The sequence below is a fragment of the Nostoc sp. genome, from assembly GCF_036919575.1.
GTDB lineage: Bacteria > Cyanobacteriota > Cyanobacteriia > Cyanobacteriales > Nostocaceae > Nostoc.
Genome location: NZ_JBALBY010000052.1, coordinates 1 through 57,671, shown reverse-complemented (window position 1 = coordinate 57,671; position 57,671 = coordinate 1). Strand labels below are relative to the sequence as shown.

Below are 57,671 nucleotides of genomic sequence, written 5' to 3'. Positions count from 1 at the left end.
GCACATTTACACAAAACATTAAAACAGGCTTGTGACCAACACCACCCAGAGTATTACCCAGTGTTTAAGCGGTGGTGTGATGAATATTTTTACCTCAAACATCGTGATGAGACACGGGGTGTCGGTGGTCTATTTTTTGATTACCAAGATGGTGAGGGTGCTTTATATCGCGGGCCAAATCCCAATGGGGAAGCGGCTATTTATAGCAACCAGGTGGGAACACCAGCAACCCGCAATTGGGAAGATTTGTTTGCCTTTGTGCAAGGCTGTGGCAAAGCATTTTTACCAGCCTACGTACCAATTGTAGAACGGCGACATGGGATAGAGTATGGCGATCGCCAACGGAATTTTCAACTCTACCGCCGGGGACGGTATGTAGAATTTAACTTGGTTTATGACCGAGGCACCATTTTTGGTCTACAAACCAACGGACGCACCGAATCAATTCTCATGTCCCTACCTCCCTTAGTGCGTTGGGAATACGGCTATCAGCCAGAACCCAATTCCCCTGAAGCTGAGTTATATGAAACCTTCCTCAAGCCCCAAGATTGGATCAACTGGACACCACCTCAATAGTGCTGAGTGCTGAGTTTGGAGTTTGGAGTTTGGAGAGACGCGATTAATCGCGTCTGTACAGGAGTTTGGAGTTTGGAGAGACGCGATTAATCGCGTCTGTACAGGAGTTTGGAGTTATTTCTCCCTCATCTTCCTCATCTCCCTCATCTCCCCCACTCCCCACTCCCCACTCCCCATTAAAAATTGCTACTCAGCACTATTTTGGTGAGTTAAACTACTAAAGGTAAGCACTTAACAGAAAAAGGTGACAATTTTAGCTATAGCTTGTTAATCTCAAGTGACAGCATTAGAAAATTCTGTAACTAGTTAATCTGAAAAGGAATGCCACGGGGAGGGCTTTAGTGATTCATATAGACCAAAAAAGTTACACAACCCAAGACGGAAACACCGTTATTGTCCTGACACCAGCAGGTCGCCTAGATATCACCACTGCTTGGCAATTTCGCCTGAAGTTACAAGAGTGTATTTCCAAACTCAGCCGCCATGTAGTTGTAAATCTGGCTCTGGTAAATTTTATTGATAGTTCCGGTCTTACCTCTTTGGTAGCTGGGATGCGTGATGCTGATAAAGTCAAGGGCAGTTTCCGCATCTCGAATGTACATCCAGAAGCCAAGCTTGTGTTTGAAGTGACGATGATGGATACTGTCTTTGAAATCTTTGAAACAGAAGAGGAAGCTTTAGAAGGTGTGCCTCGTAGCATTGCCAGCTAAGAAACAAGTTAGGAGTTAAGAGTGAGGAATGAGGAGTTAATTCAAAACTTATAACTTATGACTCATATCTTTATCTTATTGAATACTGATTTCGCTTGGTGTAACGATAAGGCCCCATAATCGCTCCCCAAGTTGCTTTTTTAGTTGCGGGATCAATTCCTTTGTCGTAGCTGTGAAATTCTGCCGCAGTAGCTTCAAATCCCAAGGAAACATAGACGCTATTACCAAGATAAGTAAAGCTGCAACGAGTCTCTGGTGGTGGGGTAGCGGTAAACTGATAGCGATCGCCAGCTAGTGTTTCCTGGGTAACTGTTAGGATACAACCTGGTAGTAAATCTAATTGTTCGGGTGTCAGTGTGTTCAGTAGAGCAGGGTTATGACCTGCGCCTCTTAATGCACCTGGATCTTGAGGCATATAGTATTGTACTTCCAGAGAAGCATCAGAGTTGCTGCCCTGACGCAACCGGATAATTCGCTGGCGGTAAGGTTGATCTAGGCTAATAACGCTAGCCTGTTCGGCAAACAAGGTGATGCTATCTTCTGTGAACAGATTAACTGGTCTTTGCCACAGCCGGAGATGGACATACCAAACTGGATCTGCGATCGCTTGTTCCCGATTATCAAATTCACCAGCTAAATACTCACCTAAAGCAATTAACTGTGGCGAGAAGTTCATAAATACGATAAACGAATCATTAAGGATAATAATTTTTGGCTAGTTTTTTAGCGTAAAGGGTCTTATCCCCCGTGCCTAGAAGCTTATAAAGTACTTCTGATTTGTCTATATTGTAAATGAAACCGTCACCAGCTAAAAGCTCAACTTGGCAAAGTAGCCTTTAAGCGAGAAAATAAAGATACGTCGCCCTTAACATTTTGTTTTTCTTTGTGAATAACGTCCGTACTGTCTCTGATACAAAACGAACTTTCTACAATCTTCACACCCGTCCGATCAACACTATTTATCGTCGGGTAGTAGAAGAATTGATGGTGGAAATGCATCTACTGTCAGTAAATATCGATTTTAGCTACAATCCAATTTATGCCTTGGGTGTCGTCACTACCTTTGACCGCTTCATGGAAGGCTATCAACCAGAACGTGATCAAGAATCAATTTTTAACGCCCTATGTCGGGCTATAGAACGAGATCCGCAACACTATCAACAGGATGCCCAAAGATTGCAAACTGTAGCTAAAGGTTTACCAGTTAAAGATTTAATTGCATGGCTAGGTCAAACTACTCACTTAGATCGAGATGCTGACCTGCAAGGGCATTTGCAAGCGATCGCCAACAATCCTAACTTTAAATACAACCGTTTGTTTGCAATTGGTGTATTTTCGTTATTAGAACTGTCAGATCCCGAATTAGTCAAAGATGAAAAACAACTCACTGAGGCGCTGAAAGCGATCGCTGCTGGCTTGCACCTCTCCGATGACAAACTCAACAAGGATTTGGAGCTATACCGTTCTAACCTAGACAAGATGGCGCAAGCGCTGGTGGTGATGGCAGATATGCTCTCAGCCGATCGCAAAAAACGTGAGCAACGTAAACAACAATCAACTACCCCAGTTGCTCCCCCAAGTTCCAATGAATAATTAGGAGTTATTGAATTTTAGATTTTAGATTTTTACTTCAATCCAAAATCCAAAATTCAATTGTGCAAGGCTCTGGTTTTTCTGCTTCTGCTACTGGTAACGTGCCTTCTTTGTAATGCCATTGAGTCAACCTAATTTTGACAACATGACACGCCATGAATTACTGACTTATGTGCGATCGCACCCCAATGATACCGAAGCATTTCACAGATACATGGATTTATTGCAAACTGTACCGGGACGCATAGCAGTAACCACCCCGGAAGAACTGGAAGCCGAGATGCGAAAGCGAATAGGTAGAGCATAGCAATTTGAAAGCGATCGCACTGACTAAAAGTGCGATCGCCGTTCAGAACCTTGAAAACTAAATATATGCAGCAAACGACCAGCTACAGAGGATGCGAATAATTAACAAATAGGTAATCAGTTGACTAATCAGCCAGACAGACTAGATCGAATAGAAGCAGCGTTAGATAGGCAGTTGCAAGTAAATGCTGATCTGAGGGTAACAGCTGAGGCTTTGCTGCAAACTGTTCAAATTCATCAACAAAACTTTGAGGTAATAGTTGGTGAGATTAGACAGATGCAATCTGACATCCGAGGACTGCAAACTGAAAACCGCCGTATTTGGGAGCGATTAGAACGGCAAGATCAACAGTAAAAAACCAAGAACTGCTGCAATTGATTAGGAATTTTCCATAGTGGGGAGCGATCGCACTGACTAAAAGTGCGATCGCTGTTCAGAACCTTGAAAACTAAATACCGCTAAAAAGCAGGTAACAGCATGAGCGCGATGCCTACGGCGGGCTACGCCTACGCGTCAAATACTTCTACGGTTTGGGCATTGATCTAACTGAGGGTTAACAAGTGCATTTACCTTGTCAGTAAGCTCATTTAATTTATTGCAGCCCATTAACGTAGTGCGTTTTGACCAACGCATTAAGAGAATTTTTGTGCTGGTCGGCGAGACAAAGGAGGTAAAAATTTGAAGCCAACTCCGCAGCAACTTGAGCAGTTGTATCGGCTGAGTTACATACTGACAAATCAAATGCTTAAGCCAATAACCCTAGTCAGGATGGATGAGAGAGATAGCAGTTTGGCAATGTTGGCAGGTGACGAAATCGATATAACTATTAGTAAGGAAGGAAAAGTAGGCTATGACCAAACCGAATTTTAAGGCAATGAGTAAAGCCGAGTTACGGGCTTATGTTTTAAAAAATCCAAATGACAACGAAGCTTTTTACGAGTTGTCAGACAGGATTAAGGCAAATGCAAAGTTTGTAACGGTTGAAGAGCTTGAGGAAATTTTCAAGCAAAAAAGTCAACAATAACCTTTGTGACTCCAAATCCTTGAGAAAGCGCTGTGCTACTAACACAGCGCTTTTATTTTGTTACAAATTGTTCACTTCACAAAAATATCATGAACACAATTAACCTACCCAACAGTTAGGCACCACCTTTGTATTGCGTTTCAAAATCCAAAATTGGCAGAGTTTGGAATTACTAATAACTCATCACTCCTAACTCCTAACTCTTAGCTTTACACGCCCAACAACTTGTAGATTAAGCTGTTAATTATAGTCAGCGCCAATGCCCCGATAACAGCACTCCAAATCCCGTAACGCAAGCGAAAGCCGTCTACTAACCAAGCAGCAATACTAAAACAAACCACGGCAATCATAAATGTGAAAATACTGGATAATAAGTCCAATGTGAGTAAATTTGGTACTGCAAAAACGAGGCTTAAAATCGGTCTGACTATTGCCGTCACGATACCAAGCACTGCGGCAGAAAGGAAGGCTTTACCTGGAGTATCAATTTCGACTCCCAGAGGCAATTTGCTAATTATCAACAGGCTGATACCTGTTGCTACCCAAACAATTAAAAGCGTCACGATATTCATGCCACAACCCCTGAAACGTGAATGGCAATTGGTGATAAATTACTTTAGTTTATCGGTGGAAAAATCTTTAAAGCTCAACCAATTATCTATAAATTAGCAGGAAATTTTTCTCTAACCGAATTTTATTTTAGATATCTTTAGGATTGGGAAAGAGCTTGAAGGGGAGTCGGGAGATGAGGGGATGAGGGAGATGAGGGAGATGAGGGAGATGAGGGAGATGAGGGAGATGAGGGAGATGAGGGGGCAGGCGGAAAATTCCTCTCCTCTGCACCCTTCCCCATGCCCAATGCCCCATGCCCTATCTCATCTTTTAAGAGTAGGTTGGGTTTGTTTGGGTGCTACAGGCGCTAGAGATGCTGGTGGTTTGGAAATACCAGGATTGACCGGACTGATGCTTTGTCCAGTTGGAGGCTGACTGACGCTAGGTAAGGGTATGGAATTATTAGGTGCTAAGGGAAAATTAGGGGTAAGATTCCCTTCGGGATTGATACCTGGAAGTGGTGCTGCACCAGGATTGATTGGGAATGACGGAACAGTAGGTTGGTTGAGTGAGTTTGTGGGTGGTTGAGATGGGCCAGGAATAATTCCCAAAGACACGCGATCGCCTCCTACTTGCCGCAGCAAGTCCAATGTCTCAATCACATCATTGTAAGTTGCTGTCCGCGAAGCATTCAGCACCACAATGGCACTGGGATTTTGTTGGAGATACTGTTTTAACCTCTCTCGCAAATCCTCCCGTTTTACAGGCTGTTTTTCTATGTAAGTATTGCCAACGGCATCAATAGTTACAATCAAACTTCCACTTTGTGAGGTTATCCCAGATACTGAACTGGAGCTGGCTTTAGGCAAATCAACATTTATTGCTTGTTGCCGCGTAAATTGCAAAGCTGCTAACAAAAAAAACGTCAGGATACAAAAAATTACATCAATTAAAGGAATGATTTGAACTTGGACTTCTTCAATTGGAGTATGTAGATTAACTTTCATTGTCTCACTCTAACGTCTAGTTCGCGGGTTGAATTCTTGACTATTGCTCAGGTGAATTTGGAGGTTCAGGGGGTTCAGAAAGCCTAGTCTTTCCTGGTTTGCGTGGTGGAGTAAAATTATCCCGCACAATTGCTGATGTTCTATTACTAAAATCAGGTGGAGACTGACGGTAGAGCAATTCCATCTCATTCCCTGCCTTCCGAAAAACTTTGACTTGGTTGACTACAAAACTTTGAAATAGGCGGTAAAATGCCAAACTAATAATGGCAACTATTAGCCCAGTTGCCGTAGCAATCAGTGATTCACCAATACCAGTAGTCACCCCAGCTGTAGATTCAGTTCCCAAATCGCCAATCCGAATTGATCGCAAAGCGCGGATCAAACCCAAAACCGTACCCAACAATCCCAGCAGTGGCGCGAGGGCAATTACGGCTTCTAAAAGTTTTTCGCCCCGCCGCATTCCAGCTAATTCATCTTCTGCCGTAGCTTCCAGTGCTAGTCGAAAGGTTTCCGCATCATTTTTTGTTAAGCGTAGAGGGGCATAGAGAAAACGACCGACAGGCTGATGGCTTGCCCTGCTTGCAATGTCCGCAGCTACTTCCCAATTATCCTGGGCAGCATCCAGGATGCGATCGACTATTTGCTTTTCCTGAGTCAAAATTCGCAACCAGAACCACAAACGTTCAAAAATCACACTCAAAGACAGAATCGAGAGAACTAGCAAAGGCCACATCGCTGGCCCGCCTTTATAAAATAAATCTAAAATATCCACTGTTTAAGTTTCCTCCCTCCATGACTAGAGCAAATATGCTAAAGCATTTTAATTTTAGAGATTAATCCAAAATGAGGGACTTCTAAAATATAAATTTCTCGAAAACCTAAAAAGACCGTATAAGCATGGCGTATTTGACTTAGACTGCTGTAGAAACTTGCTGCTGCGTAGGCAATTGAATGATAAACTCACTTCCTTCACCAAGAGTAGAAAAACATTCCAATTTGCCACCATGTTTTTCGGTGATAATTTGATAGCTGATTGCCATGCCCATGCCGGTTCCTTTGCCTACAGGTTTGGTGGTGAAGAAAGGATTGAAGATCCGATTTTTAACCTCTTCTGGCATTCCCCCGGCATTATCAGCGATGCCTTCTCTAGGAGACGCTACGCGAACGGCGGGCTTTGCCAACGCTATTTCCACCAACTGCGAATTGTTGATTGAGGTGCGGATGCTAATCTGGCTAGGATTTGCCTCTATTTCCTGATAGCTGCGATTGGCGTTTACTTCATCTAAAGCATCGATCGCATTCGCCAGAACATTCATCAAGACTTGATTCAGTTGTCCGGGATAGCATTCTACTTTGGGCAACTTGCCATAATCTCGAATCACTACAATTGCTGGACGTTCTGGTTTGTCTTTCAGACGGTATTGCAAAATCAACAGCGTACTTTCAATTCCTTCATGAAGGTCAACTGCTTTGAATTCTGCTTCATCCATACGAGAAAAGTTCCGCAGTGATAGCACAATGTTCCGAATCCGGTCAGTCCCCATTTTCATAGAAGCTAGCATCTTCTGTAAATCCTCGATTAGGAACTCCAGATCGATTTCTTCAGCTAGCGCTTGCACCTCTGGATCATTGTTGGGATGACGTTGTTGGTAAAGGTGGATCATCCTGAGCAAATCTTGAGTGTATTCGTTTAGGTAAGTAATATTGCCGTGGATAAAGTTCACCGGGTTGTTGATTTCATGTGCCACACCTGCCACCAGTTGACCTAGACTAGACATCTTTTCACTTTGAAGCATTTGTACTTGAGAGTGGTGCAATTCACTCAAGGCGGTTTTGAGTTCGGTGGTGCGTTCTTCTACCCTGTCTTCTAACTCTGCCTTACTGTTTTCTAACGCTGTAAAAGATTCGCGCAATTGCCCTGCCATGTGATTAAAGGAGTGGGCAAGTACATTGAGTTCTTGGATGTTTTTGATATCTAAAGTTTGGTCTAAATTGCCTGATGCCATTGCCTGACTTGCTCGGTTTATTTGCAGAATCGGCTGTGTAATCCAGTGGGAGGTTAAATAACCCATGAGGGTTGCCACAGCCAATGCTCCCAGACAGAGCAAAATGGTAGTGCGGGTGTTGGCGTTGATTTGTCCCATAAAAGCGTGTTCCGGCACACTCACCACTACTAGCCAATCCAGTCCATATTGGTCACGCCAGGGGGTGACATTGACAAAATTTGCTTCTCCTTGCCAATTCAGTCGCAGTTTTTTGGATTCGGTGATGGACTCAAAACCATTGAAGGTTCGCTGAATTTGTTTAGCAATCGACTGAACTGAAGGATCAGGACTGTCGGTGGCTTTTATTCGTCGAATCTCTTCCTTGACCAGGGCAAAAGGCTGCTGTGTGCTAGAGTTCGCTATCAGCATCCCATTCCGCTCCAGAATGAAAACCTGTCCAGAGTGGCTAACATCTAAACCCCGTAAAAACTCACTCAATTTTAATAAATGGATATCCGCTGCAACCATCCCCAGTAATCGATTCTGCGCGTCATAAATGGGACGACCAGCTGAAGCAGAGATGTATGGATGATTGGGATAATTCCAGGTGAAAATCCGCGACCAGATAGGTTTGCCAGCTTTTATAGGTTCGGTGTACCAAGTTAAGTTGAAATTGTTCCAATCAACAATAGTATTGACATGGGTGCGATCGCCTTGGTCATCTGTGGCGTAGTTATAGGAATTTTTTGGAGGTTTGGCACTCCAATCATCAATCGTCACAGTTTTGCCATCGTAACGGGCGGCTCCTGCACCCTCACCTGTGGTCAGTCCGATGCCGATGTAGGTCAGGTCATAAGCCTGCATTTGTTTCCAGAAATATTTTCCCACAGTTTTGCGATGCCTACGGCCGGCTGCGCCTACGCGCACATCTAATAACCCCATCTGAATAGCATCAGCATTAATCTGGCTCACTTTTTGGGGAATAGATAGATAAGAATTTAAATGTTGATCTACTATATTGCTAGTTCGATCCATCAACTGGTCTGCTAACTCGTTGACAGCTTTCTGTCCATTCTTAAATGACAAATAACCTACTAAACCCACCGCTCCAAATATTTGTAAGACAAAGGGAATAATTAGAACCATCTGTAGGGGGATTTTAGATATGCTAAAGTGATGCTTCTTCATCGGTAGGTTTCATCCTGCGTTAGTGCTTCGCCTTTTTAAAAGCAGATAAATTTACACTAAAGAGGCGAAACTTTAGACTTATATAATTAGGATTCCCTTCTAAAATAGACAATCAACATCGATACAATTTATTCTTGTGCAGAATCACAGAGTAGGTATTTGGTGACAGATTACGAGTAGCGTCTTCCAGACTAACTAGGGCGGTTATTCCCACCGGAAGTTTTTAGGATAATTTGTCAAAATTAAAGATAACTGGAGGTTCAAAATATGAAATTTTCAATCCAATCACTTTACACTTGGTATCGCAATTTGCTTCGTAACCCCAAGTACCGTTGGTGGGTAATTTTAGGAACGTTAGTCTATTTGGTCAGCCCAATTGATATTGCCCCAGATTTTATACCTGTTGTGGGACAGATTGATGATGTTTTCCTTTTGACCCTGCTAGTTAGTGAGGTATCCGGGCTAGTAATTGAAGGCTGGAAAGCTCGTAAGGGTGATGTGGGTTCTGAAGTACCTAATAGTACTGAGGGTTCTACCTCCACTGGAAGCACCATTGATGTTGATGCTGTTTCTGTTAAGTAAATTTTTAAGGCAAAGGAACGCAGAGGGAAGCGCAAAGGAACGCGGAGTCAGAGTTAGAGGTTGTTGACTACGCGTTTAAGACCTTGTTTGAGGTGGAGGACGTTGAAGTTGATCAGAAGACCTAGTTTGCAGTTTGCTAGTTTGAGATAGGTTAGGAGTTGAACGGGGTGAATCGGGTGGAAGGATTCTACAGATTTAATCTCTACAATTACTTTGTTTTCGACTATCAAATCTAATCGATAAACGCATTCCAATTGCACATCTTGGTAAACCAAAGGCAATGGAATTTGCCTACCAACATTCAATCCGGCTTCCTTCAACTCGTAATCCAAGCACACCTCATAAGCCGATTCCAACAAACCAGGCCCCAAAGCAGTATGCACCCTCATCGCACACCCAATAATCACCCCACTCAACTCATTCTCTCTCATCCTCTGCGTTCCTCTGCGGTTTCCTCTGCGCCACTTTGCCTTTAAAAATCTTTCACAAACTCTGTTAAAAAGCGGAAAGCCTTCAAAATATAACTAGCGCAATCTCTAGGAGAAGTGTTGTAAAACGATCGCCACGCACTAGCCTTATCCTCATCATAGCGATCGCTGCGATGATTATGATTTTCTAGCCACGCCAATCGCACTGCATGACCAATTAACACATCTAATACGATATATTCTTCGATTTGCAAGTTGGGATTATTGGCAGCGATCGCAGCTAATTCTCTTAATGCTTCAATATTAACTTGGCGATATTCTGGAGCTTCAATTTTATTCAGCAAATGCTCAACCAACAGAGCAAAATTTCTTTCACCGGCTGTCATTTCTGACAACATTATCTCACTATCTAAACGATTGCGACGCTCTAGTTTATCGCCAATTACTAGCCCTTTGCAATGTTGCATTAATAGCCAAACTTGCTTAAAAAATTCTTTTGGTACGCGCCCCGTCGCACCCTCGGCTTGGCGAAACCGCCGCCAACCGCCGGGCGGAATTTCTATTTCTTCTCCTATTGTTGGTAACACTACCCAAGCAATATCACTTTCTTTTTGCTTGACGTGCAGTGATTCTTGCTGGCGCAACAGGTTACTCATGCCAGTATATCCAGTTAATACCTGACGCAAACGCATTTTCACTTCAAAGGGTGAAAGTTGCATTAAGTGATCGTATGCTTCATCTTGAGTGACATACAATTCCCGCGCTAGTTCGCTGGTTATCAATAAGATGAGATAGCCAACTCTCAGCGTCAATAATCCCTGAAATAGTTCGGATTCTGAGCGAATTAAGATACCAAGATAGATTAAAATCTCCTGGGTGAGGACGCGATCGCGTATATCCTCACGACAAAAATGATTAATTTTATCGGCAATTTCATCGTGTGACATGGGGACGGTAATCAAGGACGCCTCACTGTAAGCTTTACCCACAGCAATTTGCTTACCCCGTACCAAAATACTTGTCACTGCATCTGATAGGCTGATATCAACCATCTGCCGTACCCCCGCAGCCCGGCGCACCACCGCCCAAATACCTAAATCTCCAGCTTTCGTGTAAACTTCATCGAGTAAATCGGCTACGGTGACGGGATATCCTGGGCCACCGTACCCCGTATCAAATTCCATTCCTTGCAAGCGTGTTAAAGTTTGCAATAACCCGATTTGCTCGTAGATATTCTCTGATGAACGCAAATAAGAAAGTAATAACCCAAAGTTGGTTTCGCACTCCATTTGAAATTCTTGGGTATTTCCTAAGCGCCAGTTTTTATCAGGATGATCAGCTAGATAATAGCAACGTAGTCTAGCATTTTTCACTGGCGATCGCGAAAATTCTGCATTTGGCAGAAAATCAATTCTTTGGATTCCAGCTGTTAGCATTAGCTGATTTAGCCGCCCTAATTTCACCCGCACACCGTTACAAACACCATCTTTCAATTCTTGCATTAGTTCTAGTAATGCCTCAGAACCGATTTCTAACATGGTGTGCGTCAACATTAAAGTCAGAGTAGGACGACCTAAATCGTTCCAATATTTTTGAATGTAAGCTAGTTCGCTTCTAATTTGATCTAGCAAAAAATGGTAATCAAGGGTTAAGTAAAACTGTTGAGAGTCGGAAAATGAAGGTAAAAATACAATTGTTTCGCCGCTAATCCGAAAAATTCTAGATGTTGTTAAACTCCGCAGTCGCCGCGATGGACGCCCAGTTAAACCAAATTTGTCATTACGTCCAATTTGGGTATAAATAGCTGAAAGTTCTCCAGCTTCTCTCACCTGAATCGGTTCTACTTGGGTAGGAATTTGTGCTTCAATTCCGTGAACTTCTAGTTTTGTCTGTAAATCTTCATCTTCTGCTAATAAAGCAATTTGTACCAATGCTTCACGCTGTTTTCCCACACACAAATGTCTTCCCAAAGGGTCGATATCACCAACCGCCAGTAACCCTTCACTCAACATTTGACTGAGAAAATATAAACTCTGCGCCCACACCAAGGGAATATTTTCATTGGGCAAACGTGGTTGAGTTTGCGGTGCTAACTTTTCTGCTTCTATGTTTTCGGCTGGAACATAATAAAGTTCTGGCAATAAACGCAAACCATTTTGTTCTATAAGTAATGATTCTAAAAGCTCTTGGTATTTTTTAACTTGTTCTTGTTCGCCGCGAAATAATCCATCTAGAACTAAATAAGTGAAAAATAACGGCCATTCGCATTCAATATGCTCAAATTGCTTGAGTTCCCTCGGTTCGTAGTGTAAACGTTGATGATCTTCTAAAACAGTTTGGTGTCCATCACGTAGAAAGCGTTTGCAGCCGTATTTACCTGCGAGTTTATTGATAATATCGTTAAAGGTGCGATCGCGTAACTGCAAATCTTCCACTGCAAAGGCAGGATAACTAATAATACTTAACAGCGCCGCATCAATTTCTTTGGAACCAGATTCTCTCGGTAATAAGGATTCTAAAGTAATCCGGGCGCGGGCAATTTCATCTGGTAGCACATGAATCACCGATGCTTGACTACCACGCACACCAAACAAATCCAGTCCGTTGATAGCTTCTAAAGCAGCTTTTGCCATGCCTACGGAACTGGCATTTAACTCAGCACTACCACGATTAATTTTATTACCACGTTCCCAAATGCCGTAATCTGGTGTACGGTAAGCTCGTCCAATGTAGTAAACCAAATTTTGGACGAAATTCACTTCATCAATTGTATAAATTATTTGCAATCCGGCTGCGGTCATCTGGGCCAACATCAGTAAAAATATAGATGTGGCATCCAGTTGCAAATGTCCCCATTCGTCATCACCAACAACAATGTCGCCAGTCGCGGTATTATATTTAGCGTGCAGTCCATCCAGTAACGACTGAGTATGTTTAAATGTCTCTACTTTATGAGCCTGTCGCATCATTGCAAACAACAACCCGCGCATCAATTTGATGACACTGTGTTCTAGCTCATAAGTGCGTCCCTCATCGTCATCAATCTTGCGGTATGCAAGTCCTAAACCCCAAACTGCCAAAATGCTGTAAACGTTGTCTCGCACCCAGGCATCAGTATAATCGCCGTGGGCTGTAATCGCTGTACTCGCAGGTAGTAAACCAGTAATCGGATTCTGGCGAGTCAGAATGATTGTTTTGATTTGCTGGTAATAATACTCCAGACGAGCTAGCAATTCGGTGGATGTTTTCATGATTTGGTTCAGAACTACTTGCAAAATTCGACCCTGTGACTGTGAAGTTAATTACCTAAACCAAGTCAGAACAAGTTCTGTAATGGTTGATGGGACAACAGCTGAGGGTAGTGTGAGTTTATTATTATCTCGTGTAAATAGGTTTCTGAGTACTTAATTTTAGCGATCGCAAACTAAAATCTGATATTTGTTCAAATCTTCATTTATACGAATAACAATTTATACTTAAATTTATGTTTTGCTTAAGGCATAACGAATTCTTCTTGTTGATAGTTTACAGTAGATAAACCAGTGCTAATTTCAGCGAACGTTCACTGAACGTTTAGGACGTTATGACGCGGAAAGAATTTATTACGATTTCTTTCACAGCACTACTACTGAAAGCCTGCAACCGAAATCCAATAAACAAAGTTATGAAGGATGAATTTTTCTCTTATGGGCTAGACAACAAAGCTTCCTTACCTTGGCTCAAGCTATCTGAAGATGAGAGAAAAAAATATTTATCGCCATTAAAACTCTTTAAAGTTTTGCGATCGCATAAAATACGTAATTCATATATAGGAATCGCAAAGATTGCTATTGATGAATTGCAAGGAATTCTTGCTTGTTCATCAACAGATGGAAAGGTAAGTATTTGGCATCTTTTATCTGGTGAGCTTATCGCCTCATACTCTCATGATAGTAATGCTAGTTCAGTTGTAATTGGAGAGAAGGGTAATGTAATTAGTGGAGGTTGGGACAAGAGAATAAAAATCTGGAATTATTTGTCTAATCAGCTTTCACAAACTTTAGAGACGCCAAGTGCTGTAGGATGTCTTGCAATCAATCTTAGAGCTAATTACTTGGCTGCGGCGATAGATTACTCACATCAAATCAAAGTCATTATATGGAACTTAAAGTCATTGAAGCAGATTGCTGAAATTAGTGACGAAAGATTCTGGGAATTTGACCTATTAGCCTTTAATAATAATGGAGAACGGTTGTATGCACGAGGCGGACTTGGAGAAAATCGAGTTTGGGAAATGCCTTCTACAAAACTTATTAGAGCTTTCCCTGATAGTCATTATGGAGAAGTGAGTTACTGCTCAATTGACGATAGAGGAAGGGTTCTAGCTACTGCATCAGATCGACATAACGAAGTGTACCTATGGGATACTATGAGTGGCAAAAGAATACAAATAATTGAAGCAGCACCAGCATCGGATGGTGGCCCATTTGTCCCCAACGTTCTCCTAAATCATAACGGTAGTATTCTCATCACTGCTACACTAAATGGAAATATCAGGATATCGTGTACTGAAAGCAAAGAAATTTTGCAAGAATTTCCAGGTAAACACAAAGCAGGGATCAACTCATTAGCTATAAGTAATAGGTATTTGGTATGTGGAGATCATCATGGAAATGTTAAACTTTGGAAATTTACTGCCTAAGAGAGCATTTATAAAGTAAATATTTAGTTGACTAGTGCCAATCATTGTTACTCCCACTCTTCATCTTCGCCTTCGTCGTTAATTTTATCGTCATCAGTAATTTCAGTTTCGAGTTGAGACAGTTCTCAACCAATTTGTTGTCGGAGGCTTCGCAGCTGTTCTGGATATGTGGGTGGTTACATTCTCATTTTAATAGCTGTGCTAGTAGCTCTGGTAATATAAACTGTGACTTATGTACAAGAAGTTAATACGCGAGGGCGAATGGTCTCTTGGATTTTTTTGCCTACTGTTTGTTCAGCTAACCTAAGCTCATAATTTTTTTGCAAATTCATCCAGAACTCAGCGCTAATCCCAAAATACTGTGCCAATCGCAAAGCTGTATCGGCAGTGATTCCTCGCTGTCCATTAATTATTTCGGTAATCCGATTTTTAGGCACATCCAGAACACGCGCTAGTTCGCTTGCAGACATCCCTAATTCATTAATTTCATCAGCAAGAATTTCTCCAGGGTGGATAGGTGGACGTGTCATTTTACCTCTTTCAGTGATAATCTATGATTTCTATGTTGAATGGTTTAAGAGATCCTTCTGTCCAGTTAAAACAAATTCTCCACTGCTCGTTAATTCGGATACTGTACTGACCTTTTCTATCTCCTCCTAGAGACTCAAAGCGATTGCTAGGTAGCTGCATTAGATCCTCCTTACTAGTGGCGGCTTCTAATATTTCAAGTCGTTTATACGCTTGTCTCTCAAAAGACTGAAACTCTTTTACCCTTTTACCAGCAACAAACTCCTCCGTCCTTTTATCCTTGTACTTCGGAAAATCATTTGACGGAGACATAATAGCGGCAGCAGAACAGTAGTACACGTTATGCGTTACGTAACTCGTAACTTCAAATTAAATATATCACCATTAATACTTTTTTTGCAAATCACTTACAAAAAGTGACTTTTAGGAGAAGAGCGATCGCGCTGGTAACAGAGTATCAACTTTTGTTTATATATCTAAGTATATAGTAAAGTAGGCACACCCAAGAGCGATCGCCAAAGCTCAAACAGATTACCGCGACTATGAAGTGAAACCTGTCAACCCATTTTTGATTCTTCGTCGTCCAGGTGACTACGCATGAAGTTGCTTGATACCAAAGACTACTTATAATGTTGTAAATATTTTAACTGTATTCAGTATGTACCGAAGAGGGCTATTCCGGGTTAGGATGATGACTAGCGATGCCTTGAATTAGATATCGATATTAAATTGTTGAAATTTTATGGACCATAGTCCACCAGATGGCAGTATCAACCTCCTCTGAACTGGCGAGGAAGTCTCCCAGCGCGGGGGAGACTTAGGAGATATATATTATGCTCACACAAGATATTCGGGATTTGCTGACTGATACTACCGATTTAAACCAGTTGAAATGGGATTTAAATCGCTTGCAACCTGTGGATGTGGGAGAATACATTACACAATTGCCTGAAAAACAACGGGCGATCGCATTCCGTTTACTCAACAAAGCTCAAGCAATTGATGTATTTGAATATCTGCCTACAGAGGTGCAGGAAGAACTACTTAATTCTCTGCATGATGTCCAGGTAGTGCAACTTGTAGAAGCCATGAGTCCCGACGAACGGGCAGAATTGTTTGATGAACTACCTGCTGGGGTAATCAAACGGCTATTACAAGAACTGAGTCCAGAAGAAAGGCAAGCAACAGCAACGATTCTCGGCTATCCCGAAGGCACGGCTGGGCGGGTGATGACAACCGAATATGTGCGGCTGCGGGAAGGATTGACTGTAGGTGAAGCCCTGAGCAAAATCCGCCGTCAGGACGAAGACAAGGAGACGATTTACTACGCCTACGTCACAGATGATAACCGGACGCTGGTGAGAGTAGTTTCACTGCGTCAGTTATTGTTTACCTTTCCCGATGTTTCCATCAAGGATATTGCTAGTGATCGCGTCATTAAGGTGACAACTGAAACCCCTCAAGAAGAAGTGGCGCGAATCATGCAGCGCTATGACTTAATCGCTATCCCCGTGGTTGACCGAGAAGACCGATTGGTAGGCATTGTCACCATTGATGATGTCATGGATATTTTGGAAGAAGAAGCCACAGAAGATATTCAAAAACTGGGGGGTGTGAGTGGTGATGAAGCCGCTTTATCCTCTCCCCTACTCACCATCCGCAACCGCTTGCCTTGGCTGTTGGGCATTATGGCACTGTATATTGGTGCAGCCAGTGCGATCGCGCCTTTTCAATCTGTAATTGCCGCAGTGCCAGTTTTAGCAGTAATTATGCCGATTTTTTCTAACACCGGTGGCACTGTTGGTATTCAATCATTAACGGTGACAATTCGCGGCTTGGGAGTAGGCGAGGTAACACCTAAAGATACCTTGAAAATTCTCCGCAAAGAACTTTTAGCTGGTTTAGGTACAGCCCTAGCTTTAGCCACAACGATGATCCTACTTTCCTTAATTTGGGCGCGACCCCAAGAGCGATGGGTGGCTTTAATTGCCGGAATGGTAATGGCAACTAATACAATTGTGGCTGTTACACTGGGCACTTTACTGCCAATGGGTTTGAAACGACTGAAGCTTGATCCTGCCCTAGTTAGCGGGCCGTTAGTAACAACAATGTTAGATACAATTGGTTTTTTAACTTTTCTCAGTCTGATTTCTCTAGCATTGAATGTTTTTCATTTACCAACGTGATAGGTATTGGTTATTGGGCATTGGGCATTGGGCATTGGGCATTGCATGAGTTATTCTTTCTCCCCCTGCTCCCTCATCTCCCCCTGCTCCCTCATCCCCCACTCCCCACTCCCCACATCTTATGCCTACTACCACCTGGAATCGTCATCACATTCTTTCCCTAGCTGATTTCACTACCACTGAATACGATACTGTTTTGCAAACTGCTGCCAGTTTTCAAGAGGTGCTATCACGGCGGACGAAGAAAGTACCAACCTTGCAGGGACAGGTGGTGGCGAATTTATTTTTTGAACCCTCTACTCGGACTCGCAGCAGTTTTGAACTCGCTGCCAAACGCTTAAGTGCGGATACGCTGAACTTCGCCGCAGCATCTTCCTCTATGACTAAGGGAGAGACAATTCTCGACACAGCGAAAACCTATTTGGCGATGGGAACTGATATTATGGTAGTCCGCCATCGAGAGGCAGGAGTACCGAATGCGATCGCGGCTGAAATGGATCGTCTAGGTGTACGAGTTAGTGTTCTCAATGCTGGTGATGGTCAACATGAGCATCCTTCCCAAGCACTGCTAGATTTATTTACGATTTGTACTCTAATTGACCCAGATCACCCCCGATTGGAACTTTTAAAAGGAAAAAAGATTGCCATTGTTGGGGATATTCTCCATTCTCGTGTGGTGCGATCGAATATTTGGAGTTTAATTGCCAGTGGTGCCGAAGTGCATCTCGCAGCACCACCCACCCTCTTACCCAAGTTATTTGCCGAGTATATCTCTGAGCAAGTAGAGGGGAAAGAGCAGGGAGCAGGAGAAGACAAATTAATTCTCTCATCCCCCACTCCCCACTCCCCACTCCCCACTCCCCAACTATTTCTACATTGGCAACTAGAACCAGCTTTGCAGAATGCTGATTTTGTCATGACTTTGCGCCTGCAAAAGGAACGCATGACGGCTCATTTACTGCCAAGTTTACGAGAATATCATCAGCTATTTGGCATTACACGCACAAAGCTGCAACTTTCTAAACCTAACGTCAAAGTTTTGCATCCAGGCCCAGTCAACCGTGGTGTTGAAATTAGTTCTGATTTGATGGATGACCCGGAATTTAGTCTTATTCAATCGCAAGTTACCAGCGGTGTCGCCGTTCGTATGGCGCTGTTGTATTTGATCGGAAGCGGTAAGGTTTAATCCCACATTCCGCGCAGGTATGTGCTTTAGCTGAAATTAATACTACGATAATTCGATAGACATATAGTATAATATTTTCGTTTATTTGTACTATGAATCTTCTGTTAAGGAGAAGGTATCGCTTGTCAGGAGGCAGGTCTGTTGAACAGAAAACGGAATCTATCATTCATTCAAAAAGTCAAGCAAAAACTTGTTTCACCCACCGCTTGGTTAGCACTAGTTGTGTTTAGCATCTTGCTGGTTACTGGCACAACGATCGCCAGCAGTTTAGCTCAGAACCCTGCGAAGGGAGCAGGTAATGCAAGTACGCAAGCTTACGCTGGATTTAAAGGCAAAATCGGCAGAACCTTAGCAGAATCAACGCCTTGGTGGACTCCACAGCCCCCATCGGTTTTAGCCAACAAACCTCTGGCTTCATCCGGCACAGCACCAAAAGGGGCACCCAACATTGTTGTTTTCCTAATTGACGATTTGGGATTTTCGGATTTAGGCCCCTACGGTTCAGAAATCAGTACACCGAATATTGATAAATTGGCAGCTAACGGACTGCGGTTTAGCAACTTCACAACCCACCAGCTGTGTTCTCCCACACGAGCAGCTTTATTGACGGGATTAAATGCCCACTCTGCGGGTGTCGGTTGGGTTGCTGAGGGAAACCCTGGTTTTCCTGGTTATGCGGGTGAAATTCAGAGCAATGTCGTGACTCTGGCAGAAATTTTACGTAGCAATGGCTATTCTACCCTGCTGACGGGGAAGTGGCATTTGACTCAAACTTACGATCGCACCCCTACCGCTTCCTTAAATTCCTGGCCGTTACAACGGGGGTTTGAACATTTCTTTGGCTTCTTAGATGGATTGGAACATCCCCAGAAACCCCATATTCTCTACGAAGACAATACGCCGATTTCAGTTGATCGCTATCCTGAGAATTTCCTGACTACTGATTACTGGACAGAAAAAGCGATCGCATTGCTCAAACAAGCAAAAACTAAGTCAAAAGACAAGCCATTTTTCTTGTATTTTGCCAACAATGCTGTTCATTCACCGTTTAATATTCATCCAGCAGACCTTGCTAAATATAAAGGCAAGTATAATGTCGGCTGGGACGTGCTACGCCGGGAACGGTACCAGAAGCAACTTGCATCAAAGCTAATTCCTGCCGACACTCAACTACCACCCCAAAATCCAGGGGTTAAAGCTTGGGATACACTATCGGCTGAGGATAAAAAGCTATTTGCTCGTTACCAAGAAGCCTATGCAGCCTTCGTTGATAACCTGGATCAAAACTTTGGCAAACTCTATGAGTATTTAGAGTCCACCGGGGAACTCAACAACACAATTATCATTGTAGCTTCTGATAATGGGGGTTCTGGAGAAGGTGGGCCAAATGGCACGACGAATGTAGCCCGACATTACTCCGGTTTACCAGAGGATAAAGCCCTGGATATCAGTCGGTTCGAGTTGATAGGTAGTCCTCAAACTGCGCCTCACTATCCCATTGGCTGGGCAACGGTTTCCAATACACCCCTGAAGCGGTACAAGTCCCTTACCCTTGGGGGCGGTAGACGGAATCCATTGATTGTTTCCTATCCAGCAAAAATCAAAGATTTGGGTGCTACCCGGACACAATTTACGCACATCTCAGACATTACACCTACCCTGCTGGAATTGACGGGCATCAAGCATCCCGACAGTTTTAATGGTAAACCCACGAAACCTCTAGAAGGTATCAGCTTTGCCTATCTCTTGAATAATGCCAATACGCCCTCTCAAAGAACTGAACAATACTATGAGAATTCAGGCAATAGAGGGTATTACAAAAATGGTTGGTATGCTGTCACCGAACATGAGATCGGGAAACCATTTAGTGACTCCGAGTGGCAGTTGTACAACCTGAACAAAGATTACTCCGAAACCAACAATGTGGCGAACCAGTATCCAGAGAAAGTCAAAGAACTGGCAGCAGCCTTTGATGCTGCGGCATTCAAGTATCAAGTTTATCCCCTGTTAGAATCCACGCAAGATGGAGGAGTGCCGCCTTATATCAAGAATAAAGTGAAACCGAAGACATTCCATGTAGGTGAGTTGGTACTGGAACCGGACATTTTGCCGTTGGTGAGCGATCGCGATTATACCATCCAGGTGAAGGCTCAGTATAAAGCAGGCGATCGCGGGGTGATTCTTGCCCACGGTGGACAGGAAGTTGGTTATATCTTCTATATTGAGGATGGCAAGCTGTTCTACGAACACAATAACTATGGTCAGCCAATTAAGTTTCCCGCAGTCCCGCTACAGCCAGGTCAACTTAACATCGATTTGAATTACGATGCACTGGGCAAGCGCCAGGGGTCTGGAACACTCTCCGTCAACGGAAAGCAAGTCGCGGCGGGTAAGCTGGGGCTAACGTTTGGTGGCTTTCCCTATGAAGGATTGGACATTGGTAAAGATGCCCGTAGTCCTGTGTCATGGGATCTCTACAAAAAATATGGGGTCTTTAAATACACTGGTGCGATCGAGCAAGTCAAATACATACCTGGTTCACCCGCGCCTGATGCCAAAGAGCAGTAGAGAATAGGTAAGAGATATTTTTATACTTCGTTATCAACTTGATTCAACGTGAGTTCGATGAACCTCTCCCTCCCAGCCTCCCTTTCCGTTGGCGTCAGCCTGCCGTTAGGCAAGCGGAAAGGGAGGAGCAACGAAAATTCAGCTTTTTGCTCCCCTCTCCGCCTCGGAGAGGGGCTGGGGGAGAGGTCAAATAAGGCTTGTCGATCTCACGTTAATTCATGGCGTTTGTTGCATAAATATCTTTTTGTTTTGCGCCTTTGCACTTACCAGTAGGGTAGGTGCAAAGATCCCACTTCTCTAAAGAGAAACAACTTGTTTAGCGATCAATCCAACGCCTCACTGCTGGCAATTGTGCAGAGAACCATAGCGCACCTAAGATACTCAGACTACCACAGACAATCAAGGCATTAGTCGCACCAAAATTATCTGCCAAAGTTCCAGCTAACAGATTTCCAAAGGGCATCGTACCCACCATTGCTAGGGCATAAAAACTCATCACCCGTCCGCGCTTATCCTCGGCAACTAGGGTTTGGATAATCATATTACTACTGGTAATTTCGAGGATGGAAAAGCAGCCTGTAAACACTAGTATGATTATGGATAATCCAACTTGACGCGATAGTGAGAAGCAGATCAGACTCATCCCGATCAAGACTTGAGCGACTACAATCAAACGCTCTAAGCCCGCAATCCCTCGCCTGACACTCAGATACAAACAAGCAAGAAACGATCCAATCGGTGCTGAGATGCTGAGGTGAGCCATCGTAGTTGCATCCCCATTTAAAATCTTAACCGCGAAGACGGGCATGAGCGCGATATGAGACATCCCGACTAAACCTTGTAACGCCAGTATTAATAAAATTGCTCTAATCGGCTGGAATTTGGAGACATATTCAAAGCCCTCCCGCAATTTCTGCAAAGTATCGCTAAGGCTGGTAAGAATCTGTGTGGATCTGACTTTCAGCCGCATGGCTAGCAGGGTAAAGATGGCAGGGATATAGCTGAGGGTATCGTAGAGAAAACAATATTTCACTCCTAGCGTCGCAATCAAAATCCCGCCCATAGCCGGTCCCAATACCAGAGAGGAACTTAACATCACTGAATTCAAGGCGATCGCATTGCCCCAATCAGCGTGATCGTCTACGGTTTCGGTGACGATTGTATGACGCACGGGCATATCTAATCCCTTGAGAAAACCATTGAGAACACTCAGTACTAATAAGATGGGAAACGTAATCGAATTCCTAAAGGTAAGAATCGTTAAAGCCAGGGAAACGCTAATTCCCAATATCTGCACCACCATTAACAAATCACGACGACTCCAGCGATCGGACAAGACGCCCGAAAAGGGAATCACTAATAACGTCGGTAAAAATTGCACAAAGCCTGCAACTCCCAACAACCAAGCCGATTTAGTCAAATCGTATACCAGCCAGGGAATAGTTAACTGCTGGGTCATAAATGTCCCAGACATTGATAGTAACTGTCCCCCAAAAAATAGGCGAAAATTACGCCAGCGAAAGGCGGGTAAATACTGGTAAATGATATTACTTACGCGATCGCCTAGTTGTCCGGTCCAAATTTTCATCAGGGAAGTTTTACTATGTTCTACTAACAATTAGGTTAGCTAAGAATTATCGGATAAGGGACGGCTATTCCCGATGAATTGGGAGAGCTACGTCCGTCTTAGGTTGGAGTAGTTCACCCCTGATTCCTAACGGCATCCGGTGTAATCGTTGCATACTGCTGGGTAGTTAAGGTTGCTCCTTTAACATCGACTTGTTTTGGTACAACCTTCAGTTCATACAGAAGATCCGCAACCTTTTGTTGAGCGCTAATTATTTCCTCAGTAATTGGTTTCATGTCATATTTTCTTCTCGTCAGCGTCAACTCCATAGTATCGACATCAGTCTTGACCTTCGGTGCGAGGATTTCGGCAGCAGCCCGCCTGTTTTTGTTTGCCCACTGCCCAACTTGGTAGTACTCTGACAAAATTGCTTTCAATAGTTCAGCATTATTAATTGCAAAATCTCGTGAAGCTAGGTAATAGCTTCCTGGCGTCTTAATTCCTTGCGCGTCTCGTAATACCCGAATACTGCCTTCTCGTTGCAGCTTGATCAGATTAGGATCACCTTCTACAAAGGCATCAACCGTCTTGTTCAAAAACGCTGCTCTTCCATCTGCAACGGTTAGATTCACTGATTCAATATCACTGATTTTTAACCCGATCTCTTCAAACGCTTTCACCACAAAAAAGGTCTGAGCCGTTCCTCTAGAATAAGCAACTTTTTTACCTTTAAGACCTGCCAATGTTTGGATTGGAGAATCCTTTAGCACAACAATTGCGGAACCTTCTCCAGTACCTGGTGGGATATTAACTACATAAATCAGATTGGTACCAGCTGCCTGAGCAAAAATGGGTGGCGTTTCGCCAGCCGGCCCAAGGTCAATGCTACCCACATTTAAGGCTTCCAAGAGCGGAGGCCCAGACACAAATTGAGACCAAGTAACACCTATTCCTTGAGGAGCCAAGCGTTTTTCGATCGCGCCTTTTTCGTGGGTTAGATCCCCGGAAACTTGATAGCCAAGTCGAACCAGCTTGGTACTGCCTTTATTGTTACTAGTGGCATTAGCACTCAAAGTTGTGCTGCTGTTCTTTGCACTGCTATTGCCTGTGCTGCCGTTGTTTGTTCCACAACTGACTAAGGCAGTAAAAGACATTAACCCATAAAAAGTGTAAAGTAAATCACGCCTGGATATTGAGTACTTTCCAATTTGCGGTCTGACCATAGCTTTCTATCTCATCTTGACGCTGATACCGTGGGAGCAAAATCTCTGCAAGCTCACCGAATCGATTAGAGGGTTCTATCCTTGACAAGAAGGCTAGATCAAATCGCATCCGGTTTGGTGTCAAAACTAGCTTTTCTGTTAATTAACCCCCTCTGCGTCTCTAAATTCGAGAAGGAAAGGGGGAGTAAAGTTTTCTATCTGAAAGAATTCACAACCTTTAGCTAGCTGAACTTTAGAAAGGACGGCTTCCTCGAATGCTAACCCGCTTCAAAACCCGGGTTGCGTTGGAATTAAATTCGGGGCGATAGTGAGCCGTTGCCTGGTTGTCCCAATAAAGTAGGTCGCCCTTGCTCCAGTGGTGTTGATAAACAAAGTGGGGTTGCTTAATGTGTTCCCGCAACCGCTCAATTAGCTTTGCCCCTTCCACTGGGTCGTAATCAATAATATCTACCTCGCTAGCGGCATTTAGGAAGAGAACTTTCTTGCCAGTATCCGGGTGAGTGCGAACCAAAGGATGGGTAGCAACTCGTTCACCGGGTTCAACGGAACGACCGCCTGCGTAGCTAGGCTCAGGATACTCATCCCGATACTTGCCATAGAAATTAAAATGGCGCACCTGCAAACTAGCAATCTGCTGCTTGGTAGAATCGTCTAGTTCTTCGTAAGCCTGAATCAAATTCACCCAATAGGTATCAGGGCCATTCTCAGGCAGTTCTAACCCATATAAAAATGAACCGCTAGATGGTGTAGGCAACCAGTCATGATCAATATGGGGTAAAAGTTCACGATAGTTGGGTGCAACATTGACGGAACTTTCTTCGGAGGCAGCATTTGCAAGAGTCAGGACAAGGGGCGGCAGGTACGGCTCGGTTTCTCCTTTGCGGATATAGGCAGGCTGTTGGAGAATGTCGCCAAAGTAATTCGCAAACGCTAATAATTGGTCGTCAGTCAATTGTTGATTTTTAAAGATCAGGATGTGATGATCGCGCCATGCCTGCTTGAGTTGTAGAATTACTTCTGGTTGTGCTGCAAGACTGGCATCAACACCAGTAACAACTGCTCCTAAAGCTGCTCCAGTAGGCGTAATCTCAATTCGTGTTGCAGTAAATGTCATAAAAATTTCTCCTTGCACTTTGTAGGTTACGAAAGCACTGGTTGGGCTTCTTTAGACTCAGCTTTCTGCTTGAAGACGGTTGGTACTTCTGCGCTGAACGCCTCACCTTGAACTACTTCTGAGCGGAAACCATCAACCCCAACTGGAACATCGCCAGTGATGGTGGTGCGATATAAGAGACGCTCGACATCCAAATGATCTAAATCTTGAGGAGCTAAATGCACAGTGGCGCGGTTATCCCAGAAGGCGATATCCCCATTGTTCCAACGGAAACGGGTGGTATAGGCAGGCTTGGTGATTTGGTTGAAGAACAACTCAAGCAGCAGCTTGCTTTCTTCTCGTGACACATCAATAATGTGCGAGGTGAAGCCAGGATTAACGAACAACGCACGCTCACCAGTCTCAGGATGAACCCTGACTACTGGGTGGATTGAGACTAGTGGATTGACAGCGATGCGCTCGGCGAACTTACTGCTGCGGGGTTGATGCCCACCCCCATTGAACCGATGTTCAGCTTTCAATGTATCTGCAAGCGATCGCAGAGGTGCTGATAGACCCTCATAAGCTGCAACAAGATTACTCCACTGGGTGTCACCACCGAAGCTAGGGACATTAACCGCACGTAAAATTGACCCTGCTGGTGGGTTAATAGCTGCCGTTACGTCTGTGTGCCAAGGACCACCAGTGCGAAAACCGTACTGCTTCTCATAGAGGCTACGGTCTACGGGTTTGATCTGCGGAAATCCCGGAACTGGTTCCGGCTCTCCGAGTGGATGCGCGAAAGTCACTTCGCCGAAACGAGATGTGAATTCAACCTGGGCAGCATGATCGATGTTCTGTCCACGAAAGAACACGACTTTCCACTTCAATAGTGCTTTGCGAATTTCTTTGACTTGATCATCATTCAGAGGACGGGAAAGGTCTACGTTACCGATTTCGGCACCGATGAAACCAGCTACTTGTTTGACTTCAATATGTTTGTAACCCATGTAGATTCTCCAGAATTTGATTTATCGGGTGGTGTTCGCACTTGTCCGTTTCTTTTGGAATTTTGCTATCAAGTGAAAGCAATATTTCAAAGGAAGCGATCGCAGTTGCTAGTATCATACACTAACTCTATCGATTTACAGTAGTATAAGGTGACTGTATTTTTAGACTGCTGGAATAACGGGAAGTTTATAGCGCTTCTATCTGTTAAGGTGCGATCGCCATATCCGTCTTTTGCTTATTCATGCAGTGCGTGCCGCCAGCTTATCTACTTCGGTGATGGTGAAACGTGGAGTTGGTTTGCGATCGGATGGTGAAATGTGTTGATTAGCACAAATGACCAGCGATCGCTTGAGTGCCGATTAAATTACTTTCGCCGCCACTCTACCTAATGCTCCCTCCAAACGGATCAGAAATTAATTTGCAATAAATGTTTGAAACACTAATAATTAGATTACCATGTTAACTGTCATTTGCCGTACACATTCTTTGTAAGTGTTTGAGAAAGGTCACATTGTCGAAGACGGCATTGATGACGAATTAAGTAAGTCGGCGCAATTAAAGCTAACTGGCTGGGGCTGTCCTTTGTCATTCGTCATTGGTCAAGGTTTTAAGCCTATTTACGTTTCGTAACATAATTTGGTTTATTTCCAACGACTTACTTACTAGCAAAACGTGGTGCTTACTAGAGGTTGTGTCTAATGCAGGTGGATGGATTTTTGTCTGTAGAAGCCGCTCACAGTCGCAAAGTATGAAATTGACTGCCAAAAAGGAGGACAAGGAATTGCTAAGAGCCGATAGCGAAAATGAACTACAATTAACGGCTGACGTTCTGGTAATTGGTGGTGGTCCTGCCGCCGCATGGGCAGCATGGGCAGCCGCATCCCAAGGCGTCAAAGTAATCATTGTGGATAAAGGTTTTCTGGGTACGAGTGGTGCAGCTGCTGCCAGTGGCAATGGCATCATGGCACCTTCTCCAGAGAATTGGGACAAAGTTTTATCAGAGCGTTATCGCTCAGGAAAAAATCTAGCTAACTTACGTTGGATAGAGCGTGTGATCGAAAAAACTTGGCTGAGTTTGCCCCTAGTAGAAGATTGGGGCTATCGTTTCCCCAAAGAAAATGGGGAATCCGTGCGCCAGAGTTATTATGGCCCTGAATATATGCGGGTACTTCGCAAAAACCTCTTGCGTGTTGGTGTGAAGATTCTCGACCAAAGTCCGGCTCTAGAGCTTTTATTGGCTGACGACGGCTCAGTAGCTGGAGCAAGAGGTGTGCAACGGCAAAATCATTGTACCTATACCGTTCGTGCTGGTGCAGTAGTCCTGGCGAATGGCGGTTGTGCATTCTTGAGTAAAGCATTAGGTTGCAATACCAATACAGGTGATGGACTGCTGATGGCAGTGGAAGCTGGCGGCGAACTCTCCAGTATGGAAGCCTCTAATCACTATGCCATCTCCACCGCTTTCAATGCCACGGTGACACGGGGTGTTCCCTTTGGCTGGGCTAGCTTTACCGATGAAGAGGGTAATGATCTTGGTGGTTATATCGATGGTCGTCGCGATCCATCCTTCCTTCCCAATGCACTCTTGAAAGGGCCTGTTTATGCCCGTTTGGATCGAGCTACGCCGGAAGTTAAGGCAGTGATTGAGAAGTCTCATTTCATCTCTTATCTACCTTACAAAAAAGCTGGCATTGACCCCTATACAGAACGAGTGCCTGTAACACTAGTTTTAGAAGGTACAGTCCGTGGTACAGGTGGAATCCGTTTGACCGATGATAGTTGCGGTACGAAAGTACCCGGACTCTATGCCGCAGGGGATGCAGCCTCGCGTGAATTCCTAGCAGGTTTAGCTTCAGGTGGTGGTGGTCCCAATGCAGCCTGGGCGATTTCCACAGGTCAATGGGCTGGAGTTGGGGCAGCAGCTTTTGCACGTAGTCTCGGCAATCATGCAAATAAACGGGTTGCGCGTCCTGCGGGTCAAGCCGGATTGCGATCGCCTGGGGTGGGCGGAACGCCTTCACCATCTTCCTCTTCATTTGATAGCGAAGCGATCGTGCGTGGTGTTCAAGACGAGATGTTCCCTCTAGACAAGAATCATTTCCGTTCTGAGCAGGGACTTTTGGATTCTCTTTCTAAATTAGAGAAACTATGGGAGCAGGTACAGGCGAATCCGAAACAAGATACAGTGCGCGATGTGGAATTTTCTCGTCGAGCGGCCTCTCTGACGGCTGTAGCGCGATGGGCATATTTTAGCGCTTTACATCGCACGGAAACGCGTAGCGAACATATTCGCGTGGACTATCCCGAAACCGATCCAAATCAGCGTTATTATCAAGCCACAGGCGGCTTAGAAAAGCTTTGGGTGAGGCGTGATTGGATAACAGATGCGACACCCTCCGATGGGCGGAACGCGATCGCTACACCACCACTACTAACCACTCAAACCACACCCTAATTATCAAAGTTGTAGCAGGAGCAGTATCATGATCGAGCTTGTCAGCCATAAACTCTGTATCAATTGCAATGTGTGCGTCCAAGTTTGTCCTACCAATGTCTTTGAGTCGGTACCCAACCAACCACCCGCGATCGCCCGACAGGAAGACTGTCAAACTTGTTTCATGTGTGAGGCATATTGTCCTGCGGATGCGCTGTATGTTGCGCCTGAATCTCATACCAATGTTGCAGTCAATGAGGATGATTTAATTGAACGTGACATCATGGGTGAATATCGTCGCATCTTGGGTTGGGGATATGGCAGAAAAAACAATAGTGAATTGGATACTGCTCATAAGCTGCGCCAACTGCCGCGCCCCTATCAAAGTTAATTTGGGTGTTTAATCGAGGCCGAGCTTTTGAACTTGGAAGATGGTGTATAAGAATAACGAACCGCAAAGGGCGCAAAGGACGCAAAGGTAAAAATGTCACCTCCCTGTCTTCTTAATTCAACAAAGTATGTTCAGTTTAATTCCCCAGCAAGACAGGCAGCACGTTTTGTGTCGGGGTGAAATCCCCGCCACAAAACTTAATTACGAATTACGAATTACGAATTACGAATTATTTTAATCCCAGTTCTTCCTTCAACCCCTCCGGGACATTAACTGCTGTCTCTAATCCGCGCACATCTTCCCACTGCTGCTTTTTACCCCAAGTCATTTTTTCCATATTGGCGTCGCTGAGGTCAGCACCACCCAGAATGGCATAGCTGAGATTGCTGTGACTGAGATCCGCGCCATTGAGGATAGCACCACTGAGATTACTGCCACTGAGATTAGCACTATTAAGGTTCGCATAGCTGAGGTCTGTACCGAAGAGGATAGCGTCGGTAATGTCAGCACCACTGAGGTCGGCTTCGCTAAGAATCACCCCACTGAGGTCGGCTTCGTTGAGAATCACCCGACTCAGGTCTACGCCGCTGAGGTCGGCACCTAAGAACATTGCGCCGTTAAGTCTGGCATTGTTAAGTTTAGCACCGTTAAGTTTGGCGTAGCTGAGGTCGGCGGCGATCAGGATAGCATCACTGAGGTTGGTACTGAAAAGAATTGTGTCACTGAGATTAGTACCATTGAGGATAGAGTGACTCAAATCAGCACCACTGAGGTCGGCGCGACAGAGGTCGGCATGGCTAAGGCTGACGTTGCGGAGGTTGGCTTCACTTAGATTCGCACCGAAAAGGATAGCATTGCTAAGGTCAGCATGGCTAAGGTTGGTGTTGCTAAGGTCGGCGCGGTTGAGGTCGGCACTGCTAAGGTCGGCGCGGTTAAGGTCGGCACTACTAAGGTCGGCGCGGTTGAGGTCGGCGCGGCTAAGGTTGGCACCGATGAGGTTGGCACCGATGAGGTTGGTGCTGCTGAGGTCGGCACCACTGAGGTTAGCACCACTGAGGTTGGCACCACTGAGGTTGGCATCGCCGAGGTTGACACTGCTAAGGTTGGCACCGCTAAAGTTTACGCCAGTTAAGTTGGCATCGCCGAGGTAAGCACGGCTGAGGTCGGCACCGCTAAAGTCTGCCCCGGTGAGGTTGGCATCGCCCAGATAAGCACTCCGAAAGTTGCCGCCTTTGAGGAATTGCCCGACTATACTGCTAAAGTTGCCAATTTCCAGGGCATCGCTATAGTTGATGATCCGCAGCAGTTGGGATGTGAAAAAATTATCTGTGTCCGGTTGAGAAGATGGATAGAAGATGATTTTTTGTTTTAGTTCATCTCGCTCTTGGGCGTAGCGGTGTAACTCTAAGAGTAAAATCAGTACGTTCAGCCCTGTATATATGTCTACCTGTCTTAGCCCAAGAGCAATATTTTGTGCGGCTAGCTTTAACTTTGTTTGCTGAGGTAGGTTATCATCTGGTGTCCCATCGATAAATTCTCCCTGACACCAGCGATGATAAAAATCTTCTAGCCGCCAGAAAAGCAGTTCTAGGTGAATTTTTTTACCAGTCACAACCAATTCCATTAGTTGGTTGACTATTTCTGGTTTCAGGGCACCATTGCCCAGTAAATCATAAATCTCTTCATGCATCTGGCGATCGCACACTCTAAAACAAAACCCTTCAGGGAGAATGCCCAAGTCTATCTTAGAAGTCAAACCGCTCTTTGATATTGTCCATTTTTCTAAGCTTTCTTGCAGTCTTAGAGAGCATAAATCTGACTGCAAATTATCTTGAGCAAATTTAACACTTTTGTTTGCTTTAATACTTTTTCCTAGAGCTAAAACTGCTTCGGTTTCTGGCGATGTGGTCTTTGGCATCTCTTGCAACCTTGTACCTCTCACATAATTTCTCAGCAGCAGCCAGACTTGAGATAAATATGTTGACATTTCTGTGTCCGTTGTTACATTTCTATTAGTGTTTTGATAATCCTGAATTAAAATTTTTCTCTGGTAGTTTGCTTCTCACTGCCAAAAATTAATAGTATCAATAAATACTACACGAAAAATATCATTCGTTGGCGATTTCTCCGATGGGTTAGAGAGCATCTCAATGAGTGTAAAAAGCCTTTTAAAACCTCACCCCAACCCTCTCCTTACCAAGGAGAGGGAGCAAGAATCTGGTATATTTGCTTTCACTGAGATGCTCCTGATGGGCTATACCAACGGCGCTCCTGGAGGGCGACTTCTTACTAGCCTGTAGTAGCTTCAAGCTTCTTCTCCTGATATAAATAAAGTGTTAGCTTAAAAATCGGTTCCAAAATCAAGTAATTTTCCGGTTTTGGCTAATTTGTTATGCTTTTTTTACATAAATTTATGAGTCTGAATGTAAGAATAATACTTGCTGTTTGTTGTAGACGCAATTGTTAGGAAGAATTCTATAGTAAAACAAAAATTCAAGAGAGTTACGTAAGAAGGGCAGTGCCTTGCGTATTTTCCTCACGGGAATTCCTTCTTGTGTCGGAGACGCTGTGCGTAGCTTGCTTAAGAGCATGAGGTGCCCACCCAACGGACTCCTCTGCAAAGTTGTGGCGACTGCGGGAGGCGGAGTGACTCCGACTCAGAGCTAGGTGTCTTCGGTGTTAAACCGTTTAATTTCCGATAAAGCTGAAAAATGGCAACTAAAATTGAAGTCTAAAGTTAGCTGTTTAATCTAAAACACCTAAGAGAATCGACAAAAAGCAGGCTATATAGCTTTGTAAAAGTTAAAAATGAACTACGGGATAATTATCGGGTATAGATGGGATGAAAAACAGATTAACCTTTTATATGATTATGTTACATAGTTTGTTTTTAGGAATAGCAACGGCTAGCGCCAAGTCACCATCTGTTAACATAATTGATACAGATTTGTCAACCAAATATCAGGCTGTACGGGTTGTAGAAGCCGTGGTTACGAAAAGAAGTAGAGAAAAATCCTCTAGTCAGTTAACGACAGAAACTTCTGCAACTAAAATCTCAGCTTTATCGGCAAAGGGTATAAATATTCCCCCGAAACAGAGGCTACCGTCAGGGCAAGTTTGGGTAGTTAATCAAAATAAACACGTACAGGCTGAACCGTTTATTTGGGTAGTAAAAGACCTGAAAAAAGCAGGACTGCAACCATTTTTGCAAGCTATAAAACCACCAGTAAAACCGAATGTAAAGCCTAATCCTAGTGCAAAACCACCAGCAAAGGATGTTTTAGAGTCCTTTGACGAAGTAACCAAAGACACCCAAAAGTCAGGGGGATTATTCACCCTTTATCGCAATAAAGAAAAGAATAAAATTTATCTAGAAATTAAGCCAGAGCAACTTAATAAAAATTATCTAGCTACAACAACCTTGGAATCGGGCATTGGTGAACGGGGTATTTACAGTGGTATGCCTTTGCAAGATTTTTTATTTTATTTCCAACGGGTGGATGATAAACTAAACTTTGTGATTCGCAATGTGAATTTTCGCACTCGTGAAGGAGATCCCCAGGCGCGATCGCTAGCCCGATCTTTTAGTGACTCTGTTCTTTACACCATTTCGATTAAAAGCATTCATCCACAACGCAAAACTCTTCTGATCGACTTAGGTGATTTGTTGCTGACAGACTTAGCCGGATTATCTGTAAGTTTAGGAGTACCAGGAAGCACAGACCAGTCCTATTTTGGCACTGCGAAAGCTTTTCCCCAAAACTTAGAAATTGAGTCAGTTTTAAACTTCTCTGGTGGCGCTGGCCAGGAGAATCAAATACCAAACTTTGCGTCGCTAGCTGACAACCGTGGTTTTACGCTGCGCGTCCACTATAGTCTCTCCCAACTACCCAATCAAGATTATCGACCGCGCTTTGCTGACGATCGCATCGGCTATTTTATCACCGCCTACCAAGATTTATCTAAAGACGATAGCGGCGATTCTTTTGTCCGCTACATCAATCGCTGGCATTTGGAAAAACAAGACCCGAAAGCAGTAATTTCTCCTCCCAAAAAACCGATTGTCTTCTGGATTGATAACGCTGTGCCCTTAGAGTACCGCGATCCGATCAAAGAAGGTGTCCTAATGTGGAATAAAGCCTTTCTGAAAGCGGGATTCAAAGATGCAATTGAAGTCCGCCAAATGCCCGATGACGCCACCTGGGACCCAGCAGATATTCGTTACAATACGATTCGCTGGATTAACACAGTCGATGGTTATTTTGCAATGGGACCATCTCGCGTTAACCCATTGACTGGAGAAATTTTGGATGCAGACATTCTCGTGGATGCTAGCTTTGTGCGGGCACTCAAAAATGATTATCGCAAAATCGTTCAACCCAGTCAAACAGAAAATCGCACTACTTTATCAGCTTTGATGCAAAATCGTCTACTTTGCGCCAATGGTTTAGATGCGAAAAACAATGGTGTCCCTCAGCAGATGCAAGAACAACAGGGGTTGTTGAGTCGTTTATCGAAAATGGCAGGCGAGTACGATTTATGCTATGGGATGGAAGCTGCTAACCAGTTTGCCTTTGGTTCATTGGCGATGTCACTGCTGCCTGATACTATGGCCACTCCCGATCAGATGAAAAAATATATCAATCAATATATACGTTTAATCATCGCTCACGAAGTTGGACATACTCTTGGTTTACGCCATAACTTCCGTGGTAGTACACTGCTACCACCAGACGAGATGAATAATACGGAAATTACCAAAACTAAAGGTCTAACAACTTCCGTGATGGATTACATTCCCCCAAATATCGCTCCTCAAGGTACAAAGCAGGGAGATTATTTTCCCAGCATGGTGGGGCCTTATGATGAATGGGCGATTAAGTACGGCTACATGCCAATTCAGACATCAACTCCCATAGCGGAAAAGCCAATTTTGTCAGAAATTGCTGCACAATCCTACAAACCAGAGTTGAGTTATTCCACAGATGAAGATGTGTATGACCTTGACCCCACAGCCGATGCTTGGGATAACAGCAGCAATGTGCTACTTTATTCTCAGTGGCAGTTGAATAATTCGCGGGTGATGTGGACACGTCTGGATAAGCGTTATCCACTGCCTGGTGATAGTTACACTGATGTGAGCGAACGTTTTAGCACAGTATTGGGTAATTATTTTCAGCAAATATACTATACCACAAAATACATTGGGGGACAGTCTTTCTATCGCATTCACCCTAGTGAGATACCTCAGGGTAAAGTCTCTGGAGTCCGCCAACACCGATTACCATTTGAACCAGTACCAGTTGAACAACAACGGCAAGCTTTACAGACGCTGCAAAAGTATGTGTTTGCCGAAGATGCCCTGAGTTTTTCACCAGAACTACTGAATAAATTAGCACCTTCCCGTTGGCGACATTGGGGTAGCGATCCGCAAGTTGGCCGTTTGGATTATCCAATTCATGATTTGGTGCTACTCATGCAGGGTTCTGTGTTGCGAGATTTGCTCTCAGGCGATCGCCTTTCTCGCCTCAAGGATATCGAACTCAAAACTCCACCCGGAAAAGCACTGACTCTTCCAGAATTATTTGACACTTTGCAGTCAGATATCTGGACGGAAGTAATTAAACCAAAAGGTAAATTAACGAAAATTTCCAGTTTACGGCGAGGCTTGCAGCGTGAATATCTGAAGATTTTGACGGCTATGGTGTTACGGAAACAATATGTTCCAGAAGATGCTCGCACGATGGCGTGGTATAAACTCAAACAATTGGATGAGCAACTCAAGCAGGTTAATTCCGATGATGAATATACCAAAGCGCACTTATTAGAAACGCGCGATCGCATTGAGAAAGTCTTAAATGCCCCGTTGCAAGCGAATTAAAAATAGTGGGGAGTGGGGCGAAATGACCCTATGATATCATGTCAGGGCAATTAAGCATAATAAATACCCGGAACCCCACCCCGCCAAAGCTGCGCTTTAGCTCCCCTCCCCGCCGGCGGGGAGGGGTTGGGGGTGGGGTTCTTTTATTATGAGTAATATCATGTCCGCCTGAACACTTACGATAAAAATGACGCTGAGATGTTGAAATATAACGACTCTGGAAATTTTATATCGTAACTAATTACCCGGACATGATATAATTTGGCGGACATGATATGACTAGCCCCTTCAAGGTGGGTAAAAATTTTGGTCAAAAAATTTCTCTTTAATCTCTTTACTCTGTGTTCTCTGCGTCTGGAGTGGTTAAATAATTCTTTTTCAATATAGTTCCTGTTCGGTATACCGACGCGGCGTATAAACCCATATATTACCATCGGGGCGCTTGATGGTTCGGGTTTTTGTGGAACCAACGAGAATAATTGTTCGCATATCAGCGTTTGCTGGTGCTAAATCATCAAGTGCGATCGCTTTCACCGTCTGTCCTGGTCTGCCGAGATTCCGGGCCAACACTACTGGTGTATCTGGTGTTCGATGTCGCAGCAAAATATTTCTTGCTTCTGCCAGTTGCCAGGTACGCTCTTTGGAAACAGGATTGTAGAAAGCAATCACGAAATCAGCTTCAGCAGCAGCAGTAATTCGTTGTGCGATCGCAGACCAAGGTTTCAAAATATCAGATAGGGAAATAGCACAAAAGTCATGTCCAAGGGGGGCACCAATCGCTGCTGCTGCTGCCTGCATAGCGGAGATGCCTGGGGCTACATGAATGTCGATACTGTCCCATTCGGGTTTGGCAAAGCGATCGCACACTTCAAAAACTGCTGTTGCCATTGCATATATACCGGGGTCGCCAGATGAAACTACAGCGACATATCGCCCAGATGCAGCCAAATCAAGAGCCATTTTTGCCCGTGCTTCTTCTTCGCGGTTGTCGGACTCATGCCGTTGCTTGCCATCAGCTAGAGAACCGACTAAATCTAAATAAGTTTTGTAACCCACTAAATCAGTTGCCGACTTGAGTATCTCCTTCACTTCGGGAGACATCCATTGTGATCCACCAGGGCCTGTACCAACAATCGCTAACCGTCCGCGTGGCTGACCTGTGATGTTGGGGTCAATTGGTTGAGGGGCAATGGCGATCGCAATCTGGGAAGATGAAGGAGTAATGGGAGATGTGCCTGTGGCGGCGATCGCTACGGCTTGGGCGGGGCTATAACCTTGTGAAAGTAGACTTTCTAGCTGATTTGGGGTAAAAAAGCGGGCAGGCACTCCCAAGGCGCTAGCTACGGCGTGGATTGCGGGATCGGCAGCAGCGATCGTGGGTGCAAATATCCCGGCGACTGATGCTTTTTCTAATTTGGCATCAGCTAATAGCTGCTGTACTAAAGCTACTGCATCATCAATCATGCCACTAATTGCGATCGCGATCGTTGCTGGGTGGTAGACAAGGCAGTTGGCTGTAGGAGTCACCAAACCTTCGGTAACTTTGATGGTCAAATCTCCCTTTGGATCTATGGGTAGTTTGCGATCGCTCAACCAAGGTGCTGTGCCTTCTAGTTTGACTTGTGCCCCGGCTAGCAAATCTGAGATAAATTTCTTTGCATCGTCTGGGTTTGCTAAATGGTATCCAGGGGGAGGAGATAACAGCGTTGTACCCAAACGTAAATCGCCTGTGGTCGTAATTGCCGGTTTGACATCAAGGGCTTCGGCAATGCGGCGAGCCAAATCGTTTACTCCAGCAAGTCCGCCCAAGAGTGGGACAACAGCGCTACCATCTTCAGCCACAGCTAGCACTGGTGGTTCCTGTCGTTTATCTGCGAGCATGGGAGCTAACGTCCTAATTAAAATACCGGCGGCACAAATGCCAATCAACGGCGTTCCCTGGACAAATAACTCGCGCAACGTCTCGCCAAAATTAGTAAAGCTGACATCAACTTCAGATGTGCGACCCTCTAGACCGTATAGCGTTGCCCCTGGTAGGACAGTGATTATTTTGCGTGCTACTGTGACGCTATTTTGACCTAATACTATAATGGCGGGTGCAACGTTCACGATCATAATTTGATATCCTTCAAATGAAACCACAGATTTAGACATACAGCGACTTCCCATTTACAAGCTTGGGGAATTCAGAGTGCGATGTCTACGACGGGCAACTCTTGGAGAGGCTATGCCAACACCTACACGCGTGGTGTCTTCGTAGTAGCTTTCTCAATACCGTTGCCAAATTACGAGGGTTCAACGCTCGTAGGAACGCGATGAATACGACCATTAGCAGTAAGCTTGGCAAAAATTCGGGTTAATAAAATAGGCTCAGGCATTTCAGTTTGATCAATATAATTATTTCTTTGATCAGCCAAACAATTTGAGATTTTTCATCTCAAAAATAATTAAAAATTATCAATTTTTCCTTAATCTAAATACAATGCTGAACTTTGAAATGCTTCTTCTGGTGTTCCATAAAAAGTACCATTATTAAATACGCTAGGTTCGTATTTTTCATTACTATAGGTGTAAAAAGCTTTTGTCCATTTCTCTTCATTCCCTTTGTAGCGTAATCGACACAGATGAATTGGTGTATTTCTTACCCTCTCTATATATTCTGAGCGTGTTACTTTAAACATTGATGGGTCATAACTATCTGGTAAAAATGGTTCTTTATAAGCATCTATGTAACAGAAATATCCCTTAAAGCGTACATCAATACGTATGTATTTCCCTGCATAATACTGCTCTGCATAGGCTAATATCCGTTCCTTTGTTCTCTCTTTAACTTGCTCTGGGATTTTTACCCCTCCTGAATGTGGATCATTTACCCATCCTCTCATGATTAGCTCCTTGGGGAATACTGAGGCTGATGTTATACTGCAACGGCAGAGATTACAAATCTAAACTTTTTGCAATTCTTATCATTAGCTCTACTTTTGTTCTTTGATTCCACAGACTTTCCACAGCTATTTCTGCTGTTTTCCAAAGTTGTTTGACAAGATAATCGGCTTCTGTTCACCCACTGGGGATTTTGTTATTGTTTATTTCCGCCGCGCTGTACTAGAGTGTTGCTTGTTTACTTTCGAGGATTTCTGTGGCAATCTTTGTAGAAAGTGGCCGGTAGAATAAAAAGCCCTGTACATCGTCACAGTTGATCGATCTCAAGAACGCCAGTTCCTCTTCTGTTTCTACCCCTTCGGCTGTCAACTTCAATCCCAAGCTCTGTCCCAAGCCAACTATGGCCTTGACAATATGAGCAACTTTGACATCGTGCGTCAAATCTTGAATAAAAGATTTATCTATTTTCAGATTGTGGAGTGGCAAAAGCTGTAGGCGCGAGAGCGAAGAATGACCCGTACCAAAGTCATCAATGGAGATGTAAACACCCATCTGCTGTATATTCTCTAACACCGTTCTGGTAAAATTTAAATCCTCAATAGCTATGCTTTCGGTAATTTCTAATTCTAAAAAGCGTGGCTCCAGCCCCGTTTGCTCTAAAACTTCGGCTATAATCTCCAACAATTTGGGTTGGCGGAACTGCTTCAGAGAAAGATTGACAGCGATCGTTATCGGTGGTAATCCCATATCTTGCCAGGTTTTATTTTGGCTACAGGCTGTCCGCAGCACCCATTCGCCGATGGGGACAATTAATCCACTTTCTTCGGCGAGGGGAATGAAGACACTGGGTGCGACCAACCCCATCTCTGGGTGCTGCCAACGTAACAGAGCCTCCATACCAGTAATTTCTTCTGTGGCAATGTTCACACGAGGTTGATAATACACCGTAAATTCTTGGCGTTCTAGGGCATAGCGCAAGCTCTTTTCTAAAGTCAGCAGTTCAGGATTTTTCGCGCTCAGGGAAACACTATAGAATTGGTAGTTATTCCGCCCTTTGTCCTTGGCGTAGTATAAAGCGGCATCTGCGTGCTGGATTAGTGTTTCGGCATCAGGACTGTTGCTATCAAGCAACGCAATACCGAGGCTGGCAGTCACATAAAGTTCATGCCCTTGGAGATGGAAAGCATCCTCTAAGGCTTGTAACATTCTATTCGCTACCAGCGTTACCTCTTCAATATCATTGACTCGCGGGAGTAAGATAGTGAATTCATCACCTCCCCAACGGGCGATGGTATCTCCGCCTCTGAGTGAGTCTTGTAATCTTTGAGCGAGGCTTTGTAACAATTGATCTCCCAGAGTGTGCCCCAGGGTGTCATTAATCACCTTGAAACGATCTAGATCGAGGAAGATCACAGCTAAACTTTCGCCATTCCGAGTAGCGTTGGGCAGAGTTTTACTGAGCAGTTCGTTAAATAGTAGGCGATTGGGCAACCCTGTCAGCAGGTCATGGAGGGCTTGATAGCGAATCTTTTCTTCTACTAGCTGACGCTGCTGCGTACCAATGATACTGGCGGCCATTGTCAAAAGGGTAGATTCTTCATGCCTAGACCAATGACGCTCAAAGGTGCAGTCTGCCAAGCCAAGATAACCCCAGAACTCCTTCTCGAAGCAAAGAGGCACTAGGAGAAGGGATTGAATGCCATCTCGAATCAGGAATTCTTGTTCGGCGATCGGAAATTTTGGGGTGAGTCCGCTAATCGACTGGCCGCTAGAGAGAACAGTATACCAACGGGCTAATCCAGAAGGTTGATAAAGCTGATTCTGCCAATGGTGGTGGGTAGATTCAATAGAGGTGTGTGTCCATTCAAACCGTAAGCTGACTGCCATTTCCCCTGTAACAGGATGAGGATGGTTCTGAAAGAGATAGGCACGATCTGCCTTGGCAGCTTCGCCCAGTACAGCTAAGGCTCGATGAATACCAGTTTCGTAATTGATTTCCCCCAGCAAATAATTAGCGGCTTCCGCAACTGCTTGTAGCAAGCGATCGCGCTGACGCAATTCAGCTGTAGCTTGTTTTTGCTCTGTAATATCCCTAATAATAAAAGTTCTAATTAAATCACTTTCAGGAAGGTAGAGAACCGATTGTTCAAAAACTTCTGCGCCGACTTCCACCTCCCGCACAAAAGAATTTTTTTCTAGATTGTTAACTCCACTCAATAGTCCTGTTAAAATCGGGTGTTGCGTCCCAACTTCTCGAAGTTTGGGAAACTTGAGAGTTGCGGCTGGATTGAGATAAGTAACTGTTCCCTCGAAATCCATCTCAATAATTGGATTGGGAATCAGTTCAGGGAAGGATGCTAGGCGAGCTAGGGCGGACTCACTAGCTGCTTCAAAGCTGGGATCGACAGCTAGGGTTTGAAAAGGATTGGCAGGACTGGCTTGCTGTGATAGGAAACCAGATAAGTCTTCAACATCAGAAGATTCCGAAAATTCTTCTTCTGAGAGGTTGGAAATAGCATAATATTTACCTTGAGCTTGATTACCGCCAAAGGCAATGACATCTCCATTTCTGAGATTATGAGAAAAGCATTTAGTACCATTCACAAATAAGCCATTAGTACTTGCTTTTCCCTTGTAGTTGCCATCAATAATCTGGAAGCCGTATTGGTCAGTTTGTGGAACAGTTACTCGCAATAAAATTGCATGTTGCATTGATACTGACCGGGAAGCTAAGACAATAGTGTTTGCGGGATGCCGCCCCAGAGAATAAGTAGTCTCTCGTAAGGGGACAGTTCGCTGCCCTTCCAGGTCTTGAATGACCAATAGATGGCGTATTTTTTCCCGCTCATTTCCTAGCATGGCTGTTCCTTAAATTCTTATATCTTTATGTCTTAGTCTGAAAAATACTACTAAGAGGTTGTTTGAAAAGTTTTTCGCTGTGACTTGAGGCACTTTTAGATCCCCCCTAACCCCCCGATAAATTGGGGGGAACCGGAATCAAAGTCTCCCAATTTATCGGGAGATTTAGAGGGATCTAAAACTTTTGATACCGACAAGAGGACTTTTTAAACATCCTCTAAGAGAAGTGCAGACTTTCAGGCTGCACTTCTGGGGAAATTTTCTCAATCAAAGTTGTCACTGTCTGTGATTTCAAAATTGGTTTGAGGGTGCAAACTAGCCTTTATCTTCATGATTAACCGCACTCAGTCGTGAGTCCTGAGTAAATTAAAAATTACTCAGTAGTTATGTATTTGGTACATACTCTGCACAGCAATTACTCCGCTTGTAGGCGGTCTTTTAACCCACATTCCGCACGGGCTAAACGCCCCGCTAACGAAATTCAGCACTCTTCATTTTCTGGAATGAGATGGCTAATTGTTTAATCAGTTTTTGCGGTAGAAGTTCTAGCTGTTTTCTCCACTCATACATAAGTTATAAACTTTGTCCCTTCGTCTATATCATCCAACCTTGTCTTTCTTAGGATACCCAGATTAACAATTCAAAATTCAAAATTCAAAAAGGATTATAGAATAAACTGAAATACAGACCGTTTTCTTGTAATGTTCTCTCATTTGAGTCAACAGATATTAAAGGAATGCCCCAGTCAAGACGAACGGTGAAGCGATCGCTCTGTGACCAACGCAAACCCAGGCCAACAGCAGCTAGAATATTAGGATCGGGATTCTCTCTACCAGAACTATTCCAGCCAACACCAAAATCCGCAAAGGGGACAACCTGTAAGGTGCTATCTATCTGGGGTAAGCGCAGAATCGGTACTTGAACTTCAGCAGAAACAAAAGTGCCATTATCCGTCAGCAGGTAATCTTGACGATAGCCTCGAACGCTATCCTGTCCACCTAAGCCAAATTGCTCTAAAGGTAATAGTGTTCTGGATGCGAGTTGCGTATTTAAACGAAGTAACAGTAAGGTTTCAGGAGCTAAAAGCCGTGCCCACTGCGCTTGCCCTTGCCAAGCAAAAAAACGGCTATCGGGAGGACTTTGATTAATCGTGGGACTCAACGCATCTATACCCAAATTAAATTGAGAGCGGAGGGCGATGACTTCATGGCTGTTACGAGAAGTCCATTCTTGAAAAAATCGCAACGCAGATACCTTGGTGCGTCCCTGTTCATCAGCACCTAAACCGGGGAAAGGTAGTCGCTCTCCCAAGGGGGAATAGGAGGCGTCACTTTCCCGTCGGGAGGCTGTCAACCCCAGGACGAATTCTTGTGTAGGAGTTTGAATTATGGGCTGGCGAAATGTTATTTCGTAATAGCGAGAAGCCGATTGGATATCTAAAATATTGAAAGGAGGTTCAATGACATTACTTGAGGTAGTGCCATAGTTGAAACTAAGGGTTCCGTTGTGGGGATTGAGTGGTAATGTATAGCTGGCGTCAAAGGAGTTGCTACCATCGGTATTAGTGTATCCTAAGCTCAGACCATCTCCGAATCCGAGTAAGTTGGCTTCATTTAATTGTAATCGGCGGCGGAAACTGCCAACGCTAGGCGATCGCCCATTATCAAGAATTATTTGGCTACTAAAAGTTTTTGCCTCACTGATCTTAACTTCTAACAGACTCACACCATTTTGCGATCCTGCCGAGAGTTCAGCAGACACGTTTTGAATCAAAGGATTAAGTTGCAAAAGTTGCAGTGCCTCTAGTAGACGCTGGCGATTCAGAGGCGGTGATGTCGCTATTGCTAGTCGGCTGCGGACATAATTTGGATTCAACCGTCGAGTCCCAGTTACCTGGATATCTTCTAATTTACCTTCGACCACCTGAATTTTGATAACACCGGATTGGATTGTTTGGGGTGGAATATACGCACCAGATGTAATATAACCATTTTTTATGTATAGATCAGTGATTTTAGAACGTGCTTGATACACTTCAGTTAGTGAGATCGGTCGTTTAGTAAATTCAGCAGTGGCTTGGGCTAACTCTTCGGGACTGAAGACTGTGCTACCAATAACTTCAAACCGTTGAACAACAATAGTTTCAGGAAGGTTGCTAGGAAGTGGTTCCTCAGGTGTGGGAGTTGGGGCAGAGGGGGGAAATAGTTCTGCTGGTGGGGGGAGTGGCTGTGGCAGTTCCGGTGAGGGAAGTGGTGAAGGTGCGGGTGGTTGGACATCCTGTGGTGGTGGGAGTTTTTGCGACAGGATGAAATTATTAGTTGGTAATTGTGTACTATCAATAGCCTGAGCTTTCTCTGGATTAGAAGATATGCTGCTGAGTGATAGAAGCATACTCAGAGGTAAGCAGGACACTTTAAAGAAGTCGGAAGTCGGAAGTCGGAAGTCGGAAGCGATGCCCTGAGCCTGCCGTTCGCGCAGCGTCTCCAAGAGTTGGGTACAGTTTTGTAATGGGGATTTAGAAAGAGCCACAAAACATAAAGCCATCCTAGAAATACGGGGTTTTAGACCCATCTTTTTGATAAGATTGTGAGGATATTTATTAATCATCGCAGTGGACTATTTTTTGTTAGGAACTGTGGGATTATACGGCGACTACTTCAGATATGAATCTTACTGTTGCTAAAGTTGATATCTTGGGCAATTCTCAATTTACTCAGCACTGATACCGTTTCAGTTCAACAATGATACAAATACGTTGGTAGGGGCACAGCAATGCTCATTGGTGTCAACTTACAGCTATTTTCAGGTAAATAGACCACGCGGTAAGGGCACAGCAGTGCTGTGCCCCTACGACAGATGTGGTTCAAATACATGATTTCTGCTGTAAGCCAAAACCCTTTTCAAACCTCGTTTCCAGCTTCTTGCTGGAAATGCTACTCGTTGCGGCTCTGCCGCAAGTCTTGAGGCGGAGCCTCTCGGAATGCATTCCCAGTCGGAGACTGGGAACGAGATAATCTCTAAAAGCCTATAGGTATCAGGGTTTGTCTGAAATGGTATGAGTAAGGTAAATGTCATATTTGTCCAGCTAAAAGAGTGTCAATGCAGACTTAAAAGTATGATGGTGTTTGAGCCGCATCAGCAAGCAGATATGTTGGAATTATCTGTGTCTGCGGGAGAAATAGACCTAAAGTATTTGGATAAATCAGGGTTTTGTCTATGACGCGATCCAGGTTACACTTATTACTTCTAAAGGTAAGCAAGTAGGCACAAATAATTAGAAGATGCTGTCGGGTGTGTACCCTACAGATCCATACCCCTTTGCTTAAACATTCCCATCAATTTATGTTTTCGAGCGTGGGTTTGCATCAAGTTTTCCCGATAGCTTAACCAGTCAGCTTTCTTCCCAGATTCCAAGTAGGCATTACGTGCCTTTTTCAACCATTCAACGGCGTAGTAGTAGTATTCGGCTTTACCTGCATCTATAATCTTTTCGGCACGATGACGAGCATTAGCAATCACCCAAGCCGGATTGTAAGGGATAGCAGCATCCATGACTCGGTGAATCAACTCGGAATAATAAGAACTGAGTTCACTAACGATCGCAATTGCATCATCAATTAGCCCTTCATATAAGAATATATCCACTTTCTCTGATTCTGTTCCCCAACCACTATCAGTACGGACAATTTTCAGCAGGTCTGTTTTGAGGCTTTCCCAGTTTTCCCCAGCCAATTCTGCCATCTTTTGGTAGTCTACAAAACAGGGCTTGACTTGAAAAGCCGCCTTGATTGCTAATAAAGCAGCTTGACTATTACCCCACTCCAGAGCCAAATCACTTGTCCAAATTCCCAATTCATACTGACAATTACCCGGTAAATTTAATCCACTCTGGGCTATATCTAGTGCTTGCTGTAATGCCCCCTGAACGCTGAGTGTTTTCGCTAAAGCAAAGGCTTCTTCCATTGAGTTCATCTGGGTTTGAGCCGCATCAATTGCTTCTTCCACTCTGCCTAAACGCCCTAGCATTGTGAGATACTCCTGGGTTTGTCCTTCCGCTTCTGCTAAATATAGGTATTCTTGGTAACGTTCCTGACGTTCGAGAATTTTCAGGCGAATTAGTGCCAAATCATCTGCATAATCTGGCACATCTTCTTCCCAAGCTCCCCTTTCGGTGATATTACCTTGGATAACTTGCACCAGTGGCGGATAATCCCAACCTTGGCGTAAAGCCTCCATAACTAGGCCAAAATCAGCATTCCATTCATCTTGCCAGGCTTCCAAATTTATTTGAATATCAACTTTTTCTTCTGGGGTCAAATCGGCACTGAGAATTGCTTCACACCAAGCATTATTTAATTCCCCGACAATTTGATCGTTTTCAGCACCATATTCTGCAACCTCATGCCAATTTTCCACACAGGTAGAGGTAATCACTTCTAAAATAGCGATCGCATTTTCACCCTCACCCTGTTCGCTAAAATCTACCGCAGTTTGGACTACACTCAGCAATTCCCCGGCAATCGGATCTTCTTCGCACCCCTCCTCAAAGTAACGCACGGCATCCCGGAGAATCTGCCGTACTTGTCCGCGAAAGGGAGCCGGATCAATACTACTACGGCGCAGAGATTTTGTGGTTGTTTCCTCGACAGCAGGATTGATTATCCAATTAACATGGCGGTTAATCGCCTCAATTAATGGTGGGTATTCTGTTACCAAATTTTGCACCAGCCTTTGAGTTTGGATATGATCCAAGCGATCGAGTAGTTGTTCTAAGGTAGGACGCTGCTGAATATTTTCGGAGTTACGCGCACAGACAAGCATCGTTGCGACAACGTGTTTACACCAACCCTCAAAGTTGTAACCACAGGTGCAGTTGACTGAGGTTAACCCACTGCTATCGAAACTCAGATTGACATGATAAGGTCTAGTTTGATTGCCCATAACATCTGCCTGAAGCAGATGACCACGTTGGGTAACAGCATTGACAGCACCAGCCGCATAGTATGCCTCGCCCTGCTGGAAAGATTTGGCGTTGGTATGACGGCGGATAGTAAATTCACTAACTTGGGGAATAGACATCGAGCGATCGCCTGTGTAAATCCTCTGGATAAATCTTAAATCCAGCTTAGGTGTTAGGCTAACGCGATGTAAAGAAATTCAAAGGAATGGGGAGTGGGGAATGGGGAGTGGGGAGTGGGGAATGGGGAGTGGGGAGTGGGGAGTGGGGAGTGGGGAATGGAGAGTGGGGAGTGGGGAGTGGGGAATGGAGAGTGGGGAGTGGGGAGTGGGCATTGGGCAATAATCTCTTCCGTTGCTTCCCCTGTTTCCCTATTTGAAGTTCTGAACTCGGCAGTTGAGGTTCTGAACTCGGCAGTTGAGGTTCTGAACTCGGCAGTTGAGGTTCTGAACTCGGCAGTTGAGGTTCTGAACTCGGCAGTTGAGGTTCTGAACTCGGCAGTTGAAGTTCTGAACTCGACACTTGAGGTTCTGAACTCGGTACTTGAGGTTCTGAACTCGACACTTGAAGTTCTGAACTCGACACTTGAGGTTCTGAACTCGGCACTTGAGGTTCTGAACTCGGAACTTTCAGAATTTAAGTCTAATTGATTACTAGCCCTGGCGACTAGAAGTCGCGGCTACACAGACAAAACCCACCTCCGTGGGTTAAAAACCCTTGATTCTTCATGCTTTCCACGGAGGTGGACGAGAGTTTGTGTAGTAGCAAATTTTATTCGCCTAATACTTTTCAAACATCCTCTAAGGCTTGATCCTTCCTAATCCTCCAAAAATTAAGCCCTCCTTTTTAACAGGACTTACGCAATCAAAGCTTGAAACCTCGATCCCCCCTAACCCCCCTTAAAAAGGGGGGAACTTGAAAGCCCCCAATTTATCGGGGGTTGGGGGATCTCTTCTGCGTAAGTCCTGTTTAAGCTACGGTGTACACACAAATTATCCGATTACCCAAAAGTCCTCTAAAACCTCAAACATCCCTCTCAAACATCCCTCTCCTTACTAAGGAGAGGGACAGGTTTTGCATAGCAAAACCAGGGTGAGGTATCTCAGGGGCTATGAGACTTAAAAACTTCTTCCCCACTCCCCACTCCCCACTCCCCACTCCCTCTCTACACAAATAATTTCAAAAATCAAAACAGACTGCTATATATAGATTTGACTATAATTACTGAAAATATCCATCTTTGGGCTATTCATGCGTGAATCATAATTTCAGTTAGCAATACCGGAACCTTAAAGGGGTTACGCTGATTGTCGGTCAAGTTGAGAATAAATAGACGAAGCACACGGGGAAACTAACGTGAGTCAAGGATTTGATTACGATTTAGTAATTATCGGCGCTGGTGTAGGCGGACATGGCGCAGCCTTACACGCCGTAAGTTGCGGTCTGAAAACAGCGATTATTGAAGCTGCTGATATGGGAGGAACCTGTGTTAATCGGGGCTGTATTCCTTCTAAGGCACTGCTGGCAGCATCTGGACGTGTGCGGGAGTTACGCAATGCCCACCACCTGAAGTCACTGGGAATTCAAATTGGTAGCGTGGAATTCGATCGCCAAGCGATCGCTAATCATGCTAATAATCTTGTATCGAAAATTCAAGGCGATTTAACCAACAGCCTCAAACGTCTAAAAGTCGATATCATCAGGGGTTGGGGAAAAATCGCTGGGGCGCAAAAAGTCGCCATTACCGGAGACGGCGGTGAAAAAATCATCACAGCCAAAGACATCATCCTTTCCCCTGGTTCAATTCCTTTTGTACCTCCAGGGATTGAAGTAGACGGCAAAACTGTCTTTACCAGTGATCAAGGTGTCAAGTTAGAGTCGTTACCAGACTGGGTGGCGATTATTGGCAGTGGTTACATCGGCTTAGAATTTTCTGATATTTACTCAGCTTTGGGTTGTGAAATCACCATGATTGAAGCCCTAGATCAGTTAATGCCAGGATTTGACCGCGATATTGCTAAACTTGCCGAACGAGTGCTGATTACTCCCCGCGATATTGAAACCAAAGTGGGGATATACGCCAAAAAAGTCATTCCCGGTTCACCTGTGGTAATTGAGTTAGCAGATTTCAAAACCAAAGAAGATGTAGATGTCATCGAAGTAGATGCTTGCTTGGTAGCTACCGGACGCATCCCGGCGACCAAAAATCTCGGTTTAGAGTCTGTGGGTGTGGAAGTTGATCGGCGGAATTTTATTCCAGTTGACGATCGCATGGCAGTATTATCAGCCGGTGAAGTAGTACCGCATTTGTGGGCAATTGGCGACGCTAATGGAAAGATGATGTTGGCACATGCGGCTTCTGCTCAAGGCATCATCGCCGTAGAAAATATAATTGGGAGGGAAAGAATAGTAGACTATCGCAGCATCCCCGCCGCCGCGTTTACCCATCCAGAAATTAGCTATGTGGGTTTAACAGAAACCGCAGCCAAGGAGTTGGGACAAACCGAAGGCTTTGAAATCGCCACCAGTAAGAGTTACTTCAAAGGAAATTCCAAAGCGTTGGCAGAAAATGAAGCCGACGGGATTGCCAAAGTAATATATCGCCAAGACACCGGAGAAGTCTTGGGCGTTCATATTTTCGGACTGCACGCCTCAGACTTAATTCATGAAGCGTCAGCCGCGATCGCCAACCGTCAATCTGTGCAAAGCTTGGCACATCTAGTTCACGCCCACCCGACACTTTCGGAAGTCTTAGACGAAGCTTATAAACGAGCGATCGCAATTTAGTCATTTGTCCTTAGTCATTTGTCCTTTGCTAATAAACAAGGACAAATGACCAATGACCAACGACCAATGACCAATGACAAATGACCAATGACTAATCACTAATTATGCAAATCCGCCGCCGTTCACCTAACCCAGCTATTAATGTGTCCATATTACGTTATCAGGCTGCCGTGCCTGACGGGGCGCCAAACAACATCTTGGAGGAAATTGTCTGGCAGAAAGAAGTAGAATATGACCAAATGCGGGAAAAGGTTCCTTTGCAGGAATTGGTCAAGCAGGTACTAACTGCACCGCCCACCCGTGATTTTGTCGCCGCCTTGCGCCAAGGTAAGACTAAGCCAGCGTTGATTGCGGAAGTTAAAAAAGCTTCACCAAGTAAAGGTGTTTTACGAGCAGATTTTGACCCAGTAGCGATCGCTCTTTCTTATCAGCAAGCCAATGCCAGTTGTCTTTCTGTGTTGACAGATGTCAAGTTCTTTCAAGGCAGTTTTGACAACTTAGCCAAGGTTCGGGCTGCCGTAGATTTGCCGCTACTGTGCAAAGAGTTTATCATTTATGCTTACCAGATATACTTGGCGCGGATTAAGGGTGCAGATGCAATTTTGTTGATTGCAGCTATCCTGGGCGATCAAGATTTGAAATACTTCCTGAAAATTGCTCACAAACTGAAAATGGCAGCCTTAATTGAAGTCCATAGTTTGGCAGAACTTGACCGTGTGTTAGCCTTAGATGGAGTCTCCTTGGTAGGAATCAATAATCGCAATTTGGAAGATTTCTCAGTTGACCTGCAAACTACTTGCGAACTCTTAGCTGCAAGGGGTAGCCAATTGCAGGAAAAAAACATCCTTGTTGTCAGCGAGTCAGGACTACACAACCCAGAGGATTTGAGTTTGGTGCTAACAGCAGGTGCATCTGCTGTACTCATTGGAGAATCTTTGGTAAAACAACCAGATCCCGGCGCTGCGATCGCCCGTATCTTGCCGACGAATTTCTGAAAGCAACACCGTCCCTGCGCCCCTTAGCGCAGGGCAACTAACTGCACACAATAGGCGAACAGGCACACTATGTGTAGATACGCAGCACTTTGCTGTTAAGTTATCATCTATATCTTTGCCAAATCTTCATTTTTAATCAAATAAAAGCCATAAGCAACTAGTTATTTCTTATGTAACAATTTATTAACAAGAGACAAACTCTGACTAATACAAAATCCCAAATATGAAATCAAAATTTAACTTCATGGAGCAAATTCCTCTACCTTCACCTATTCACTACGAACTTATACTTCAACTTTTAGAAAGACAAACCATGTTAGCGGTAAATGATAATCCAGATTTACGGCATCAGGTGAATCAGCTAATTATTACTCTCCGTAAAGCTGCTGTGCAGCAAAAGCGACTAGAAGAAATTTGCGAGTTTTCCTCTGTAACTATTGATCACCGTTGGTCGATTAACCATCATCACGATAGCAAAGTTATTGCCCCTGATTGAAATATCTAAATCTCAAATTTGGCATCTTTATTAAGTTAGCTTACTATCATCAGAAAGTGTATTTAAGTGGTCAGTAGTTAAAAGTTCCGCCGCATTTCCTTGACTAAAATTTACAGTTTGGGGTGTGATTTAAAATGATTTTGGTTACATAATTATTTATGCTTTACAAAAATACCTATAAATGCTATAGGAATCATATTTTATTTCTGAAAAAATCTCGGTAGTCTTGTAGTAGACCCTCTTGGCTTTAATGTTGCAAAAAAATTGTAGGTTGGGTGGAGGCTTTGCGTAACCCAACATCCTGATAATCAGTTGGGTTGCGCTGCGCTCCACCCAACCTACGTCTAATGCACTATTTTAGCCTAGACAGTCCAAAATAGTGCATTTCAAAAATCAAATACTAGTACAGAACGGCGTAAATAAGCCACCCATTTGTAATGTCTGAAACCCTTGCTAAAACGTAATTACGAATTACGAATTACGAATTACGAATTAGGCGAAGCGGTACTAGTCCTATAGATGAGGATTTGAAATCGGTTGACAATTTATACAATAATTCTATTAATGCTGGAGAAAAAATTCTCATCTTGATAAAATTTTAGCCCTGAAAAAGTTCATATTGATTTAGAGGAAACTGTAGATCAGCTAAAATATTGATCATATTCTCTCTCGAATTTGACGAAAGATGAAATATAACAGCATCGATGAACTCTTCAGAAATAATCAGGCTTGGGTTGCCGAGAAACTGACTCTAGACCCAACTTACTTTCAAGAATTATCTAACGGACAAACACCACCTTTTCTATACATCGGGTGTTCTGATAGTCGTCTAGCATTAACAAGCTTTACCCGTACTGAACCAGGAGAGTTATTTGTACATCGTAATATTGCCAATCAAGTTTCTCTGACGGATATTAACTTTTTAGCCGTTTTAGAATATGCAATTTTACATCTTGGGGTGGAACATATTATCGTTTGTGGTCACTACGATTGTGGAGGAATTAAGGCGGCTTTAGAAGGGAGAACCATCGGAATTCTTGATAACTGGGTAAATCCGATTCGGGAACTCTATTTACAGAAACAAGAAGAAATTGATGCCTTGCCAACAAGAGAAGAACGTCTAAATCTTTTAGCGGAAATCAATGTTGTGGCGCAAGTGAAAAATCTTTACCAAACTTCGATGATGCGTCAGGCACTCTATGAACGAAAAGCACCTATTGTTCATGGTTGGGTACTAGATATACGCACTGGGTTGATTAAAGATTTGAACATTTCAACTGTACAATGGCAATTGCACATCTGCCCCTTGCTTCTAGAGTTTAGGCTCTACGCCATGTTAAAAAACGAGAGTTAATTAGATATTTACCATTACACAAAAATATACATTTGAGAGGTGATCAATCGTACCTTTACAACTTTTATTGGAAGTGAAATAAATAGTTGTTTTTTCGCCACACTCTTATAAATTTTACGTCAAAGTTATAAAATATTTCATATTCTTTTGTAAAATTAGAGTTTTTAATATTACTAATACAAGGGTGTATTAGAGGATGTTTGAAAAGCTATTTTTGTTACCAAAAGTATTTAATACCCCCCCCAACCCCCCTTGGAAAGGGTGGGCAAATAGGCTCTTAGAGGATGTTTGAAAAGTCCTCTTCTCGGTAATAAAACGTTCTAGATCCCCCTAAATCCCCCGATAAATTGGGGGACTTTAATTCCAGTTCCCCCCTTTTTAAGGGGGGTTAGGGGGGATCAACAAGTGCCTAAAATCACAGCTAACTACTTTTCAAACAACCTCTTAAAGCCCCCCTTTACAAGGGGGGTTGGGGGGTAACGTCAAAGTGCGTTATGTGAGACTTTTCAAACATCCTATAACGCACCGTGACAGATGAAATTAACAAAGTAACACACTTTAAAAGTTGGATATTTTTTTAATTGGAAGTCCGCAATTTATTCTTAATTAAGAAGTTGCAGATATCTAATTCATAACTCTTTTGGTAGAGGCAATTTATGAATTGCCTCTATGCAAATATTACTCAGAATCATTAACGCCGAGATTGGTACACCCAACCTACCCCTACAAAGAATTATTTCTTATAAATTATCCACACTGCATGAATAATCCCAGGAATGTAACCAAAAAGCGTCAAAACTATATTAATCCAAAAGTCTATACCAAAACCTACTTGCAAAAAAACTCCCAAAGGCGGTAAGAAAATGGCACACAGAAGACGAACTAAATCCATTTGAACCTCCTGTTAATCTCACAGAAACAGCTTGTTGGCGAAGTAATTCACCACTGATCAAGCATATTTGGACTTTTTAAAGATAACATTTCTTCTCTCAATCGAGGTCACGCTTAAGATGCGGTAAACCGCACTCAAGATTAGCCACCGCTAATTTTAGCCTTATAACCTAGCTTGATCAAAATCTCGACAATTTTCTGCTTGTGTTCGCCCTGAATTTCAATTTCGTTGTCTTTAACTGTCCCACCTGTCCCACACTGGGTTTTCAACTGCTTCACCAAATTGTCCAAGGTTTCCGCTTTGCCTTGAAAACCGCTAATCACTGTGACGGTTTTGCCTTTGCGTCCTTTGCGGGAAGCTTGTACTTTGAGATTTTGTTGTTGTGGGGGCAGTTCTGGAATTGGTCTTTCTGTGGCGGCAGAGTTGTCGTTGCCAAATTCGCGGTAGACAAAGCCTTTATCGGAAGATTTGGAATTGGAAGAAGACATAAAATGAATCTTTAAGAAAAATTTCAAAAGCAGTGGAAACTTCTACGCAACCATTCTGCTGGGATATCAATTTCTAGGCTAACATCACAAATCCATTGCAAACGATTCAAAGTAATTGGGCATGGGGCCTTAACGAAAAATTTAGTTCCCAGTCCCCAGATGTGCCTCAGACTTTCTATAGCAGTTCTCGTTTGGATGCAATACATGCTAGGGGCACAGCATTGCTGTGCCCCTACGAGTGGTACGCCAGTTCGCCCAAGTCGGGAAACCCGCCCACGCGACTGGCTCCTGTATTCCATGCAATTGAGAACCGCTATATAATAATTAAGTCATTCCCGCATCAAAATCAACTCGTGACTACCACTCCCCTGTCTCCAAGTTCAACTGCTCAGGTTCCCGATACGCTAGGTCGCTTTGGACGCTTTGGCGGTAAGTATGTACCTGAAACGCTGATGCCTGCTCTTACTGAACTAGAAACAGCTTATCAGCAATACCGTAATGACCCTAGTTTTCAAGCAGAACTACAGGAGTTGTTACGGGACTATGTAGGACGTGCCACACCATTGTATTTCGCTGAACGCTTGACTGCTCATTATGCCCGACCCGATCGCACCGGACCGCAAATTTATTTAAAGCGCGAAGATTTAAATCATACTGGCGCTCACAAAATTAATAATGCCCTCGGTCAGGTATTGTTGGCGAAACGCATGGGCAAACAACGGATTATTGCCGAAACGGGTGCCGGACAACATGGAGTTGCCACAGCCACAGTTTGCGCTCGTTTTGGGCTGGAATGCGTAATTTACATGGGCGTTCATGACATGGAACGCCAAGCTTTGAATGTGTTCAGAATGAAGTTGATGGGGGCAGAAGTGCGCCCAGTGGAGGCGGGAACGGGAACTTTGAAGGATGCCACTTCCGAAGCAATCCGGGATTGGGTGACAAATGTGGAAACGACTCACTACATTTTGGGTTCGGTAGCTGGTCCCCATCCTTACCCGATGATGGTACGTGATTTCCATGCAGTCATCGGCGAAGAAACTCGCGCCCAAGCAATGGAAAAGTGGGGTGTATTGCCTGATATTCTCTTGGCTTGTGTGGGTGGTGGTTCCAATGCTATGGGACTATTCTATGAGTTTATTAATGAGTCTTCTATACGCTTAATTGGGGTTGAGGCAGCCGGAGAAGGTGTCAATACCGAAAAACACGCAGCAACATTGACAAAAGGACGAGTTGGTGTATTGCACGGAGCAATGAGCTATCTGCTGCAAGATGAGGATGGGCAAATCATTGAGGCACACTCAATTAGTGCGGGGTTAGATTATCCCGGTGTCGGCCCAGAACATAGCTATTTGAAGGATATTGGCCGCGCCGAATATTATAGTGTGACGGATGCAGAAGCTTTAGAAGCATTCCAGCGATTGTCGAAATTGGAAGGAATTATCCCGGCATTAGAAACAGCCCATGCGATCGCTTACCTCGAAACCCTATGTCCCCAACTAACCGACAGTCCCCGGATTGTAATTAATTGCTCTGGACGCGGCGACAAGGATGTACAAACGGTAGCGAAGCTCTTAAATAACGCGTAAATATACATAAAAATACATCAAATTTTCGGGAAAAAGCAATCAATAATTCCAACACGCTAAGTACACCTTTGCGTAAAATCCTAGTGTTTTTAAACGGAGAGTAAGTATCGTTCATACTTACTCTCAAAATTGAGCATAAGAGGTTTATTTTATACTTAGGTTTAAATAAAATTTCAACCTATATACTAATTGACAAAAGTCACCTTGTCTTGACTCATCCCGAATGGGTAGAGGCAAATTTTTCTCATACTAATGGTATGGAATTTATATTAGTAAGATTATTTACTATCTCTAGATAAGTAATAGCACGTAATAAATTACTGAAAATCGGGGTCTAAACATAATTTTAGGCAGGAAATACTTACGTATAATCTGACATTATTACCCCATACTTTTAATATTAAGAGCTAACTTCATACCTACAACTTACTGATGTTATAAGTGTAATTACTAATTTATAAAAATAACATTGTTTGAAAATCTCACAGATGATGGTAAAGAGTCCAATGTTTTGTAAACAGCGCAATTCTCTCGTAAGATCGTGGATTCAAACGTTTGCTAGTAATTTTTGAACATAAAACATCATAAACAGAAGTATATAGACATATAATCAATTTGTCATACTGAGATTATTTTAGTTAGATTGTCTGCAACTTTACTTTCAGCAAATGATCAAGACAACAATCTACGCCGTTGCTTTAGGCACTATTCTTCTCAGTAGCGGAGCGATCGCTACTTCTGTAACAAATCCAACTTTTACGCCAAAATCTTCACAGGTATTAAGTAATACTGTTTATATCGCAGCATCTAGCGTCAACACTGCTAGTTTAGAAGGGTTGGTTTTCAATCAAATCAATGACTACAGAGCTTCTCAAGGGCTACCAAAGCTGAGTCGTAATTCTAAAATCGATAATCAAGCCAGGATTCACAGTCAGGATATGGCTAGTGGTAAAGTTCCCTTTGGACATACGGGATTTCCAGAACGTGTTAACGCAATCGGTATTTCCTACAGAGCAGCTGGTGAAAATGTCGCTTCCAACGGGGGATATACTAACCCTGCCACAATAGCTGTTCAAGGCTGGCTCAAAAGTCCAGGGCACCTAGCCAATATCAGAGGTAACTATGATAAAACGGGGATTGGCGTCTCTAGCAAGGATGGACGCGAAATCTACTTCACACAAATTTTCCTTCGCTGATACAGCAAATTTCAAGGAAAGTGAAGTACACAACGATTCGTCTCAAACCCAGGTATAAAGCCTGTTTTACTTCAGAATTCTGACTCCTGAATTCTGAATTCTGAATTCTGAATTCTGAATTCTGAATTCTGTTTGATAATGTAGTTTAAATGACATTTGTCTATTGAATACTACATTATTTTTTTAGTAATTCATGAAAATCTGAAATTATCAGCCAAAATAACCGTGATTTCATGAAGCTGACCTATTGAAATATTGACAATTGGAAATGATTGTTTGTACTTCCCGTACAAGGATTTAGCCAGATTGCCGAAATTCATCAATCCTTAATAGGATCGTGGTGTATATCCTCGGAACAATAAGGTAGAGTAGAAGTCTTATATCTCTACACATTACGCAATTCTCCATGTTCCGACAAACTGCTTTTGGCATCGCTTTAAGTGCGCTTGTCCTTGCTAGTGGATTAACGACTGTTCCGATACCAAATTATCCTTCTACGAATACATCCACCCGTAATAAGCTGTTGTCGCTTTTTTCGAGTCAGGTTGCAATATCGACTCCTACTTTTAAAACTACGGAGCTAGAAAAATCAGTTTTTGACGAAATTAATCGATATCGGGCTTCTAAAGGACTGCCAAAGTTGAGGCTAAATGCAAATATAACTCGACAGGCAAGAATTCATAGTCAAAATATGGCTAAAGGTAAAACCCCATTTAGCCATCAGGGATTTGAAGGGCGAGTCAAAGCTATCCCTCTTCGCTACAACAGTGCGGCGGAAAATGTTGCTTTCAACCGGGGATATAGCAACCCAGTGGAGGAAGCTGTTACTGGTTGGATAAACAGTCCCGGACATCTAAAGAATCTTAAAGGAAATTACAACCTGACTGGAATTGGTGTTGCTACTAATAATCAAGGCGATGTCTACCTGACACAACTTTTCTTTCACACTAGGTAGATTTATAAGAAGAATTCAGAACTCAGGAGTCAGAATTCAGTATTCAGTATGAATTCTGTACGAGTGGGTGATGAATATTGGTTAAAACCTCGCCCGAAGTCAAGCGAAAAAAATTAAAATATTCTCGCCTTAAAACTCTATCCCTTTATGGGTAGAGTATTCACCAATTCTGTATTCTGTATTCTGACTCCTGTTTTATTTGGTGATGTTTTTGCACAATAATAATGTAGTGTCTAACAAGACTTTTGTTTGCTGGACACTGCTATTTTTTTTGAAAAATTCATGACATTACAAGATTTTCAGGTGAGCGATCGCGACCTCAGTGATGCAGCCCTTGGACAGTATTTAGAATCTACAGCGATCGCAGTTGATACAGAAACGATGGGATTATTGCCACTGCGCGATCGCTTGTGTCTCGTCCAGCTGTGCAACCTCGAAGGGAAAGTGACTGTAATCCGCATAGCTAAAGGACAAGCTGACGCCCCCAACTTAAAAAAACTCTTGCAAGCGGCGAATGTCGTAAAAGTGTTTCACTTCGCTCGCTTTGACCTTGCTACTTTACGAGCCAATCTGGGGATTCAGGTTGTCCCTGTTTTTTGCACCAAAATTGCGAGTAAATTAGCCCGTACTTACACAAATCGCCACGGACTCAAAGATGTGGTGCAAGAGTTAGAACAAGTGGAACTGGATAAAAGCTCTCAAAGTTCTGATTGGGGTAACGCCGCTAGTTTATCTGAAGCTCAACTAAGTTATGCTGCTAATGATGTGCGCTACTTACTTAGTGTGCAGCAGAAGCTAATAGAAATGCTCAAACGAGAAGAACGTTGGGAAATTGCTCAAGAGTGTTTTGAATTTCTGCCAACAATAGTTTCCTTAGATTTGTTGCAATTTAAGGATTTGTTTGAACATTGATCAAAAAGTATACCTGCCTTGAAAATAGAGAATGGGGAGTCGGGACAAGAAATTTTCATTGCTGGTTGAGAGTTTGACAAAGTACTAGAACACCAATTCAGTAATCCTGGAAGAATCTCTCCCCCAACCTATGCAGTTTAAGGTTTTTGGCGCTAATTAAACCGTATTGTTTTATAACCCACGTTCGCCCTTGGCGTTCCGCAGGAAAGGTGGGTTTTGCATGTGTAGATGCGGTTTCTAACCGCCTTTTTAATTTTCAAACTACAACCCAAAAAATCTAAGCGAGCTCTAAGTTATGTAGGGAAGCTCTAAGTTATTTTGATTCTCTAGGGAGGTAGTCCAGTAAAAGATGAAGAGAGTTTCAGACTCTTATTTAAATCCCGACTGAAACTGAAGCTACGTGTAGACGAACGCGAGTGCGTCTCCAAGAGTTGGGGGCTTATACCGTTTTACTTTAATTTATACCGTTTTACTTTAATAATGATACAAATACGTTGGTAGGGGCACAGCAATGCTCATTGGTGTCAACTTAAGCCAAAACGCTTATCCCACAGGCGTTTTACCCCCCTTAATCCCCCCTTATAAAGGGGGGAAAAAAATCCAGTTC

Annotated in this window: 50 protein-coding genes (1 of these 50 running past the window's edge); 26 read left to right on the top strand and 24 right to left on the bottom strand. The window is 43.7% G+C overall.

The window, feature by feature from the left end; genetic code table 11:
- From hemF to V7K27_RS15130, 3 genes are all read left to right on the top strand, one after another.
- On the top strand, window positions 1–576 hold the 3' portion of the coding sequence (gene hemF / locus V7K27_RS15140; protein ID WP_334948498.1) for an oxygen-dependent coproporphyrinogen oxidase. Its footprint begins 468 nt before the window's first position; 576 of the gene's 1,044 nt are visible here — the last part of the coding sequence; its start codon lies off the left edge, out of view; the stop codon is at window positions 574–576.
- A gap of 65 nt (window positions 577–641) precedes the next feature.
- Window positions 642–797, top strand: a complete 156-nt coding sequence (locus V7K27_RS15135) for a hypothetical protein (RefSeq protein WP_334948496.1) — start codon at window positions 642–644, stop codon at window positions 795–797.
- 120 nt (window positions 798–917) lie between these two features.
- The gene (locus V7K27_RS15130) at window positions 918–1,286 is read left to right on the top strand and encodes an STAS domain-containing protein (RefSeq protein ID WP_292830645.1); all 369 of its coding nucleotides are present in this window, start codon (window positions 918–920) and stop codon (window positions 1,284–1,286) included.
- A 70-nt stretch (window positions 1,287–1,356) separates the two neighbouring features.
- Here V7K27_RS15130 and V7K27_RS15125 read toward each other — a convergent pair whose 3' ends face one another.
- Window positions 1,357–1,962 carry a chromophore lyase CpcT/CpeT gene (locus V7K27_RS15125; RefSeq protein ID WP_334948494.1) on the bottom strand — a complete coding sequence of 202 codons (606 nt, stop codon included), beginning with the start codon at window positions 1,960–1,962 and terminating at the stop codon, window positions 1,357–1,359.
- 209 nt (window positions 1,963–2,171) lie between these two features.
- Here V7K27_RS15125 and psb29 point away from each other — a divergent pair, with 209 nt between their 5' ends.
- From psb29 to V7K27_RS15100, 6 genes are all read left to right on the top strand, one after another.
- On the top strand, window positions 2,172–2,879 hold the full coding sequence (gene psb29, locus V7K27_RS15120; RefSeq protein WP_334948492.1) for a photosystem II biogenesis protein Psp29: 708 nt from the start codon (window positions 2,172–2,174) through the stop codon (window positions 2,877–2,879).
- A gap of 115 nt (window positions 2,880–2,994) precedes the next feature.
- Entirely contained in the window at window positions 2,995–3,186 is a 192-nt protein-coding gene (locus V7K27_RS15115; RefSeq protein WP_334948490.1) for a DUF6887 family protein, read from the top strand.
- Window positions 3,187–3,306: 120 nt separating this feature from the next.
- Entirely contained in the window at window positions 3,307–3,540 is a 234-nt protein-coding gene (locus tag V7K27_RS15110) for a hypothetical protein (RefSeq protein WP_334948488.1), read from the top strand.
- A 259-nt stretch (window positions 3,541–3,799) separates the two neighbouring features.
- Window positions 3,800–3,868 (top strand): hypothetical protein, encoded by a 69-nt coding sequence (locus V7K27_RS36505; RefSeq protein WP_442947621.1) that lies wholly within the window; start codon window positions 3,800–3,802, stop codon window positions 3,866–3,868.
- The gene (locus V7K27_RS15105; RefSeq protein WP_334948486.1) at window positions 3,865–4,056 is read left to right on the top strand and encodes a DUF6888 family protein; all 192 of its coding nucleotides are present in this window, start codon (window positions 3,865–3,867) and stop codon (window positions 4,054–4,056) included. Before V7K27_RS36505 ends, V7K27_RS15105 begins: the two co-directional genes overlap by 4 nt.
- Entirely contained in the window at window positions 4,037–4,210 is a 174-nt protein-coding gene (locus V7K27_RS15100) for a DUF6887 family protein (protein WP_334948484.1), read from the top strand. The genes V7K27_RS15105 and V7K27_RS15100 overlap by 20 nt, the downstream gene beginning before the upstream one ends.
- A 209-nt stretch (window positions 4,211–4,419) precedes the next feature.
- Here V7K27_RS15100 and V7K27_RS15095 read toward each other — a convergent pair whose 3' ends face one another.
- The 5 genes from V7K27_RS15095 to V7K27_RS15075 form a co-directional block, all read right to left on the bottom strand.
- Window positions 4,420–4,782, bottom strand: coding sequence for a phage holin family protein (locus V7K27_RS15095; protein WP_334948482.1), 363 nt, complete (start codon window positions 4,780–4,782; stop codon window positions 4,420–4,422).
- 137 nt (window positions 4,783–4,919) lie between these two features.
- On the bottom strand, window positions 4,920–5,063 hold the full coding sequence (locus tag V7K27_RS15090; protein WP_334948480.1) for a hypothetical protein: 144 nt from the start codon (window positions 5,061–5,063) through the stop codon (window positions 4,920–4,922).
- A 22-nt stretch (window positions 5,064–5,085) separates the two neighbouring features.
- Window positions 5,086–5,769 (bottom strand): ExbD/TolR family protein, encoded by a 684-nt coding sequence (locus V7K27_RS15085; protein WP_334948478.1) that lies wholly within the window; start codon window positions 5,767–5,769, stop codon window positions 5,086–5,088.
- A gap of 40 nt (window positions 5,770–5,809) precedes the next feature.
- Window positions 5,810–6,541: a MotA/TolQ/ExbB proton channel family protein gene (locus V7K27_RS15080; protein ID WP_334948476.1), complete on the bottom strand. Its 732-nt coding sequence runs from the start codon at window positions 6,539–6,541 to the stop codon at window positions 5,810–5,812.
- A 139-nt stretch (window positions 6,542–6,680) separates the two neighbouring features.
- On the bottom strand, window positions 6,681–8,942 hold the full coding sequence (locus V7K27_RS15075) for an ATP-binding protein (RefSeq protein ID WP_334948474.1): 2,262 nt from the start codon (window positions 8,940–8,942) through the stop codon (window positions 6,681–6,683).
- Window positions 8,943–9,209: 267 nt separating this feature from the next.
- Here V7K27_RS15075 and V7K27_RS15070 point away from each other — a divergent pair, with 267 nt between their 5' ends.
- Complete coding sequence (locus V7K27_RS15070; protein WP_334948472.1) at window positions 9,210–9,524, top strand: YkvA family protein; 315 nt, start codon at window positions 9,210–9,212, stop codon at window positions 9,522–9,524.
- 53 nt (window positions 9,525–9,577) lie between these two features.
- On the opposite strand, the gene V7K27_RS15065 is transcribed toward V7K27_RS15070, so the two are convergent.
- Together V7K27_RS15065 and V7K27_RS15060 are read right to left on the bottom strand one after the other, a co-directional pair.
- The gene (locus tag V7K27_RS15065) at window positions 9,578–9,955 is read right to left on the bottom strand and encodes a GxxExxY protein (protein ID WP_334948470.1); all 378 of its coding nucleotides are present in this window, start codon (window positions 9,953–9,955) and stop codon (window positions 9,578–9,580) included.
- Window positions 9,956–9,996: 41 nt separating this feature from the next.
- Complete coding sequence (locus V7K27_RS15060; protein WP_334948468.1) at window positions 9,997–13,203, bottom strand: glycoside hydrolase family 15 protein; 3,207 nt, start codon at window positions 13,201–13,203, stop codon at window positions 9,997–9,999.
- Between the two features lie 413 nt (window positions 13,204–13,616).
- Between V7K27_RS15060 and V7K27_RS15055 the strand changes: the two genes are divergently transcribed.
- Window positions 13,617–14,633: a WD40 repeat domain-containing protein gene (locus V7K27_RS15055; protein WP_334948466.1), complete on the top strand. Its 1,017-nt coding sequence runs from the start codon at window positions 13,617–13,619 to the stop codon at window positions 14,631–14,633.
- Between the two features lie 230 nt (window positions 14,634–14,863).
- On the opposite strand, the gene V7K27_RS15050 is transcribed toward V7K27_RS15055, so the two are convergent.
- Both V7K27_RS15050 and V7K27_RS15045 read right to left on the bottom strand, forming a co-directional pair.
- Complete coding sequence (locus V7K27_RS15050; protein ID WP_292784190.1) at window positions 14,864–15,163, bottom strand: HigA family addiction module antitoxin; 300 nt, start codon at window positions 15,161–15,163, stop codon at window positions 14,864–14,866.
- Window positions 15,164–15,173: 10 nt separating this feature from the next.
- Complete coding sequence (locus tag V7K27_RS15045; RefSeq protein WP_334785485.1) at window positions 15,174–15,473, bottom strand: type II toxin-antitoxin system RelE/ParE family toxin; 300 nt, start codon at window positions 15,471–15,473, stop codon at window positions 15,174–15,176.
- A gap of 521 nt (window positions 15,474–15,994) precedes the next feature.
- On the opposite strand from V7K27_RS15045, the gene mgtE reads away from it, so the two are divergent.
- From mgtE to V7K27_RS15030, 3 genes are all read left to right on the top strand, one after another.
- Window positions 15,995–17,347 carry a magnesium transporter gene (mgtE, locus tag V7K27_RS15040; RefSeq protein WP_334948464.1) on the top strand — a complete coding sequence of 451 codons (1,353 nt, stop codon included), beginning with the start codon at window positions 15,995–15,997 and terminating at the stop codon, window positions 17,345–17,347.
- Between the two features lie 121 nt (window positions 17,348–17,468).
- The gene (locus tag V7K27_RS15035; RefSeq protein WP_334948462.1) at window positions 17,469–18,533 is read left to right on the top strand and encodes an aspartate carbamoyltransferase catalytic subunit; all 1,065 of its coding nucleotides are present in this window, start codon (window positions 17,469–17,471) and stop codon (window positions 18,531–18,533) included.
- 141 nt (window positions 18,534–18,674) lie between these two features.
- The gene (locus V7K27_RS15030; RefSeq protein WP_334948460.1) at window positions 18,675–21,101 is read left to right on the top strand and encodes an arylsulfatase; all 2,427 of its coding nucleotides are present in this window, start codon (window positions 18,675–18,677) and stop codon (window positions 21,099–21,101) included.
- Window positions 21,102–21,417: 316 nt separating this feature from the next.
- Here the strand turns inward: V7K27_RS15030 and V7K27_RS15025 are convergent, their stop codons facing one another.
- The 5 genes from V7K27_RS15025 to V7K27_RS15005 all read right to left on the bottom strand — a co-directional run bounded on the left by V7K27_RS15025 (window position 21,418) and on the right by V7K27_RS15005 (window position 26,112).
- Window positions 21,418–22,689: an MFS transporter gene (locus V7K27_RS15025; RefSeq protein WP_334948458.1), complete on the bottom strand. Its 1,272-nt coding sequence runs from the start codon at window positions 22,687–22,689 to the stop codon at window positions 21,418–21,420.
- Window positions 22,690–22,802: 113 nt separating this feature from the next.
- On the bottom strand, window positions 22,803–23,822 hold the full coding sequence (locus V7K27_RS15020; protein WP_334948456.1) for an aliphatic sulfonate ABC transporter substrate-binding protein: 1,020 nt from the start codon (window positions 23,820–23,822) through the stop codon (window positions 22,803–22,805).
- Between the two features lie 301 nt (window positions 23,823–24,123).
- Entirely contained in the window at window positions 24,124–25,005 is an 882-nt protein-coding gene (locus V7K27_RS15015) for a TauD/TfdA dioxygenase family protein (RefSeq protein WP_334948454.1), read from the bottom strand.
- A 26-nt stretch (window positions 25,006–25,031) separates the two neighbouring features.
- Complete coding sequence (locus tag V7K27_RS15010; protein ID WP_334948452.1) at window positions 25,032–25,994, bottom strand: TauD/TfdA dioxygenase family protein; 963 nt, start codon at window positions 25,992–25,994, stop codon at window positions 25,032–25,034.
- Window positions 25,975–26,112: a hypothetical protein gene (locus tag V7K27_RS15005; protein WP_334948450.1), complete on the bottom strand. Its 138-nt coding sequence runs from the start codon at window positions 26,110–26,112 to the stop codon at window positions 25,975–25,977. Before V7K27_RS15005 ends, V7K27_RS15010 begins: the two co-directional genes overlap by 20 nt.
- A 375-nt stretch (window positions 26,113–26,487) precedes the next feature.
- Here V7K27_RS15005 and V7K27_RS15000 point away from each other — a divergent pair, with 375 nt between their 5' ends.
- From V7K27_RS15000 to V7K27_RS14990, 3 genes are all read left to right on the top strand, one after another.
- Window positions 26,488–26,625 (top strand): hypothetical protein, encoded by a 138-nt coding sequence (locus tag V7K27_RS15000; RefSeq protein WP_334948448.1) that lies wholly within the window; start codon window positions 26,488–26,490, stop codon window positions 26,623–26,625.
- A gap of 124 nt (window positions 26,626–26,749) precedes the next feature.
- Entirely contained in the window at window positions 26,750–28,450 is a 1,701-nt protein-coding gene (locus tag V7K27_RS14995; RefSeq protein ID WP_334948446.1) for an FAD-binding protein, read from the top strand.
- Between the two features lie 28 nt (window positions 28,451–28,478).
- Complete coding sequence (locus tag V7K27_RS14990; RefSeq protein ID WP_334948444.1) at window positions 28,479–28,820, top strand: 4Fe-4S binding protein; 342 nt, start codon at window positions 28,479–28,481, stop codon at window positions 28,818–28,820.
- A 229-nt stretch (window positions 28,821–29,049) separates the two neighbouring features.
- Here the strand turns inward: V7K27_RS14990 and V7K27_RS14985 are convergent, their stop codons facing one another.
- Window positions 29,050–30,807: a pentapeptide repeat-containing protein gene (locus V7K27_RS14985; protein WP_334948442.1), complete on the bottom strand. Its 1,758-nt coding sequence runs from the start codon at window positions 30,805–30,807 to the stop codon at window positions 29,050–29,052.
- A gap of 885 nt (window positions 30,808–31,692) precedes the next feature.
- Between V7K27_RS14985 and V7K27_RS14980 the strand changes: the two genes are divergently transcribed.
- Window positions 31,693–34,701 carry a zinc-dependent metalloprotease gene (locus V7K27_RS14980; protein ID WP_334948440.1) on the top strand — a complete coding sequence of 1,003 codons (3,009 nt, stop codon included), beginning with the start codon at window positions 31,693–31,695 and terminating at the stop codon, window positions 34,699–34,701.
- A gap of 378 nt (window positions 34,702–35,079) precedes the next feature.
- Here V7K27_RS14980 and cobJ read toward each other — a convergent pair whose 3' ends face one another.
- The 6 genes from cobJ to V7K27_RS14950 all read right to left on the bottom strand — a co-directional run bounded on the left by cobJ (window position 35,080) and on the right by V7K27_RS14950 (window position 46,006).
- Window positions 35,080–36,816, bottom strand: coding sequence for a precorrin-3B C(17)-methyltransferase (gene cobJ / locus V7K27_RS14975; protein WP_334948596.1), 1,737 nt, complete (start codon window positions 36,814–36,816; stop codon window positions 35,080–35,082).
- Window positions 36,817–37,169: 353 nt separating this feature from the next.
- Window positions 37,170–37,586 (bottom strand): hypothetical protein, encoded by a 417-nt coding sequence (locus tag V7K27_RS14970; RefSeq protein ID WP_334948438.1) that lies wholly within the window; start codon window positions 37,584–37,586, stop codon window positions 37,170–37,172.
- 220 nt (window positions 37,587–37,806) lie between these two features.
- Entirely contained in the window at window positions 37,807–40,443 is a 2,637-nt protein-coding gene (locus tag V7K27_RS14965) for an EAL domain-containing protein (RefSeq protein WP_334948436.1), read from the bottom strand.
- A 654-nt stretch (window positions 40,444–41,097) separates the two neighbouring features.
- The gene (locus V7K27_RS14960) at window positions 41,098–42,834 is read right to left on the bottom strand and encodes a ShlB/FhaC/HecB family hemolysin secretion/activation protein (RefSeq protein ID WP_334948594.1); all 1,737 of its coding nucleotides are present in this window, start codon (window positions 42,832–42,834) and stop codon (window positions 41,098–41,100) included.
- Window positions 42,835–43,743: 909 nt separating this feature from the next.
- Complete coding sequence (locus V7K27_RS14955; RefSeq protein WP_334948434.1) at window positions 43,744–45,522, bottom strand: SWIM zinc finger family protein; 1,779 nt, start codon at window positions 45,520–45,522, stop codon at window positions 43,744–43,746.
- 58 nt (window positions 45,523–45,580) lie between these two features.
- The gene (locus tag V7K27_RS14950; RefSeq protein ID WP_334948432.1) at window positions 45,581–46,006 is read right to left on the bottom strand and encodes a hypothetical protein; all 426 of its coding nucleotides are present in this window, start codon (window positions 46,004–46,006) and stop codon (window positions 45,581–45,583) included.
- 750 nt (window positions 46,007–46,756) lie between these two features.
- On the opposite strand from V7K27_RS14950, the gene lpdA reads away from it, so the two are divergent.
- The 4 genes from lpdA (at window position 46,757) to V7K27_RS14930 (ending at window position 51,032) form a co-directional block, all read left to right on the top strand.
- On the top strand, window positions 46,757–48,187 hold the full coding sequence (gene lpdA, locus V7K27_RS14945) for a dihydrolipoyl dehydrogenase (protein WP_334948430.1): 1,431 nt from the start codon (window positions 46,757–46,759) through the stop codon (window positions 48,185–48,187).
- 104 nt (window positions 48,188–48,291) lie between these two features.
- Complete coding sequence (gene trpC / locus V7K27_RS14940) at window positions 48,292–49,182, top strand: indole-3-glycerol phosphate synthase TrpC (protein ID WP_334948429.1); 891 nt, start codon at window positions 48,292–48,294, stop codon at window positions 49,180–49,182.
- Between the two features lie 244 nt (window positions 49,183–49,426).
- Window positions 49,427–49,678 (top strand): DUF5340 domain-containing protein, encoded by a 252-nt coding sequence (locus V7K27_RS14935; protein ID WP_334948592.1) that lies wholly within the window; start codon window positions 49,427–49,429, stop codon window positions 49,676–49,678.
- A gap of 685 nt (window positions 49,679–50,363) precedes the next feature.
- The gene (locus V7K27_RS14930) at window positions 50,364–51,032 is read left to right on the top strand and encodes a carbonic anhydrase (RefSeq protein ID WP_334948427.1); all 669 of its coding nucleotides are present in this window, start codon (window positions 50,364–50,366) and stop codon (window positions 51,030–51,032) included.
- A gap of 733 nt (window positions 51,033–51,765) precedes the next feature.
- Here the strand turns inward: V7K27_RS14930 and V7K27_RS14925 are convergent.
- Together V7K27_RS14925 and V7K27_RS14920 are read right to left on the bottom strand one after the other, a co-directional pair.
- A complete protein-coding gene (locus tag V7K27_RS14925; protein WP_292830075.1) occupies window positions 51,766–51,924 on the bottom strand; it encodes a YqaE/Pmp3 family membrane protein in 159 nt (52 codons plus the stop codon).
- A gap of 140 nt (window positions 51,925–52,064) precedes the next feature.
- Window positions 52,065–52,412 (bottom strand): translation initiation factor, encoded by a 348-nt coding sequence (locus V7K27_RS14920; RefSeq protein WP_334948425.1) that lies wholly within the window; start codon window positions 52,410–52,412, stop codon window positions 52,065–52,067.
- Window positions 52,413–52,765: 353 nt separating this feature from the next.
- Between V7K27_RS14920 and trpB the strand changes: the two genes are divergently transcribed.
- The 4 genes from trpB to V7K27_RS14900 all read left to right on the top strand — a co-directional run bounded on the left by trpB (window position 52,766) and on the right by V7K27_RS14900 (window position 57,064).
- Window positions 52,766–54,001: a tryptophan synthase subunit beta gene (gene trpB / locus V7K27_RS14915; RefSeq protein ID WP_334948423.1), complete on the top strand. Its 1,236-nt coding sequence runs from the start codon at window positions 52,766–52,768 to the stop codon at window positions 53,999–54,001.
- Between the two features lie 668 nt (window positions 54,002–54,669).
- Entirely contained in the window at window positions 54,670–55,197 is a 528-nt protein-coding gene (locus tag V7K27_RS14910; protein WP_334948421.1) for a CAP domain-containing protein, read from the top strand.
- A gap of 406 nt (window positions 55,198–55,603) precedes the next feature.
- On the top strand, window positions 55,604–56,152 hold the full coding sequence (locus tag V7K27_RS14905; RefSeq protein ID WP_334948418.1) for a CAP domain-containing protein: 549 nt from the start codon (window positions 55,604–55,606) through the stop codon (window positions 56,150–56,152).
- Window positions 56,153–56,434: 282 nt separating this feature from the next.
- Entirely contained in the window at window positions 56,435–57,064 is a 630-nt protein-coding gene (locus V7K27_RS14900; RefSeq protein WP_334948416.1) for a ribonuclease H-like domain-containing protein, read from the top strand.
- The last annotated feature ends 607 nt before the right edge of the window (window positions 57,065–57,671 follow it).

Bases quoted from the DNA above. Each gene is read 5' to 3' on its own strand.
- V7K27_RS15125 (WP_334948494.1), bottom strand. From the start codon at position 1,962: ATGAACTTCTCGCCACAGTTAATTGCTTTAGGTGAGTATTTAGCTGGT.
- V7K27_RS15115 (WP_334948490.1), top strand. From the start codon at position 2,995: ATGCCATTGAGTCAACCTAATTTTGACAACATGACACGCCATGAATTA.
- V7K27_RS15100 (WP_334948484.1), top strand. From the start codon at position 4,037: ATGACCAAACCGAATTTTAAGGCAATGAGTAAAGCCGAGTTACGGGCT.
- V7K27_RS15095 (WP_334948482.1), bottom strand. From the start codon at position 4,782: ATGAATATCGTGACGCTTTTAATTGTTTGGGTAGCAACAGGTATCAGC.
- V7K27_RS15090 (WP_334948480.1), bottom strand. From the start codon at position 5,063: ATGGGGAAGGGTGCAGAGGAGAGGAATTTTCCGCCTGCCCCCTCATCT.
- V7K27_RS15085 (WP_334948478.1), bottom strand. From the start codon at position 5,769: ATGAAAGTTAATCTACATACTCCAATTGAAGAAGTCCAAGTTCAAATC.
- V7K27_RS15075 (WP_334948474.1), bottom strand. From the start codon at position 8,942: ATGAAGAAGCATCACTTTAGCATATCTAAAATCCCCCTACAGATGGTT.
- V7K27_RS15070 (WP_334948472.1), top strand. From the start codon at position 9,210: ATGAAATTTTCAATCCAATCACTTTACACTTGGTATCGCAATTTGCTT.
- V7K27_RS15065 (WP_334948470.1), bottom strand. From the start codon at position 9,955: ATGAGAGAGAATGAGTTGAGTGGGGTGATTATTGGGTGTGCGATGAGG.
- V7K27_RS15060 (WP_334948468.1), bottom strand. From the start codon at position 13,203: ATGAAAACATCCACCGAATTGCTAGCTCGTCTGGAGTATTATTACCAG.
- V7K27_RS15055 (WP_334948466.1), top strand. From the start codon at position 13,617: ATGAAGGATGAATTTTTCTCTTATGGGCTAGACAACAAAGCTTCCTTA.
- V7K27_RS15050 (WP_292784190.1), bottom strand. From the start codon at position 15,163: ATGACACGTCCACCTATCCACCCTGGAGAAATTCTTGCTGATGAAATT.
- V7K27_RS15045 (WP_334785485.1), bottom strand. From the start codon at position 15,473: ATGTCTCCGTCAAATGATTTTCCGAAGTACAAGGATAAAAGGACGGAG.
- mgtE (WP_334948464.1), top strand. From the start codon at position 15,995: ATGCTCACACAAGATATTCGGGATTTGCTGACTGATACTACCGATTTA.
- V7K27_RS15035 (WP_334948462.1), top strand. From the start codon at position 17,469: ATGCCTACTACCACCTGGAATCGTCATCACATTCTTTCCCTAGCTGAT.
- V7K27_RS15025 (WP_334948458.1), bottom strand. From the start codon at position 22,689: ATGAAAATTTGGACCGGACAACTAGGCGATCGCGTAAGTAATATCATT.
- V7K27_RS15020 (WP_334948456.1), bottom strand. From the start codon at position 23,822: ATGTCTTTTACTGCCTTAGTCAGTTGTGGAACAAACAACGGCAGCACA.
- V7K27_RS15015 (WP_334948454.1), bottom strand. From the start codon at position 25,005: ATGACATTTACTGCAACACGAATTGAGATTACGCCTACTGGAGCAGCT.
- V7K27_RS15010 (WP_334948452.1), bottom strand. From the start codon at position 25,994: ATGGGTTACAAACATATTGAAGTCAAACAAGTAGCTGGTTTCATCGGT.
- V7K27_RS15005 (WP_334948450.1), bottom strand. From the start codon at position 26,112: ATGATACTAGCAACTGCGATCGCTTCCTTTGAAATATTGCTTTCACTT.
- V7K27_RS14990 (WP_334948444.1), top strand. From the start codon at position 28,479: ATGATCGAGCTTGTCAGCCATAAACTCTGTATCAATTGCAATGTGTGC.
- V7K27_RS14985 (WP_334948442.1), bottom strand. From the start codon at position 30,807: ATGTCAACATATTTATCTCAAGTCTGGCTGCTGCTGAGAAATTATGTG.
- V7K27_RS14980 (WP_334948440.1), top strand. From the start codon at position 31,693: ATGTTACATAGTTTGTTTTTAGGAATAGCAACGGCTAGCGCCAAGTCA.
- cobJ (WP_334948596.1), bottom strand. From the start codon at position 36,816: ATGATCGTGAACGTTGCACCCGCCATTATAGTATTAGGTCAAAATAGC.
- V7K27_RS14970 (WP_334948438.1), bottom strand. From the start codon at position 37,586: ATGAGAGGATGGGTAAATGATCCACATTCAGGAGGGGTAAAAATCCCA.
- V7K27_RS14965 (WP_334948436.1), bottom strand. From the start codon at position 40,443: ATGCTAGGAAATGAGCGGGAAAAAATACGCCATCTATTGGTCATTCAA.
- V7K27_RS14960 (WP_334948594.1), bottom strand. From the start codon at position 42,834: ATGCTTCTATCACTCAGCAGCATATCTTCTAATCCAGAGAAAGCTCAG.
- V7K27_RS14955 (WP_334948434.1), bottom strand. From the start codon at position 45,522: ATGTCTATTCCCCAAGTTAGTGAATTTACTATCCGCCGTCATACCAAC.
- trpC (WP_334948429.1), top strand. From the start codon at position 48,292: ATGCAAATCCGCCGCCGTTCACCTAACCCAGCTATTAATGTGTCCATA.
- V7K27_RS14935 (WP_334948592.1), top strand. From the start codon at position 49,427: ATGGAGCAAATTCCTCTACCTTCACCTATTCACTACGAACTTATACTT.
- V7K27_RS14930 (WP_334948427.1), top strand. From the start codon at position 50,364: ATGAAATATAACAGCATCGATGAACTCTTCAGAAATAATCAGGCTTGG.
- V7K27_RS14925 (WP_292830075.1), bottom strand. From the start codon at position 51,924: ATGGATTTAGTTCGTCTTCTGTGTGCCATTTTCTTACCGCCTTTGGGA.
- V7K27_RS14920 (WP_334948425.1), bottom strand. From the start codon at position 52,412: ATGTCTTCTTCCAATTCCAAATCTTCCGATAAAGGCTTTGTCTACCGC.
- V7K27_RS14910 (WP_334948421.1), top strand. From the start codon at position 54,670: ATGATCAAGACAACAATCTACGCCGTTGCTTTAGGCACTATTCTTCTC.
- V7K27_RS14905 (WP_334948418.1), top strand. From the start codon at position 55,604: ATGTTCCGACAAACTGCTTTTGGCATCGCTTTAAGTGCGCTTGTCCTT.
- V7K27_RS14900 (WP_334948416.1), top strand. From the start codon at position 56,435: ATGACATTACAAGATTTTCAGGTGAGCGATCGCGACCTCAGTGATGCA.